This window comes from Xanthomonas pisi DSM 18956, assembly GCF_001010415.1.
GTDB classification, from domain to species: Bacteria; Pseudomonadota; Gammaproteobacteria; order Xanthomonadales; family Xanthomonadaceae; genus Xanthomonas; species Xanthomonas pisi.
This window is the reverse complement of record NZ_JPLE01000037.1, coordinates 1-57671: the sequence shown is the minus strand read 5'-3', so window position 1 is coordinate 57671 and position 57671 is coordinate 1. Positions and strand designations below refer to the sequence as shown.

Genomic DNA, 57671 nt, shown 5'->3' with positions numbered 1-57671 from the left:
GGGACGTGGCCGGACCAGGGGAGCGTTTCACGTCTCACAGGATCAGGGGACTCTCATCTCATGCATGTGTTGCAGCGTCGTGCAGCCGTATTTCTCTGTGCGCTGGCGGTTGCCGGCCACGCCAATGCCCAGGTCGTCATCAGCCAGGTCTACGGCGGTGGCGGCAATAGCGGGGCCACCCTCCGCAGCGATTTCATCGAGCTGCACAACATCGGCAGCACCACGGTCAGCCTGGACGGCTGGTCGGTGCAGTACGCCTCGGCCGCCGGCAGCAGCTGGCAGGTCACGCCGCTGGCAGGCAGCGTGCCGGCCGGCGGGTATTACCTGGTCAAGCAGGCCGATGGCAGCGGCGGCAGCGTTGCGCTGCCCACCCCCGATGCCACCGGCACCCTGGCCCTGAGCGGCACGGCCGGCAAGGTGGCGCTAAGCGCCACCGCTTCCGCACTGAGCGGCACCTGCCCCACCGGCAACGCCGACCTGGTCGGCTACGGCAGCAATGCCAGCTGCGCCGAGGGCAATGCGCCCACGCCGGCCCCCAGCAATACGCTAGCGGTGCTGCGCGCAGGCGAGGGTTGCACCGATACCGACAACAACGCAGCCGATTTCGCCACCGGCGCGCCGGCCCCGCGCAACAGCGCCAGCGCCGCGCGCCTGTGCAGCGGCGGCGGCCAGCCGATCGCCACGCTGGCCGATGTCAGCCAGGCCGAAGGCAACAGCGGCACCCGCAGCGTCGTGTTCACGCTGAGCCTGAGCCAGCCGGCCGGTGCGGGCGGGGTGAGCTTCACCGCCGCCACGGCCGATGGCACGGCCACCGCCGGCAGCGATTACATCGCCCTGCCCGCCACCAACTTCCGGATCGCCGCTGGCGAGCGCAGTGCCAGCATCACCGTGGATGTGCTGGGCGACACCACGCCCGAGCCCGACGAGACCTTCGCGCTGCAGATCAGCGGCCTCACCGGCGCGTTGCCGGCCACGCTGCGCGCCACCGGCACCCTCCTCAACGACGACTTCAGCCTGCTGCCGATCCACGCCATCCAGGGCAAGGGCGCACGCTCGCCGCTGGAAGGCCAGGTGGTCGCCACCTCGGGCATCGTCACTGCCCGCCGCAGCGCCGGCTTCTTCCTGCAGGCCCCGGATACCGAAGCCGATGGCGATCCGTCCACCTCCGAAGGCGTCTACGTCTATACCGGTAGCGCGCCACCGGAGGCAGCGGCCATCGGCAACCGGGTGCGGGTGCAGGGCACCGTGATCGAGTACGTGCCCACCGCCGACCCGACCCAGCCGCCGCTCACCGAAATCGGCGGCAGCGTCACCGTGCTGGCCGATTCCACCGGCAACCCATTGCCGATGCCGGTGGCCTTGAGCGCGAACTTCCCCAACCCCAACGGCGCCTTTGATCAGCTCGAAGCGCTGGAAGGCATGCGCGTGGCCGCCGCCAGCCTCACCGTCAATGCGCCCACCGGCGGCAGCGTCAACGAGGTCAACGCCACCGCCACCAGCAATGGCGTGTTCCATGCCGTGGTCACCGGCGTGCCGCGCGCCTACCGCGAACCGGGCGTGCAACTGCCCGACCCGTTGCCGGCCGGCTCGCCGGCGGGCGTGCCGCGCTGGAACACCAATCCGGAAGTGATCGCCGTCGGCAGCGCCGGCGTGGGCGCCGAGCGACTGGATCTGGCCTCCGGCTGCCAGGTGCTCAATGTGGTCGGCCCGCTGGACTACAGCTTCCGCCGCTACACGCTGTATCCCGAGCGCACCCCGCAGGTGAGCTGCAACGGTGCCGACCAACCACGCCCGGCGCCGCGGCCACAGGCCGACGACGTGGCCGTGGCCACCTACAACATGGAGCGTTTCTTCGACGACCAGAACGACCCGGCGATCGGCGAACCTGTGCTCACCCCGGCCGCGTTCCAGGGCCGCCTCAACAAGGCCTCGCTGGCGATCCGCAACTACCTGCACACGCCCGACATCCTGGGCACGGTGGAAGTGGAAAACCTCAGCGTGCTGCAGACCCTGGCCGCACGCGTCAATGCCGATGCAGTGGCCGCCGGCCAGCAGGACCCCAGATACGTGGCGTACCTGCAGGAAGGCAACGACGTCGGCGGCATCGACGTCGGTTTTCTGGTCAAGACCGCCGACGTGGCCGCCGGCGTGCCGCGTGTGGAAGTGCTCTCCATCGCCCAGGAAGGCAAGGCCACCACCTGGGCCGAGCCGGCGGGCGGCGTCAGCCTGCTCAACGACCGCCCGCCGCTGGTGATCACTGCCAACGTGCATCAGGCCGACGGCCGCACGCTGCCGCTGACCGCCATCGTGGTGCATCAGCGCTCGCTCAACGGCGCCGAGACCGACGACGCGGCCGGTACCCGCATCCGCGCCAAGCGCCAGGCCCAGGCCGACTATCTGGCGCGCCTGCTGCAGACGCGTCAGCAAGTGAATCCTGACGAACACGTGCTGGTGATGGGCGACTTCAACGCCTTCGAGTTCAACGACGGCTACGTGGATGCGATGGGCACCGTCACCGGCAAACCGACGCCGGATGCGCAGACCGTGGTGGGCGGCGACGGCGCGGATCTGGTCGACCCGGACTACACCGATCTGACCTGGTTCAACACGCCCGATCAGAGCTACTCGTACGCCTTCGACGGCAACGTGCAGTCGCTGGATCACATCCTGGCCAACGCTGCGCTGATGCGCGCACCCAACATCGCGTCGCTATCGGTGGGCCATGCCCGCATCAATGCGGACTTCCCCGGCACCGCGCGCAACGATGCCAACACGCCCACGCGCTTGTCCGATCACGATCCGACCGTGGTGCTGTTGCGCATGACCAAGCAGGTGAACGCGGACTTGCGGGTGGCTGTCACCGCAGCGCGCGACCAGGTGGTCGAAGGCGAGCGCATCGACTACACCGTGGATGTAGAGAACCGAGGGCCGGATCGGGCACCGTTCACTGCGCTGGCGTTGGTGTTCGACCTGCCGGCACGGGCGCGTCTGACTGCCCCGACGGGCTGGATCTGCCAGAACCAGACCAATGCCACACAGACCACGTTTACCTGCAATATCCCGGTGCTTGCGGCGGGATCTGCGCAGAGTTTTGCTGTGCAACTGGATGCCGGCTCGGACCTGGCCGGACGCACCCTGACCCTGGCCGCCTCCGTGGCTTCGCAATCGCCCGACCCGCAGCCGGACAACAACACCGACACCGCGGCCGTCGTGGTGCAGGCACGGCCGCAGCCGCGTAGCGACCTGGCGGTGCGGTTCGATGGCCCGGCCAGTCTGCCGACCACCGCGTTCAACGCCAGCTACCGCGTGCTGCTGGACAACGTCGGTGCCGCGCCGGCCCAGCGCCCCGGCCTGGTGATCGAGGGCAATACGGTGTCTGCGTTGTCGCAGCTGGTGCCGCCGCAGGGCTGGCGCTGCGACAAGCAGGTGCAGTCGCTGCGCAGTGCACGCTTCGTGTGCAGCAGCGCGGCAGTGGTGCTGCCGGGCGCGCAGTTGGCCTTCCAGTTGAACGTGGCAGCCAAGCCGATCCCGGCCGACGGTGCGATCCGCGTGCAGGCCAGGGCCACCTCGGCATCGCCGGATGCGAACCCGGCCAACGATTCGGCGCTGATCGTCACCCCGATCGGAGGCGGTGCCGGGCGCCGCTGATCGCAGTGCACCACGTCGCAGTTTCTTACTGCGACAAAGGGCGCGGCCTGGTCCGCGCCCTTTTTTTTGTGCAACCCAGCATCATTGTGTGCTGCGGTGCAGGACAGCGTTTTGCTTCGCCGTCCTTAACATGGCAACTCATATCATTTGAAACTTCTTGATGAAGGTGTCGCCGCAATGAGCGTAGCCGCGCAGTTCCAGATCCAATACCTGCAATACATGGACGCGGACGGCAACTTCGTCCGCGACGACCTGCCGGCCGACGCCGCCAACCCGCAAACCCTGCTCGCCCTGTTCAAGCGCATGCTGTTCGTGCGCACCTTCGACAGCAAGTCGGTGGCCCTGCAGCGCACCGGCAAGCTCGGCACCTACGCCGCCTGCCTGGGCCATGAGGCCACCCATGTGGGTATCGGTGCATCGATGCGAAGCGGCGACGTGTTCGCGCCCAGCTACCGCGAGTACGGCACCATGTTCGAACGCGGCGTGCGCCCGCGCGACGTGCTGCTGTATTGGGGCGGCGACGAGCGCGGCAGCGATTATCCGCGTGATGCCGATGCGGCCATCGACTTCCCGATCTGCGTGCCGATCTCCACCCAGTGCCTGCATGCGGCCGGCTCGGCGCTGTCGTTCAAGCTGCAGAACAAGCCGCAGGTGGCGGTGGCCTGCTGCGGCGATGGCGGCAGTTCCAAGACCGACTTCTATGCCGCGCTCAATTCGGCCGGCGCCTACAAGTTGCCGCTGATCCTGTGCGTGATCAACAACGGCTGGGCGATTTCGGTGCCGCGCTCGGCGCAGACCGGTGCGCAGACACTCGCGCAAAAGGGTTTGGCCGGCGGCCTGCATTGCCTGCAGGTGGACGGCAACGACCTGATCGCGGTGCTCGAAGCGATGCGCCAGGCGCGCGTGCGGGCGCTGGCTGGCGACGGCGGCACGGTGATCGAGTTCATGACCTATCGCCTCACCGACCACACCACCGCCGACGATGCGCGCCGCTATCGCGGCGAAGACGAGGTCAAGCAGGCGTGGACGCGCGAACCGCTGCTGCGTCTGAGGACCTATCTCACCGCGCAAGGGCTGTGGGACCAGGAGCAGGAGGACGCGTGGAAGGCCGAATGCGGCGCGCGTATCGACGAAGAGGTCAACGCCTATCTCAATACCCCGGTGCAGCCGGTGGAAGCCATGTTCGATTACCTCTACGGCGACCCGCCGGCCCAGTTGCTGGGCCAGCGCGCCGAAGTGATGGCCCTGGAGGCGCGTCATGGATGAGCTCAAGCATGTGCATGCGGAAACCTCGCACCACGCCAGTGCCCCCTACAACGCCGCAGCCACGCGCGGAGACAGCGCCATGAGTTCGCCCATCACCTTGATCGAAGCCATCACCCAGGCGCTGGCCTGGGAGCTGGAGCACGACCCTGCGGTGCTGGTGCTGGGCGAGGATGTCGGCGTCAACGGCGGCGTGTTCCGCGCCACCGCCGGCCTGCAGCAGCGCTTCGGCAGCGAGCGGGTGCTGGACACGCCGCTGGACGAAACCACCATCGCGGGCCTGAGCGTCGGCCTGGCCGCACAAGGCATGAAGCCGGTGGCCGAAGCGCAGTTCGACGGCTTCGTGTACCCCATGGTCGATCACCTGATCTGCCACGCCGCGCGCCTGCGCAACCGCACCCGTGGCCGCCTGCATTGCCCGATGGTGCTGCGCGTGCCGTGGGGCGGCGGCATCCGTGCACCGGAACACCACAGCGAAGCCAACGAGGCCATCTTCACCAACGTGCCCGGCCTGCGCGTGGTGTTGCCGTCCTCGCCGCAGCGCGCGTACGGCCTGTTGCTGGCCGCGATCCGCGACCCGGACCCGGTGATCTACATGGAGCCCAAGCGCATCTATCGCCAGTACAAGGAAGTGGTCGCCAACGATGGCGAAGCGCTGCCGCTGGACGTGTGCTTCGTGCTGCGCGACGGCACCGACGTCACCCTGGTCACCTGGGGCGCGCAGGTCAAGGAAGCGCTGGAAGCGGCCGACAAGCTCGCCGGCGAAGGCATCAGCGCCGAAGTCATCGACGTGGCCACGCTGCGCCCGCTGGACTTCGACACCATTGCCGAATCGGTGGCCAAGACCGGCCGCTGCGTGATCGTGCAGGAAGCCCCGCGCACCGCCGGCTTCGGTGCCGAGATCGCCGCGCAGCTGGCGGAAAAATCGATGTACGACCTGCTTGCGCCGGTCGAACGCGTCACCGGTTACGACACGCATATCCCGCTGTTCCGGCTGGAGATGAAGTACCTGCCGAGCGTGGAGCGCATTGTCACCGCAGCGCGCCGCGCGGTGGCTGCGGGCTGACATGCGCGCCCGTCTGCTTTGCGAACATCGCGCCGCCTACGCCAACCCGGTCCGCTTTCAGGCGGGCCGGCAGGTAAGCGTGGGCGTACGCGATGAAGAATGGCCGGCGTTTGCCTGGGTCACGACCGACGACGGCCGTGCCGGCTGGGCGCCGCTGGCCTGGCTGCGCCCGCTCGGCGACGGCCTGGCCGAAGCGCTGCGCGATTACGACGCACGCGAACTCGATGCCCGCCAGGGCGAGGACGTGTTGCTGCATCACGAACACGGCGGTTGGTGGTGGTCCGAGCGTGCCGATGGCGCGCAGGGCTGGCTGCCGGCGGCCGACCTGGAACTCCTCGACGACACCACGCCGCAGTTGCCTGCGGTGCAAGAGAATCTGCCATGAGCGAAGCTAAGAATTTTCATTTGCCCGACCTGGGCGAAGGCCTGCCCGATGCCACCATCGTCGAGTGGTTCGTCAAGGAGGGCGACAGCGTGCGCCTGGACGACCCGCTGGTGTCGATGGAAACCGCCAAGGCCGTGGTCGAGGTGCCTTCGCCGTTCTCCGGCACCGTGGTCAAGCTGGCCGGTGCGGCAGGCGATGTGATCGTGACCGGCTCCATGCTGGCGCAGTTCGCACTGGATGCCTCGCAGCCGCAGCGCGCCGATGGCCAGGACACCGGTCATGGACATGGTCACGGCGGCAGCGCACAGGCGGCAACGCCGAGCACCGGACAGAGCGCAGCTGGCCCGACCGAACGTGTGGTCGCCTCCGACAACGGCGGCGAGATCGCCGATGCGGATGCAGATTCCAGTGCCGCAGGCGAGCGCGATGACGCCGGCACCGTGGTCGGTGCGATGCAGAGCTCCAACACCGTGCAGAGCGAACAGGCCATCGCGGTCGGCGGCGTCCGCGCCATGCCGGTGGTGCGCGCGCTCGCCCGCAAGCTGCGCGTGGACCTGGCGCAGGTCCGCGCCACCGGGCCGGACGGCACGGTGACGCTGGCGGACGTGAAGCAGGCGGCTGCTGCAGGCACCGCGCAGCCCTCACCCGGCGCGCATGGCGCGCCGACCTCTCCCGCCAGCGGGAGAGGTGGTGCGCTCGCGAGTGGTCCGTTCGCCGAAGGTCCGTTCGTTCGCGGTCCGTTCGCTGAAGGTGGCAGAGCCACCGGGAGCGCTGACCACGGCAGGGATCGCCCGGCAATCGCGTCCCTTCTCCCGCCTGCGGGAGAAGGTGCCCGCAGGGCGGATGAGGGCCAGCCCCGCTCCACTCTCTCCACCAGCGGCAAACCCATGCGCACCCAGCCACCAGGCGTGGTCGCCAAGGGCCAGCCCGAACAGCTCAAGGGCGTGCGGCGCAATATGGCGCGCGTGATGGCCGATGCGCACAGCAAGGTGGTGCCGACCACGCTCAACGACGATGCCGACCTGCACGCCTGGCAACCCGGTAACGATGTCACCGTGCGTCTGGTGCGTGCCATCGTGCGTGCATGCCAGGCCGTGCCCGCGCTCAACGCCTGGTTCGACGGCGATGCGCTCAGCCGCACCCTGCACAACCAGGTCGATATCGGCATTGCGGTGGATACCGAAGAAGGCCTGTTCGTGCCGGCGCTGCGCAATGCCGACATGCTCGATGCGCATGGCATCCGCGAAAGCGTCAACCGGCTGCGCCAGCAGGTGGAAAACCGCAGCATCGCCGCTTCCGAATTGAGCGGCTACACCATTTCGCTGTCCAACTTCGGCATGTTCGCCGGCCGTTACGCCACGCCGGTGGTGGTACCGCCATGCGTGGCCATCGTCGCCGCCGGCCGTGCGCGTTACCAGCTCACGCCGGTGATGGGCGGGGTGGAAACCCACAAGGTGATGCCGTTGTCGTTGACCTTCGACCACCGCGCCGCCACCGGCGGCGAAGCCGCACGCTTCCTGCGCGCGCTGCTGGACGATCTGGCGCTGGCCAACTAACGGGCGGATTGCAGAAACGGCCGCGCCCACCGCTCGGTGGGTGCGGTTCGCCTCGTCGCATCCAACCACGCGCGACCGGACCCGCGGTTCGATGAGCTCGCCGCTTGCGGAACCCGTGGCGGCATGGAGGCCGCGGTGGAGCCTTTATTGCTTCGGATTCCGTGTCTTGCGAGCTTGAATATTGCGGACAGATCACTCGTAGAACGGCCGACCTGCGGCCTGGCTGCAGGGCCCTTGCCCGCCCACCGTCGCGGGACACGCCGCAAGTACGTCCTTGTAGGCTCTTACGCGGCATCCATGCCGCGTAAGGTCCCGCGACGGTGGGCAGGCAAGGACCAGTCAAGATGGTCGGTGTGCATGGTTACAAGCAGGGCATGACGCGGCGTCTGGATTGCGGCGCATCCGATCAGTTGCAAACCCCAGGTTTAGCTGCAGGACCCTTGCCGCCCCCCCCCATCGCGGGACACGCCGCGAGCACGTCCTTGTAGGCTCTTACGCGGCATCCATGCCGCGTAAGGTCCCGCGACGGTGATCGACAAGGACCAGTCGAGGGGTCGGTGTGCACGGTCAAGAGCGGTGCGCGATGTGCATCGTTGGAGAACGATGGGCGGGTTCAATGGCTCAGTGGTCGATGCATGTGGAGCAAGCAGCTTTTCATTCGACCACCGACCAACTTTCTGGTGCGGTGCCCTCGCCGGTTGCGGGACCCTTGGCGGCATGGATGCCGCCAAGGAGCCTCCACGGATGGATTCACGGCGTGTCCCGCAAGCGGTGAGGGCACCGCGCACTCGACGGACCAGTCTGTTGATTCAAACATCTGATCGCCCCTAAGAATCCATGGGGTCGAAATCTTGACTGCGTTACGCGTTGTGCTGCGATGGATCTGGACGATATGGAGAGACGCGCTGCCGCGCAGCGGTTCTGCGCTCTGGTTACAGCGCCCTGCCCGCCTATCGATGCATTGCCCAGCGGCAACACCGCATGACGTCCTACCGACCATTGCAGCGCAAATGCCTGGATAATCGCGGCCATGTCATTTGCCCATCTCTCGCTGTCGCCGCAGCTGCAGCCGTTCTTCGACACCGCGCTGAGCAAGGCCGGTCATCGCACGCCCACGCCGATCCAGCAGCAGGCCATCCCGCCAATGCTGGCCGGGCGCGACCTGATCGCGATGGCGCAGACCGGCTCAGGCAAGACGCTGGCCTACGCATTACCCCTGCTGCAGCAACGCATGCTGGCGCCAGACACCGCGCCACGCGTGCTCGGTGCAGTGGTATTGGTGCCCACGCGCGAACTGGCGGCGCAGGTAGACGACACGCTGCGTCAGCTGGCCGCGCACCTGCCACGTCGTCTGAAGACGGTGGTCGCCATCGGCGGCAGTTCGATCAACCCGCAGCTATTGGCGCTGCGTGGCGGTGCCGACATCGTGGTGGCCACGCCCGGCCGGTTGCTGGATCTGGTCGATCACAACGCACTGCGCCTGGGCGAGGTGGCCACGCTGGTGCTGGACGAGGCCGACCGCTTGCTGGAGCTGGGTTTTGGCGCGGAGCTCGATCGCATCCTGGCGTTGTTGCCGGCGCAACGGCAGAGCGTGCTGTTTTCGGCCACCTATCCGCCGGCCATCGCCGCGCTGGCCAAACGCCGGCTGCGCGACCCGCTGCGCATCACCATCCAAGCCACGCCCGAGCAGGCCCCGGCGATCGAACAGCGCGCCATCGCGGTGGATGCCGGCCAACGCACGCACCTGCTGCGGCACCTGCTGACCGAGCACGGCTGGTCGCACGTGCTGGTGTTCGTCGCCAGCCGCCACACCGCCGACAAGGTCGCCGAAAAACTCACCAAGACCGGCATCAACGCACAGCCGCTGCATGGCGAGCTGAGCCAGGGCCGCCGCGAGCGCACCTTGCACGCGTTCAAGCAGCACCAGGTGCAAGTGCTGGTGGCCACCGATCTTGCCGGGCGCGGCATCGATATCGATGCATTGCCGGCGGTGGTCAATTACGACTTGCCCCGCTCCACCGTGGACTACACCCATCGCATCGGCCGCACCGCGCGCGCTGGCGCCAGCGGGCTGGCGATCAGTCTGGTCACTGCAGACAGCCAGGCGCAATGGCGGCTGATCGAAAAACGTCAGGGCCTGCGCGTGCCGATCGGCGTTGTCGCCGGTTTCGAGCCGACCCAGACCTCGGCACCGCCGACACCGCAATCGCAGGAGGCAGCGGCGCGTCCGGCCGACGCCAACGGCGGCATCAAGGGCAAGCGCCCCAGCAAGAAGGACAAGCTGCGGGCAGCGAAGGCGGCCGCACCACCGGACCCGTCGCATTGACGCTGTGCCAGGCGGGCACCTCAGTTGACACGTTCGAACCGCAGCGTGCGCCAGGCATAGGGTAAGCGCACTGCATGCGCGTCGCCTCTACGGCAGGCTCGCCAGCCAGCGCACGCCTGACGGCAGCGGGGACCACAGCAGCACCGGCAGACCTGCATGCAGTCGCGCGCCTGCCCGGCCCGCACCCTGCGCATCAGTCCTGCTCGAAGTCCAGCTCGCCGCCGTGATCGCTGTCGCCGGCAACCCGCGGCGTGCGCTTGCCCGGCTTGCGCAGGATCTCCACGAAATACTGGTCGCCGCCTTCGCCGGTCAGCGCATTGATCGCACGGATCAACTCGGCCGGCGGCAGCGGCGCGGCGCTGGCCTCGTCCACCCCGAAGCGCATGTCGAAGTCCCAGTAGTCCGCGCCGTCGGGCAGGTCCTTGCGGCGCTCGCGGCGGATGTACTTGCGGATATCGTTCTTGCTGGCTTCCAGCAGACGGTCGCGGTTCTTGCCTTCGAGGTTGAGCTGGTAGGTCTTGCGCATGGGGACATCGGTTGGGGAACTGGCCGCCTATTGTGGGGCCACGCGGGCGTTGTGGGTGAATCGCCCGCGTCCAGGCGTGCCGCGCGACCGCTGCATGCCCCTGTGGCGTGCGGGCGACCGCGCTGTCATCGCCAGTTCTGCGCGGACCACGGCGATTTGGCCCGGAAACAGCGACCGTCAGCGCTGCCGCAGGTTGCCGTTTTCGCGATGCGCTGCCCTAGCGGCCTGACGGGTCAGATCACTGCGCGGCCGCTTACGCCACTGCGTGATGGCGAGGCCTCTGCCGGCACCTGGGTGTGTTCGAAGCGTTTTTCGGCTGCAAGCACTTCATCGGCGTGATCCTGGCACCAATACAGCAATGCAACCAAGGGGCCTTCCAGGGTATCGCCCAACGCGGTGCGCTGATATTGCACGGCCACTGGCGAGGATGAGATCACCTGCCGGCTGATGAGCCCGACGCGCTCGAGCCGTCTCAACGCCTCGGTCAACGATTTATGCGTCACGCCATCGAGCTGCCGCTTGATGCTGTTGAATCGCTGCGGCCCGGCGCACAACACCGTCATGATCATGATCGACCATTTGTTCGCAATCGGCTCCAGCACGATGCGGATATCTGAAATGCGATCGAGGTTGCAATGCGGGGCAGTATCCTCGGCCATATCTAGTACCTTCAAAGTGCGTAATTGGAAACCAAGTATAGGATGGATACTCTCTCGCTGGCACTGAAGCCGGATTTAAAAGGCAGTGCGCCTTTCCAAATCATCGAAACACCCCCAGCGAGTAAATCCTCATGTCAACAATTGATCTTCGTGAAAAAGTGGCACTGATTACCGGTGCATCGAGCGGTATCGGCGGTGCAACGGCAAAGAAACTTGCCGCTGCCGGCGTCAAGGTCGGCATCGCCGCGCGCCGCACCGATCGCCTGGCCGCATTGAAGGCAGAGATCGAGCAGGCGGGCGGGCAAGCCGTGGTCCTCGAGCTCGATGTCGCCAACAAGGCGTCGGTCAATGCCGGTGTCGAAAAGCTGATCGCCGCTTATGGCGCGATCGATATCCTGGTCAATAACGCAGGCGTCATGCCGCTCTCCAATATCGACGATTTCCACACCGACGAATGGGAGCAGATGGTCGACGTCAATCTCAAGGGCGTCTTGAATGTCACCGCGGCCGTCCTGCCGCACATGATCGCGCAGCATTCCGGGCACGTTTTCAATACCTCCTCGATTGCAGGGCGCAAGGTATTTGGCCAGGGGTTTGCGGTTTACTCGGCAACCAAGTTCGCGGTCAGCGTCTTCTCCGAAGGGCTACGGATGGAAGTCGGCAAGAAGCACAATATCCGCGTGACCAGCATCCAGCCTGGCGCCACCGCCACCGAGCTGCCGGCACAAACCACCAGCGACGAATACAAGGCGATGATGGCCGGATACGCCGGCATGGTGCAGATGCTCGACCCGATGGATATCGCCGACACCATCCTGTATGCAGCGCAGGCGCCGGCCAACGTCACTATCGCCGAAGTGTTCGTGCTTCCCACCGATCAGGTGTGATCGGGCAACGCACGCGATCGCCGTAGCATCGGCATGCGGTGCGACGTTGCAGGCGCACGCATGCCCGTTATTGCGGTACGAGCTGGAACGGCGCGCAGGGATTGGTCGCCGTGACCCGAATCTTGGCGCCGACGTGCGCCCTGCGGGTCCGGGCGTCGAGCGGGACAGCCCGACCGTTGCCTGCTCTGCGTTGACTCGCCGCCATCGACGGATCAGCGCAGCCCAAGCTGCTTGCGCAGGCTCGCATCCACCGCACTGGCCGGCATGAAGCGCCGCAGCGTGCGCAATAGCGATGCCTTGCCTGCTGGCGTGCGACGCATGCGCCATGTACCCAGCGCGGCTTCCACCACCGTGCTGGCCACGCTGTCTGCTGCAGGTGCGCTATCGATACTCTGCATCACGGCACGGGTGACCACGCCGCGCTCGCGCTCGTAGTCGCCCAGCGAGGTGTGGGTCAGGGGCGAATTGCTGCCCAGGCTGGTCTTGGTGTACGACGGCTGCACCAGGCTCACGCGCACACCAAACTGGCGCAGCTCATGGTCCAGCGTTTCCGACAGGCCTTCCACCGCGTGTTTGGACGCGGCATACACGCCCATATACGGCGCCGGCAAGAAGCCCAGCACCGAGCTGACATTGACGATGCGTCCCTGGCGCCTGGCGCGCATGGAAGGCGCCACCGCCTGAATGGTGCGCAGGATGCCGAGCACGTTGGTGTCGAGCAACGCAGCGGCTTCCTCGGTGCTGGTTTCTTCCACTGCACCCACCAGGTTGGCACCGGCATTGTTGACCAGCACATCGATTTGGCCGGCCTGCTCGATGATGCCAGCCACCGCGCGGTTCACCGAGTCGGCGTTGCGCACGTCCATCTCCACCAGTTGCACGCCTGACAGCGGCGTGGCGGTAGCCAGCGCGCGAACGCTGCCGTACACCGTGCAACCACGCGCAGCAAAGCGCGCCGCTGCGGCGCGACCGATGCCCGAGGACACTCCGGTGATGAGGACCACTGTCTGCTGTTGCATGGCACTTCCTTCAAGAGGGGGAGATGTAGGCGGGTGTGGCGTTGCGGCCGAGACAGGCGTGCTGTCTCGGCCACGCGGGCAGCGTGCGTGCCCGCGTCATGCAACGACGGCAGCCGTGCCGTCGTGTGGTGGATCAGGCCGCCACCGTTGGCGCACGGTCGGCATCGGGGCGGATCTTGAACCAGATCGAATACATCGCCGGCAGGAACACCAGGGTCAGGATCGTGCCGGCCAACGTGCCGCCAATCAGCGTGTAGGCCAGCGTGCCCCAGAACACCGAATGGGTCAGCGGAATGAAGGCCAGGATCGCCGCCAGCGCGGTCAGGATCACCGGGCGCGCACGTTGCACGGTGGCTTCCACCAGCGCATGAAACGGGTCCAGCCCTTCGGCTTCGTTGTGATGGATCTGGCCGATCAGGATCAGCGTGTTGCGCATCAAGATGCCCGACAGCGCAATCAACCCCACCAGCGCGTTGATGCCGAACGGCTGCTGGAACACGATCAAGGTCGGCACCACGCCGATCAGGCCGAGCGGGCTGGTCAGAAACACCATCACCATCGCCGAGATCGAACGCACCTGCAGAATGATGATCAGCAAGGTGGCCGCCAGCATGATCGGGAACAACGGCAGCATCGCCGTAGTGGCCTTGCCGGATTCCTCGATGGCACCGGCTTCGGTGATGCGGTAGCCGCTAGGCAGTCGTTCGATGATCGGCTGCAACTGTTTGGTGATCGCGGCCGAGACATCCGGCGGCTGCAGTTGGTCGTCGACATCGCCGCCGACGGTGATCGTCGGCACGCGATCGCGGCGGCGCAGGATCGGTTCTTCCATGCGCACATCCACCTTGCCCACCTGCGACAGCGGTACGCGTTGCCCGCTGGCACCGGCCAGGGTGAAGTCGGCGATGCGTGCCGGATCAAAGCGCGTGTCGCCGGCCGAGCGCGCCACCACCTGCACGCTGCGGATATCCTCACGCACCAGGGTGATCGGCACGCCGCTGAGCAGGAACTGCAGTTGCTGGGCCACAGCGGACGAGGTCAACCCCACCGCCTGCAGGCGGTCCTGGTCCAGGGTGAAATGCAGCGTTGGAGTGCGCGTACCCCAGTCGGTGTTGACGGTGCGCAGCATCGGGCTGGCCTGCATGACCTGCCTGACCTGCGCGGCGATGCCACGCACCACCTGCGGGTCGGCACCGCTGACCCGGTAGGCCACCGGAAACTGCGAGTACGGACCGAAGGTGAGTTGGGTCACGCGCACGCGCGCCTCCGGTGCCAGGCCTTCGGCGACGGCCTGACGCAAGCGCCGCTTCAGTGCATCGCGTTGCTGCTGGTCGTCGGTGCGGATCACGATCTTGGCGAAGGACGGATCCGGCAGTTCCGGGCCCATCGCCAGGAAGAAGCGCGGCGCGCCCTGCCCGATATAGGCGGTGACGATCTTCGCTTCGTCCTGCCTGGCCAGCCAGGCTTCCACCTTCGCCGTGGCCGCGCTGGTCTGGGTGATCGCGCTGCCGTACGGCAGTTGCACTTCGACCAGGACTTCGGGGCGATCGGAGATCGGGAAGAATTGCTTCTTGACGATGCCCATGCCCAGGATCGCCACCACGAACAGCCCCACCACCGAGCCGGCCACCAGCCACTTGCGCGCAATCGCCTGTGCCAGCGCCGCACGGAAGCGGTTGTAGCGCGGCGTGTCGTACATCGCGGCATGGCCGCCTTCGATCTTCTTCAGGTCCGGCAACATCTTGACGCCCAGATAAGGCGTAAACACCACGGCCACCACCCACGACACGATCAACGCGATGCCCACGATCCAGAACATGTTGCTGGTGTATTCGCCAGCGGTGGAGGCGGCAAACCCGTTGGGCATGAAGCCGACCGCGGTCACCAGCGTACCGGACAACATCGGCGCGGCAGTATGGCTCCACGCATACGCCGAGGCGGCGACGCGGCTATAGCCTTCTTCCATCTTCACCACCATCATTTCGATCGCGATGATGGCGTCGTCCACCAATAATCCCAGCGCCAGGATCAACGACCCCAGCGTGATGCGGTCGAAGTTCTTGCCGGTGGCCAGCATCACCACGAACACCGCCGCCAGCGTCAGCGGCACCGCGGCCGCCACCACGATGCCCACGCGCCAGCCCATGCTGACGAAGCACACCAGCATCACCACCAGCAGCGCGACGAAGAACTTGGTCATGAACTCGCCGACCGACGCGTCGATGTTGACCGCCTGGTCGGTGACCTTGCTCAGGGTCATGCCCAGCGGCAGCTCGGCGTTGATCGCGCCCACTTCGCTGTCCAGCGCTTTGCCCAGATCCAGCCCGTTCCAGCCGTCGCGCATGATGATGCCGAGCAGCAATGCCTGCTCGCCACCACTGCGGATGATGAAGGTGGACGGATCTTCGTAACCGCGCTTGACCGTGGCGATATCCGACAACTTCAGCGTGCGGCCTTGCACCACCAACGGGGTGTCGCGGATCTTCTGCAGGTTGTCCAGCGCGCCATCCAGGCGGATGAATACCTGCGGGCCGCGCGTTTCCACCGAGCCGGCGGCGTTCAACGCATTCTGGGTGTTGAGCGCGGCAAACACATCCTGCGGGCTGACGCCCAGGGTGGCCAGGCGTTGGTGCGAAAACTCGACAAAAATGCGTTCCGGCTGCTCGCCGATGATGTTGACCTTCTTGACGCCCGGCACGTGCAGGATGCGCTGGCGCAAGGTTTCCGCATCGCGTGCGAGCAGCCGTTGCGGCTCGCCCCTGGCCTTGAGCGCGAACAGCGCAAAGGTGACGTCGGCATACTCGTCGTTGATCATCGGCCCGATCACCCCGGCCGGCAGATTGCCCACTTCGTCGCCGGCTTTCTTGCGCGCCTGATAGAACTGCTCCTGCACCTGATCCGGCGGTGTGCTGTCCAGCAGGGTCAAGGTGGTGAAGGCAAGACCGGGGCGCGTATAGGTTTCGGTGCGGTCGTACCAGCGCAGTTCCTGCATGCGCTTTTCGAGCTTTTCGGCAACCTGGTCCTGCATTTCCTGCGGCGTGGCGCCGGGCCAGGCGGTGATGATGGTCATCACCTTGACCGTGAAGGCCGGGTCTTCCGCGCGGCCGAGCTTGAGAAACGCGACCAGGCCGGCCAGCGAAATCAGCAAGATCAGAAACAGCGTGATCGAGCGCTCGCGCACGGCGAGCGCGGAGAGATTGAATCGGCCCTCGCTCACGGCTGCGCTCCTGCCGCCGTGGCGGTCCTGGACGCCGTGGTTGCGTTGGCGCCGGCAACGGTGCCGCCGGCAATGCGTACCTGCTCGCCTTCGCGCAACAGGTGCGCGCCCAGCGCAACGATGCGCTCGCCGCGTGCCAGCGTGCCGGCGACGTTGGCATGGTCATCGTCCAGCCCCAGCACGGTCACCGGCCGCCAGCTCACCTTGGGCGGTTGACCGGCGATCACCCACACGCCCGGCCCCTTGCCGGCATCGAACAGGGCGGCCAGCGGCACCTGCAACCCGGCTTGCGGACCGGCGGCGGTGCCATCGGCAAGGCGAATGCTGACGGTGGTGCCCAGCGGTGCCTGCGCAAGCGCGCCGTCCAGCACGTAACGCGCCTCGAAGGTGCGGGTGAGCCGGTCGGCGCTCTCGGACAGCTGGCGCAAGGTGGCCGGTACGCTGACGGCGGCATTGCCGAACAACGTGGCCTGTGCGGTGGAACCGACCTGCGGGCGCAGCGTTTCCGGCAGCTGGATCACCGCCTCGCGGGGGCCGGCATGCGCCAGGCGCACCACCGGCTGTCCGGCGGCGACCACCTGGCCGGGCTCGACCAGCGTCTCCATCACTACGCCGTCGGCATCGGCCAGCAAATCGCTGTAGCGGTTGGCGTTACGTGCCACATCGGCCTGGGCCTGGGCGGCGCTCAGTTGCGCCTTGGCTGCGTCGGCGGCGGCCTTGATCTGATCGTAGGCAGAGGCCGAAATGGCGCCGGTGCCACGCAGATCGCGGTAACGCGCTTCATCGTCGGCAGTCTGCTGGGCGCGGGCCCGCGCCGCGGTCACGGCATCCTGCTGCGCGCGCGCGGCCAGTTGCAGATCCACCGGGTCGATACGCAGCAGCGGCTGCCCGCGCTTGACGCTCTGGCCGGCATCGACCAGCCGCTCGGACACCTTGCCCGCAACCCGGAAGCCCAGATCGCTCTGGACCCGGGCCGCGACCGTGCCGGAGAAACTGCGCGCGGCGGTGCTGGCGTCGCCCACCGTGGCCGCCCGGACCAGCGGCGTGGCGGTGCGTGGATCGGGCTGTGCCTTGCCGCCGCAGGCACTCAGTGCCAGCGGCAGGACACACAGGACGGTAGAGGTGACAAGGCGGCGCCGAAGCATGGGAATCCCGAAGCAAGCTGATGAAGGCTTGCATCCTGGGACTTGTGACTAAATTCGTCAATAGTCACAAACGAATTTATGGAGCAAGGCTCCTGAGTACCAGCGCCGACAGCAGCGCCGATACCTCGCCAGCGTGATCCAGGCTGTGCTGCAGCAGCACCGGATTGATATAGGGCCGCATCACCAGGTAGACCGCCCGCACCATCTCGTCCAGCGGCGTCTTGCGCTCGAAATCCCCGTTCTGACGTCCCTGCAGCAGGATCTCCTGCAGCAGCTCCTGGACGTGGGTTTCATAGGCAATCACCGGCGGCCAGCGCTCGACCGCAGCTGAGGTGGCGATCTCGTACAGCTTGCGCTCGCGCGAGTACAACCGCAGGCTGGCCTCGATGATCGCCTTGAAAAGACTGCGTAATTTCTCCGGCGGCGACGCAGCGGCAGCGACCGCCGCCAGCACCTCTGTCTCGATCTCGCGCAGGCAGTGGGAGCAGATCGCCTCGCCGATGGCCTGCTTGGACTCGAAGAACTTGTAGATGTACGCCTTGGAAAAGCCGACGGTCTTGGCCAGGTCCGATACGGCGGTCTTCTCGTAGCCATAGCGGCTGAAATGCTCGGTGGCGGCGATCACGATCTGGTCGCGCACCTCGTGATCGGCCGGCCCGCGGCCCGAAACGGGGTAACTGGATGCGTTGTTCATTGCGACAGCTTAACGCCGTCGCCCCCGACTTACAAAAGTGACCATTTCGTATTAAAGTCACTCATCGTCTAGCCACTTTGGTCCCGTCATGCCATCACTCCGCCTGCTCGCAGTCCTCATTGCCGCCAGCCTTGCCGCAGGTTGCGCGGTGGGGCCCAACTACGCCCGTCCGGATGCCCCCCTGTCCGACCACTACCTCGGCCAGGCGGATATCGCTAAACGCCAGGCCGCCACGCAGGCGGAGCTGGCGAGCTGGTGGGCGGGCTTCAACGACCCGGATCTGAGCCGCTACGTCGACGCCGCACTGGCGCAGAACCTGGACCTGGCCCAGGCCACCGCGCGGGTGACCCAGGCCCGCGCCGGGCTGAGCGCCGCCACGGCGGCGCTGCTGCCGTCCGGCAACCTCAGCGGCAGCGCCACCCGCGCCTACCAGTCGCTGGAAACGCCGCTGGGCCAGGTCCTCAACAGCACCCCGGACTTCGACCGCTACGCCAGCGTCTACGAGGCCAATCTGGGCGCCAGCTGGGAGCTGGATCTGTTCGGCGGGCTGCGCCGCGGGCGCCAGGCCGCATTGGCCGACTACCAGGCCACCGAAGCCGGCGCGGCGGCCACCCGCCTGGCGGTGGCCGCGCAGACCGCCGACATCTACATCAGCATCCGCGGCCTGCAGGCACGGCTGGACGTGGCGCAGCGCCAGGTCGCCGCCCAGCAAGGGCTGGTGGCGATGGTGACGCTGTTGCACGACAAGGGTCTGGCCGCCGAGCTGCAAGTGCAGCAGGCACAGGGCGCTCTGTCCCAGGCGCAGGCAAGCGTGCCCGGCCTGGAAGCGGGCCTGGTCGCGGCAATGAATGCACTGGACGTGATGCTGGGCGTGTCGCCCGGCACCCACCGCACCGAACTGGCCGCCAGCAAACCCATCCCGCTGCCGCCGCAGATTGCCGACAGCGGCTCGCCAGCCGACCTGTTGCGGCGCCGGCCCGACCTGATCGCCGCCGAGCGCCGGCTGGCCGCGTCCAACGCACGCATCGGCGTGGCGATGGCCGAGTACTACCCCAAGTTCTCGCTGAACGGCCTGCTGGGCAGCGCCACCGCCCTCTCCGGCGCCAATCTTTTCACCGGCGATGCCGCGCAGTCGTCCGGCGTGCTGGGGCTGCGCTGGCGGCTATTCGACTTCGGTCGCATCGATGCGCAGATCGCGCAGGCCAAGGGGCAGCAGGCCGAGCAGTTGGCCGCCTATCGCCTGGCGGTCTTGCGCGCCACCGAAGATGTCGAAAACGCCTTCACTGCGCTGGTCAAACGCGAGCAACAAGCCACCGTGCTGGCGCAAGGCGTGGATGCGTTGGGCAAGGCGCGTGGCGCTTCGGCGCTGGCGTATGAAAAAGGCACCGTGAGCCTGATCGAAGTGCTCAATGCCGACGACAGCCTGCTGCGTGCCTCCGATGCGCAGGTACAGGCACGCACGGAAGCGGCACGCAGTGCGGTGGCTACCTTCAAGGCGCTGGGCGGCGGTTGGCAAAACGGCGCTGCGGCGGCGGTCGCAGTGCAGCAACGCTAGCCGCGGGCGACCAGCACTGACGCGCCGGCCTTCGAGCGCAGCGCGTCTCGCGAAGGTTTTGGCAGCGCGCCGGCGTTGCGTTCGGCATCCGATGCCATGCGAGGATCCGCACGATGCCACTCTCGGCGTGGCATCGTGCCCTGCAAGCAACGCACTCAATCGGCGTGGAAACCGATGCCCTGGTCGAGCGTGCACTGATACGCCAGCAGTGGACCGCGCTGCTGCAGGCTCGGCACATCGTACATGTAGGTGGTCAGCCGCACCCGATTGTCCGGCCCCACCTGGTAGCGCTGAAATTGCTGAAACGGCCGGCCATCGCTGCTGGCGGCGATGAACTGCGTATCGGAAAACGACAGCGTTCCATCTTCGGTCAGGCGGTAGGCACCGATCCGCACACCGCCGCGGCTGCGACTGGGCGTGGTACCGGCCTCCGGCGTGCAACGCGACAGGTCCACCGATACCGCAACGTCATGGCCGGATTCCAGCGCGGCGATCAGATGGGCCGACGAAGAGATGCGTTGTTTGGCGAGTGCCGGTGAAATCGTCGCGCAGACGGCGACAGCAACCAATGCAAGACGATGCGTCAACATGAGAGCTTTCCTGGTGAAGTGCGCACGCCTGACCTGGCAGACGCGTGCGCGCTGGATGATCGATTGGCTGTGGGTTCGACAGATGCACTGCAAAACACGCTTGACTGGCATCGCCGCAGTGCACAGAGGCAGGTGCATGGCCGTGGCGGTGTACGGCGTCCCCGCTGGCCCGGCGGCACATCGCGGGGGTCAGCGGGGATTACCCAATCGTTTTGTCAGTCGCTCTCAATCGGCGTGGAAATGGATGCCCTGATTGATGGTGCACTGATACGCCAGTATCGGCCCGCGCTGCTGCAGCGTTGGCAGGTCGTACATGTAGGTGGTAAACCGCACGCTGCCATCCGGGCGCAGCTGATACCGCATGAATTGCTGGATCGGCTTGCCGTCGTTGGCCACGGTGAAATGCGAGCCCGAAAATGCGGCGGTGCCGTCTTCGGTGATGCGGTAGGCATCGATATGGCGGCCGCCGCGGGTCCGACTGACCGGCGTGCCTTCTTCGGGTGTGCAACGACTGAGATCGGTGGACAGGCTGACGTCGTAACCGGCATCCAGCGCGGCAAGGACATCGGCACGCGTCTCGAGCGTTTCGCTGGCGACGGCAGGTAGCGCGGACGCACATAGCGCAGCGGCGAAGGCAATGGGAGCAAGACGAGGCATGGCGAACTCCAGGCAGGCAAGGGGATGTAGCGACCTGGACTGTAGAGAGCCCAGGGCGCACAACATGACCCACTCCTGTCCACATGCGCGCACTGCGCTACGCATCACGCTGCATGTTTGCGCTGTGTGGCGCAGCGGTGCGCATGCGCGCCGTTTTGGGCTATGCCTGCGCGCGCAGAGATCGTTAGAAGTGCGACAGAACGTGCGTGACGTCGCGATCGAAGAAGTACCGCAGCGCTCGCACAGCGCCGCGCAACACGCCCGCACCCGGATTCGCGCAGACAAACGCTCGCAACAGGAGAAAGCCCCTCTCCCGCTGTGGCGCCAGGGCACCGCTGCCCCGCACTTGCGGCGTGTGCAATGGAGCGACCGCGCCGCAAGCGCGGACCGGGATGCGTCGCAAGCGTTCGGGTGAAAACACGCAGCAAGGCAACGCAATGCGCTCGACCCGAACGCCGCAAGTACACGCGCTGCGCACATCACCTCGGTCCTAGGCAGAACCCACCAAGCACCGCATGCACACAGCGCATCGAATACCCCCATCTACAAACGCGCATTGACCTCGCGCGACACCGCCTCCCGCTCCGGCTGTAACGCCGGCGTTGCCCCCAGCAGCAAACGCTCGGCCAATGCGCGGGTGGCCACGCGCAATTCGGGAACCGCGGTGATTTCCCAATACCGCCCGCGCAGCAGCGGCCCCACGCAGTACAGCCCCTGCACGATCTGCCCCGCGCCATCGCGCACGCGCAGTTGCGCATCGGTATCCACCCCCAGGCCCAGCGGATCGGCGCGCAACAGGCCGGCCTCGCGCATACCGGCAATCAGCGGGTCGCTGGTGCGGTCGATGTCGGTATCCAGACCGGTCGCGCGGATCACCGCATCGAAGCGGTGCGTCTGCGCATCGGCAGCGGCACGCGGACGGATCACCGCTTCCACGCCATCGGGTACCCAGCGCGCACGCAGCAGCCGCGCCGCGACGATCTGCAGTTGCCCTGATTGCTGTAAGTGCGCCAGTTGTTCCGCCGCGCCCGGCGCAACCCGATGCCGCGCCACTTCCCAATACGGGCGCAGATGGCGCAGGAAACGCGCACGCTGCGGCAACTCCAGCCGCTGCCACAGCGGCTGCAGGTGCGGGCGCAGTGCGTCCACCACGCGACGCCAATCGTCCACCACCGCGCTGAGCTGACGTACACCGCGCAGCAGCCCGCGCAGATCCGCATCCTTGAGCGCACGCTGCAGATGCGGCGGCAATTCCAGCGGCGCGCCGGGCTGACGCAGATGCGCCTGCGGGGCCAAGCCACGGCGCGAAATCGCCAGCATGCGGCCGCGGTGCCCGCGTGCGTGCAAGGTCAACGCCACATCCACCATGGTCAGCCCGGTGCCGACGATCAGCACATCGTCGTCCGGCGACAAGCGCGCCAGTGCATCGCCCTGCCACGGCCAGCCGATGTACCGCGCATGCACGCTCAGACGCGGGCCGATACCCGCCAGCGCCTGCGGCTGCAGTGCACCGACCGCCAGCACCACGCGATCGCTATGGAAGGCGTCGCCGTTTGCAAGAAACACACGAAAACCGCTGCGCGCGCGCTCCACCGCCACCGCCTCCTGCGACAACCGCATCACCGATGCCTGCGCGCCGCTGACGGCCGCATCCAGCTCGCTGCGCAGATAGTCGCCATAGGCAAGGCGCGGCAGGAATTCCAGCCGCCCGCTATCGCCCAGATGCAGGGTGTCGGCAAAGGCGCCGGGCGCCTGCGCGTCGATGCCCAGATCCTTTGCACGCACGTTGAGCAGATGTTCCGGCCGCGCCGCGCCATAGGCGATGCCGCTGCCAAAAGTGTCGGCAACGCCGACCAGGGTGATGCGCACCTGCGCGTCGGCCGTCTGCGCCAGTGCACGGACCAGCGCGGTGCCGCAGAAGCCGGCGCCGATGACGGTGATATGGGTTTCCATGTGCAACTCCCACTGAATGACCCGCACGTTGTGCCCGCAGTGCGGCGTGGTTGTGTAAACAAATTGTTAGCGGTGAGCGACCGGAAAGGCATGAGCTCATCGCCAGCAGTGATGAGGCTTGTGGCGCAGGCCACGCGTGTTGCAGATGGCAATGAGATGACAGCGGCCGCCACTGCAATCGGCGCTGCCGATGCGGGGTGCAGACGATGGGTTTGGCCTGCGCTGCGCAGTGCGCGCGCAGTGGCCGGCCAGGCTGCGGTCTGCGTTCTTGACGGTGCAGCTGCACTGAAGGGTGTCGGGTGTAGTTGCTGGTGCTGGTGCTGGTGCTGGTGCTGGTGCTGGTGCTGCCGGTGCCGGTGCCGGTGCCGGTGCCGGTGCCGGGAGAGTCTTGGAGTGATCTCGATCTTGTGCTGGCACTGATACGCACCGGCGCCATTCTTGTTGGGTGCCTGGGTCAGCAAGAAGCAAAGCCCCTGGTGGTATCGGGCGCATTACTCTCCAACGACGTGGACAGCGCCTTGCAGCCTGCTGCAACGCCTGACCCACCGGAGCCTCGCGTGTCCGGATCTCCCAATGACACGCCCACGCGTCGACCACGTCGCTGCCCAGCTGCTCGATAATCGGGGTTTTACCAACCGAGGAACGCCATGTCTGTTTCTGCACACCACGCGCAACGCGTGCTGATCGCCGGTGGTAGCCGCGGCATCGGCCTGGCGATCGCCAAGGCGTTCGTGCGCAGCGGCGCCCGGGTGTCGATCTGCGCGCGCAACGCCGATGGCCTGGCCCACGCGGCTCAAACCTTGGCCGCCCACGGCGCGCCGGTGCATACCCTGCCCTGCGATCTTGCCGATGCTGTACAGATCGAAACGTACGTGCAGGAAGCAGCGCAGGCGCTGGGTGGCCTGGACGTGGTGATCAACAACGCATCCGGCTACGGGCACGGCAACGACGACGCCAGCTGGCAGGCAGGGCTGGATGTCGACCTGATGGCGGCGGTGCGCTGCAACCGCGCCGCGCTGCCGTATCTGCGCAGCAGCGATGCAGCGGCGATCCTCAACATCAGTTCGATCAACGCCCAGCGCCCCACACCGCGCGCCATCGCCTATTCCACCGCCAAGGCGGCACTGAATTACTACACCACCACGCTGGCCGCCGAACTGGCGCGCGAGCGCATCCGCGTCAATGCGATCGCGCCGGGTTCGATCGAATTCCCCGAAGGCTTATGGGCACGTCGCCGCGACGAAGAGCCGGAACTGTATGCACGCATTCGCGACAGCATCCCATTCGGCGGTTTCGGGCAGGTGCACTACATTGCCGATACCGCGTTGTTTCTGGCATCGCCGCAAGCGCGCTGGATCACCGGGCAGGTGCTGGCGGTGGATGGCGGGCAATCGCTGGGGGTGTAGTCCGGGGCGGCGCCGGCGAAGATGCCGCTGGCCATACACCTTAGGAGCTGTGCCTGCGCGCGATGAGGTTTTAGCGGTGACGCCTCGTCGCCCGCCAGCGCGCTCCTATCAAACAGCGGACAACCAGCTCTCTGTCCAACTGCCTCGCAACGACGCCGCGCTAACCCACCAACTCCGCCGCCTCGACGCCATGCTCCCCACGCGCCGGTGCCAGCGCGGCGCTCACCATGGCGGCAGCGATGCGTTCGGCCGGATTGATGCGATAGCGGCGTGGCAGCAGCGGGCCAAGCGCGCCGAGCACCAGGCTGCCGATATGCTCGCCTGTGCGTCGTTCTTCGCGCTCGCCGCCGATCAGCCCGGGCCGCACGAAGGTCAGCGAGGGAAAGCCGATGGTGCGCAGATCGCGTTCCAGCTCGCCCTTGACGCGGTTGTAGAAGATCCGCGAGTGCGCATCGGCGCCGGCCGCCGAATTCAGTACGAATACCGAGGTGCCTTGCGCGCACGCAGCGCGCGCCAGTGCCAGGGGGTAATCGTGGTCGATGCGGTAGAACGCCTCGCGCGAGCCGGCCTGCTTCATGGTGCTGCCCAGCGCGCAGATGGCCGCTTCCATGCGCGGTGCGGTCCAGTGCTCCAGGCGCTCGAAATCGATCACCTGGTTACGTAGTTTGGGATGGATCTGCGTCAGCGGGCGACGCGTCAACGCCACCACGCCCGTGCAGCGCGCATCGGCGAGCAGCTGCTGCAAGACCTGTTTACCGACCAGACCGGTCGCCCCTGCCAACAACACATCCATCAGTGCGCTCCTGCCATCAGCGTGCGCCCTCGGAGACGATGCGCGCACTGCTGGCGATGCGGTCGCGCTCCACCGCGAGCAAGGTCAGCGAATGCGCCGGCGCCTTCCATTCGCTGCCGCCGGCCACCACGCGGCCGCCATGCCGTGCGGTATCGACCAGCACGCGCCAGTGTTCGTCGTGCATGGCCGGCAGCGTGAACGACACCGTGGTGGATGCCGCATTGATCAGCATCAGCAAGGTGACGTTGGCGGCGATCTCGCGCAGGCCGGTGGTCGGCGAGCGCCCATCCAGGCGCAGCATCAATGCGCGCGCTTCGGGGTCGTGCCAGCCGGCCTCGTCCATCTCGGTGCCGTTGGGCGCCAGCCAGGTGAGATCCTTCAGGCCCAGTGCTTCGTCGAACTTGCCGTCGAAAAAACGCGCGCGATGCAGCAGCGGATACCGCTGACGGATGCGGATCAAACGACGCACGAACGCGGCCTGGTCGGCCGCCGCTGCCTTGGTGGCGGCGGTCCAGTCGATCCAGGTCAGCTCGTTGTCCTGGCAATACGCATTGTTGTTGCCGTTCTGGCTGTGGCCGAACTCGTCGCCGGCCAGCAGCATCGGCGTGCCTTGCGACAGCAACAACGTGGCCAGCAGGTTGCGCATCTGCTGACGACGCAGCTGCTTGATCGCCGGGTCGTTGGTGTCGCCTTCGACGCCGTAATTGGCCGAGATGTTGTGGTCGCTGCCGTCCCTGCCCTCTTCGCCGTTGGCGAGGTTGTGCTTGCCCTCGTAGCTGACCAGATCGCGCAGGGTGAAGCCATCGTGCGCGGTGACGAAGTTGACCGAGGCCGTGGGGCGCCGGCCGCTATGGTTGAACAGGTCGGCCGAGCCGGTCAGGCGCGTGGCCAGCTCGGCCAGCTGGCCGCCATCGCCACGCCAGAACGCGCGCACGTTGTCGCGGAACTTGTCGTTCCACTCCACCCAACCGGGCGGGAAATTGCCGACCTGGTAACCACCGGGACCGATGTCCCATGGCTCGGCGATCAACTTGGTCTGACTCAGTACCGGGTCCTGCCGCACTGCATCCAGAAAGCTGCCCGATGGATCGAAGCCATAGCGCTCGCGGCCGAGGATGCTGGCCAGATCGAAGCGGAAGCCGTCCACATGCATTTCCTGCACCCAATAGCGCAGCGAATCCATCACCATGCGCAGCGCGCCGACGTTGGTCAGGTCGAAGGTGTTGCCGGTGCCGGTGTCGTTGATATAGAAGCGGCGGTCGTCGGCCAGGCGGTAGTAGCTGGCGTTGTCGATGCCCTTGAACGACAGCGTGGGGCCGAGCTCGTTGCCTTCGGCGGTGTGGTTGTAGACCACGTCCAGCAAGACTTCCAGGCCGGCGTGATGCAGCCGCGCCACCATCTGCTTGAACTCGGCCACGGTGCGCGTGGACATGTAGCGGCCCTGCGGCGCAAAGAACCCGAGCGTGTTGTAGCCCCAGTAATTGCGCAGGCCTTTTTCCAGCAGGTATTGGTCGTCGACGAATGCGTGGACAGGCAGCAGTTCCACCGCAGTGACGCCGAGCGAGCTGATATGGTCGATCAGTTCGTCGGTCTTCAATGCGGAGAAGGTGCCGCGTTCTTCCGGCGGCACCGCCGGGTGCAGCATGCTCAGCCCGCGCACGTGCGCTTCGTAGATCACCGTGCGGTTCCAGGGCGTCTGCGGCGGGCGGTCCTGGCCCCAGGTAAAGGCCGGGTCGATCACCGCGGACTTGGGCATGAACGCGGCACTGTCGCGGCGATCGAAGCTCAGGTCCTTGTCGCGATGACCGATGGTGTAGCCGAACAGGTGCGGCGCCCATTTGAGTTCGCCGACGATCTGCTTGGCATACGGGTCCAGCAGCAATTTGTTGTGGTTGAAGCGATGCCCGGCCTCGGGAGCGTATGGACCATGCACGCGGTAGCCGTACAGCTGGCCCGGGCGTGCATCGGGCAGATAGCCGTGCCAGACCTCGTCGGTGTACTCGGGCAGCGCAAGGCGTTCCTGCTCGCGGCCGCGCTCGTCGAACAGGCACAACTCCACGCGCGTGGCGTTGCGCGAATACAGCGCAAAATTGACGCCCAGACCATCCCAGGTGGCGCCGAGGGGATTGGGACGGCCTTCGCGGATGCGCGAGCGCTGAGTGAACTTGCGAGTGGCCATCGGTGACTCCTTAGAACGGTGAACTCAAGACAGTGCGCGGTTTGCGGCTGCACCGGGCCGTGCACGCTTGCACGGGCGCACGGCACGGCCCATGCAAGGTGGCAGAGACGGTGTTACTGGCGCGCAGTGATCGGCGTGGCCGCATGCTCGGCGGCCTGCTCGGCCGCGCGTTCTTCGGCATCCACCAGCCGCTCGGCCATGGCCCAGTGGCGGTCCGCATGCCCGTCCGGGCGGCCTTCGGCTTCCCAGATCTCCTGTGCCAACTGGCGAAGCCGCGCTTGCCGTTCCATGTCATTCATTGCCTACATTTGCCTCGGGGTCGTTTACGGGGTCAACAACACTGCCACCGGCGCACGTGCAAAGACCGTGGACATCGCCACGCGGCCGCGCTGCGGCTGCAGCGTGCTGCCGTCGAGCACATTACGGTATGTGGCTTCCGGCAATGCCAACGACGCCTGACCCCAGCTGGCCGGCGGCACCAGCAACGGCAGATCGCCTTCGCTGTGGGCGCCTGCGCCCAGCCGGGTGACGGCCACCACCAACGACTGGCTGCGGTACTGACGACGGAATGCCAGCACCTGCGCATCGCCGCCGGCCGCAACGCTCAAGGGCTGGTAATCGCCCTTCGCAAACAGCGCCGGATGTTCGCCGCGCAGCTGCAGCAGTAACGCGGTCAGACGCGCCTTGACCGCGCCATCGCGCCAGCTGCGCAGCAAGCTGTTGAAGTCGCGTGCCTGCTCCAGCCAACGCTGACGCTGCGCGTAATCGACCGGGCGGCGGTTGTCCGGGTCCACCAGCGACAGGTCCCAGCCCTCGGTGCCCTGATACAGGTCGGGCACGCCGGGCACGGTCAGGCGCAAGGTGGTTTGCACCAGCGCATTGCGCGCACCGGCCGCCGCGATATGGGTGCTGGCACGTAGCAGCGCCCGGCGCAGCGGCAACCCGGCGCGGCTGGTCAGCACCTGCTCCACGGTGGCCTGCACGGCCTGTTCGTAGTCGGCAGAGCCATCGGTCCAGCTGGTATGCAACTTGGCTTCGCGTACCGCCTTGAGCAGCCACTGCGCCACGCGCTCGGCATAGGCAGCAAGCGGCTCGGCCTGATCGGCGCCCACTCCAATGGGCCAGGCCGCCACCAGCGTCTGCCACAGCATCTGCTGGTCGCCACCGGCCAGCGCCGGCGAGTCCAGCGCCTCGGCCAGGGCGTCGAACTGGATGCTCTGCTCGACCCACCACTTCGGCTGCTCGGACAGCACCGCCAGCCGCATGCGCAGGTCTTCGCCGCGCTTGTGATCGTGGGTGGCGGTGGCCAGCAGCGCGCGCGGAGAGTGCCTGGCGCGTTCTTGATTCTGCGCGTGGAAGTCGGCTGCCTCGTTGGCGAAGTGGGTCGGATGGCTGCCGACCTCGTTGCGCGACAACAGCACGCCATGCCGGTAGAACGCGGTGTCTTCCACGGCCTTGGCATTGAGCGGTGCGGACAGCTGCTCCACCCGACGACGCAGGATGCGGCGCAAGGCGATCTGCGCGCGGTCGGCGCCGGCATCGTCCAGCAGCCAGCGCTCGATGGCGTCCACAGCCGCCACGATCGCTTCGGGCATGCCGTCGCGCGCGCGCGCGGCAGTGGCGCGCAGGCGCTCTGCCTCGCTGCCGGCGATGCCCTGGGCGCCGGCATAGGTCCGGTACACCGGGAACCAGCGCAGCAGCACGCACAGGCCGCGTGCCAGCATCTGCGGGCTGAACTCGCGCGTGGGCGGGTCCAGGTGCGCCAATGCCGACAACGCGCCCACCGCGCGATTGAATTCGGTCTGCAGCGGACCGCGCAGGATTTCGTCGCGGGCCACGCGTTCTTCCTGCGCGAAGTCGCCACTGCGTCCGCTCACGCGCTGCCAGGCACGCGCCAGCGGCTTGAAGCCGGCCGCGTCGTGCAGCACGCCGCCGACCTGGTCCATGAAGTCGTAACCGGTGGTGCCATCGCAGGGCCAGTCGGCCGGCAGGTGCTCGCCGGGGGCGAGGATCTTTTCCAGATACAGGCCCAGCGTGCCGGGCTTGAGGCCGCGCGTGCGCCCGGCCGCATCCAGCCGGCTGCGCAGCTTGCGCACATAGCCGGTGGGGTCGGTGAGCCCGTCCACATGGTCGATGCGCAGGCCGTCCAGATGCCCTTCGGCTACCAGCCGCAGCGGCAACGCGTGCACGGCATCGAACACCGCCGGCAATTCCACCCGCAAGGCCACCAGCGAGGTGATGTCGAAGAAGCGACGGTAGTTGAGCATGTCGTTGCCCACCCGCCACCAGTTCAACCGATACGGCTGGCGTTCGATCAACTTGTGCAGGCGGCCATCGCCACGCTTGGCGCCGTCGTTGTAGTCGCGCAGCCACTGCGCCCGTGCGGATGCTTCCGGGATGTCCAGCGTCTGCGGGCGGATCGGATAGCGTTGGTCGTAATGCGCCAGTGCGGCATTGCCGTCGTCTTCGATCACCAGCGTGATCAGGCCTTCGGCCAGCGCGGTGGCGTACGGGCGGTCCAGCACGGCCAGCCACAACTTTCCATCGCGGCCGGGCGCGCGCCAATCGATGTCGAACCAGTCGGCATGCTTGGCGCTGCGGCCGTTACGCAACACGTCCCACCACCAGGCGTTTTGCGCGTGGGTGGCCATGTGGTTGGGCACGATGTCGGCGATCAGGCCCATGCCGTGTTCGCGCGCGGCCTGCGACAGCGCGACCAATGCGTCTTCGCCGCCGAGTTCGGGGTTGACCACGCTGGGATCGATGTTGTCGTAGCCGTGCGTGGAGCCCGGCACCGCGGTGCCGATCGGCGACAGATACAGATGGCTGATGCCAAGGCCGGCGTAGTACGGCACCTGCGCGCGCGCATCGTGCAGGGTGAAGCCGGCATGCAACTGCAGGCGGGCGGTGGCGCGAAGATCGATCATGACTGTGGTTCCGAAACGGCCGCGACGCGACGCGCCTCGGCAAAGCCCTGCAGCGCCGTGGTCAGGCGCGCATGCGGCAAGGGATCGGGCAGGCGTCGACGCCAGTTGGGATGGACTTCGACGGTGCCCGGCAGATTGGGTTGTTCGTCCAGCGCCAGTGCGTCTTCCACCGGCAGCAGGGCCAGCGGCGACACGCTGCTGGCAGTAAAACGCAGCGTACCCAGCAGCGCATCGTCGCTGGACAGCCCGGCGTGCTCCACCGCCGCATCCAGCCGCGCGACATCCCTGGTACGGTCGTTTGCGTCGTCGCTGGCTTGCGCAGGTTTGATCAACGCAAGCTTGCGTCGCCAGTCGATATCGCGGCCTTCGCGCCAGCCGGTCAGGGTCGGCAGGTCGTGCGTGGTGGTGGTGGCCACCGCATCCGGCCGCCATGACGCCGGCGACACGAAGGCGCCGTCGTCGTCGCGGGTGAACATCAGCACATCGATGCCCATCACCCCGCGGCGCGAGAGTTCTTCGCGGATGCCCGGCGGCACCACGCCCAGATCTTCGCCAATGACAATGGCGCGGTGACGCCACGATTCCAGCGCCAGCAGATTGAGCAGGTCGTGCAACGGGTACGCCAGATAGGCGCCTTCGTTGGAGCTGGCGCCGTCGGGCACCACCCACAACCGCAGCAGGCCAAGAATGTGATCGATGCGGATACCGCCGCGATCGCGCAGCACCGCGCGCAGCAGCGCGATGTACGGCGCAAACCCGCTACGTCGCAATGCGGTGGGCGAATACGCACCGATGCCCCAATGCTGACCATCGGCATTGAAGGCGTCCGGCGGGGCGCCCAGTACCAGGCCACGCAACACCGTGTCGGCTGCTGCAGCGGCTTCGGCGCCGTTCGGGTCGAAGCCGACCGCCAGATCGGCGATCAAGCCGATCTTCATGCCGCGCTCGTGCGCTTCGCGCTGCGCATCGGACCAGCTGCGCGCCGCCAGCCATTGGGTGAACACATGCAGCTGCGGATCGTTGTCGCCAAAATCCGTGGCGGCGAACCGTGCGAACCCGTCCAGCGCCGCGCCACCTTCAGCGCGGAAGGCGAGCAGATCGGCATGGTCCGGCGTCACGCGCGTCTGCAGGTGGCGCAACAGGTCCCACTTGGCCTGCGCCGAGGCTGGCCAATCGATCAATGTATTGGTGTGCAGCGTATCGAACCGCTGGCGCAGGCCTGCCACTGCGTCGATGGCCTCCAGCGCCAGCTCGCCCAGCACGCGGACCGGTGCGGCATGCAGGGGATCGAAAAAGCGCCGGTCGCTGGGCGAATACGGGCTGTAACCGCCGGTGACCGGTCGCGAGGCGTGCACCGGGCTCAATGCCAGCGCATCGGCGCCGGCCAGCGCCGCGTGCCGCAGCCACTCGACAGCGCCGGCAGCATCGCCAATACCGCCGTCATCGAGGCTGCAGGCCGAATACACCTGCAACGCCATGCCCCAGGCACGCGGCGACGGCTGCCCGCAGGCGTCGGCCACGCCGAAGCAGCGTGGCGGCGCAACCGCTACCTGCTGGGTCAGCGCACCGATCTGCAGCGTCCAGTAGCCATAGCGCTGCGGTGCGAGCAATTGCCCCTGCGCATCCGCATGCGCCTGTTCGCTGGCGCCGCGGTCATCGGTCCAGCGGCCGCTGGCATTGGCGGCAACGCGCAACGGCACCGGCGCGCCCACCTGCACGGTGAGCAACGCTGCCGGTTCGGCTGCCTGCGCCTGGCAGCGCCGCAGGCTGTCTTCGCGTTGTGCGGCAGTGGCCGACGGTAATTCGAGGGCGGTCAGCACGGCCTGCACCGACTGCTCGGATACCTGCCGCGGCTGGTCGCTGGCATCCACCCACTCCACCATCACCCCGGCTGCCGCGGCCAGGGTGTGCAGGGTGTTCGTGCTCATGTGCGGTCCTCATGCCAGGCGATGAAACTGTCGACCGGCAACCGCTGCGCCGACGCCTCGACGTTCTCGGCAAATGCCACGCGCCCACGCAACGGCGGCAGCGGAACGGCCGCGCTGCCGACATTGAACGCGATGTGCCACAGGCCGTCCGGCAGTTCCCAGGTGGCGGTCAGTGCGCCCTCGGCCAGCACGCTGGCGCGTACCGCGCGCGCCCCGGCAAGGCCGGGCACCAACCACTGCCGACGCACGCCCAGCAGCGCGGTGAACCACGCTGCCCACTGCGCGCCGTCGCCGTGCGCGGCATCGTCGATCGGCGACTGCGAGGCGGCGAAGGTGGCGTGGCTGTTGGGGTCGGGGATGGTGGCGCGCTGCGCTGCGTCGGCGAAGGCGGCAAAGTGCGCAAACTCGCGACGGCGACCTTCGCGCACTGCGTCATCCAGCGGCGGGCCGAAGTCGGTGAAGAACAGGAACGGTTGCTTGGCGCCCCAAGGCTCGCCCATGAAGAACAACGGGATCATCGGCGTCAACGCGGTCAACGCCAGCGCTGCGCGCAGCCGCTGCGGCGAGACCAGCACGGTCAGCCGCTCGCCACGCGCGCGATTGCCGATCTGGTCGTGGTTCTGCGCAAACACCACGAACTTGTGCGGCGGCAGCCCGCCACTGGGCTCGCCACGCACATGGCCGCGCGGGTCCGGCTCGCCCTGATAGGCAAAGCCTTCGCCGAGCACGCGCGCCAGGTGGTCGGTGGGCTTGTCGGCAAACGCGGCGTAGTAGCCTTCTTCTTCGCCGGTCAGCAGCACGTGCAAGGCGTTATGGAAGTCGTCATCCCACTGCGCGGTATAGCCACGTTGCAGTTGCGAGGCTTGGTTGGCCTCGTTTTCCAGCACTAGATGCACATGCCGACCCGCCGGCAAGCTGGTCTCGATCGTCTCGCGCAAGGTATCCAGGAACGCGTTCGGGGTGATCGCGTGTACCGCATCCAGGCGCAGCCCGTCGAAGCGGTATTCGTGCAGCCACATCAATGCGTTGTCGAGAAAGTAACGCTGCACCGGCGCCTTGCGGAAATCGATCGCCGCGCCCCACGGGGTGGGCTTGTCGTCGTTGAAGAACGGGCCGGCGTAGCTGTGCAGGTAATTGCCGTCCGGGCCGAAGTGGTTGTAGACCACATCCAGCAACACCATCAGGCCGTGCCCGTGCGCTGCGTCGATCAGGGCCTTCAATTGGTCCGGGGTGCCATAGGCATCGGCCGGCGCATACGGCAGCACGCCGTCGTAGCCCCAGTTATGCGCACCGGGAAACGCGCTCAGCGGCATCAGCTCGATGGCGGTGATGCCCATCGCCGCCAGTTGCGGCAACTGCGCCTGCACGCCGGCGTAGCCGCCGCAGGTGCCCACGTGCAGCTCATAGATCACCGCTTCGTCCCACGGCCGCCCCTGCCACCGGGTGTGTTGCCAGGCATACCCATCGGTTGGCTGTACCGCGCTGGGGCCGTGCACGCCGTCGGGCTGCCAGCGCGAGGCCGGGTCCGGCACCGGCTCGCCGCCATCGATGCTGTAGCGATAGCGCGCGGTTGTCGCGCAGGCCAGCGTGGCGGCGAAGAATCCGTCCTGCCCGGCCTGCAGCGCGCTGCGCGTGCCATCGTCCAAGACCACCTCCACGCGCGTTGCGTCCGGTGCCCAGAGCGCGAAGCGCACCTGTCCCTCACCCGCTGGCCAGGCGCCCCAGGCCGGGATGATGTCGTTGCGCTGGTTCATCGTTATGTCTCCGCTTGCAGGTAGATCGTGGCCAGCGGCGGCAGGGTCAGGCGCAGACGTTGCGTATGCCCATGCATGCCCATCGGCTCGGTCGCAAGACGACCGCTGTTGCCGAGGTTGCTGCCGCCGTAGTGGGCACTGTCGGTGTTGAGGATTTCGCGCCAGATGCCGGCACGCGGCACTCCCACGCGGTAGTCGTGCAGCGGTTGCGGGGTGAGGTTGCTCACCGCCAGCAACGGCGGCGCGGCGCCTTCGGGGTCGTGACGGATGAAGGCGAGCACGCTGTTGCGTGCGTCGTCGGCCACGCTCCAGTCGAACCCCTCGGCACGATGCGTGCCGCGGTACAGCGCCGGCACGCGGCGCAAGGTGGCGTTGAGATCGCTCACCAGTTGCTGCACGCCGCGATGCGGCGCGCCGTCGAGCAGATGCCAGTCCAGCGACCGATCGTGATTCCAGTCGGCCCACTGGCCGAATTCGGCGCCCATGAACAGCAGTTTGTCGCCCGGATGCGCCCACATCAGCGCCAGGTACGCGCGCAGGTTGGCGAAGCGGCGCCAGTCGTCGCCCGGCATCTGCCCGAGCAGGCCGCCGGTGCCATGCACCACCTCGTCGTGCGAGAGCGGCAAGACGAAACGCTCGGAGAACGCGTACACCAGGCCGAAGGTGAGCTGGCTGTGGTGCTGCGCACGCTCGGCCGGATCGCGCTGCATGTAGCTCAGCGTGTCGTGCATCCAGCCCATGTTCCATTTATGGGTGAAGCCCAGCCCGCCCTCGCTGATCGGCGCGGTCACGCCCGGCCAGGCGGTGGACTCCTCGGCGATGGTCAGCACACCGGGAAACCGTGTGGCGATCTCGCTGTTGAGCTGGCGCAGGAAGGCGACGGCCTCCAGATTCTCGCGGCCGCCGTGCGCATTGGGGACCCACTCGCCTTCGGCGCGGCCGTAGTCGCGGTACAGCATCGAGGCCACCGCATCCACGCGCAGGCCATCGAGGTGGTAATGGTCGATCCATTCCAGCGCGCTGCCTTGCAGGAACGCGGTCACTTCGGGCCGGCCGTAGTTGTAGATCAGCGTGTTCCAGTCGCGGTGCATGCCTTCGCGCGGGTCGGCATGCTCGTACAGCGCGGCACCGTCGAATTGCGCCAGGCCATGGGCGTCGCTTGGGAAGTGCGCGCTGACCCAGTCCAGGATCACGCCGATGCCGGCGCGATGGCAGGCGTCGACGAAGTGCGCAAAGCCGCCCGGGCTGCCGTGGCGCGCGGTGGGCGCGTACAGGCCCAGCGGCTGGTAGCCCCACGAACCACCGAAGGGGTGTTCTGTGATCGGCAGCAACTCGATATGGGTGAAGCCCAGCTGCTGGACGTACGGGATCAGCTCACGGGCCAGGCTGGGCCAGTCCAGCGGCTGGTCGCGCCCATCGCGACGCCACGAGGCGGCATGCACTTCGTAGATGGACAGCGGCGCCGACGGCGCCTGCACCGCACGCCTGGCCATCCATTCGGCATCGGTCCACGCAAACGCCGCCCCACCGGGCACCACCGAGGCGGTGGCCGGCGGCAGCTCGCTCTGGCGCGCGACCGGGTCGGCCTTGAGCAGCACGCGGCCATCGGCGGCAGTGATGGCGTACTTGTAGCGGGCGCCGGCTTCCACGCGCGGCAGGAACAGCTCCCAGACGCCGCCGATGGGTTGCCGCATCGGATGCCGTCGCGCGTCCCAGCCATTGAAATCGCCGACCACCGCCACCCGCTGCGCATGCGGCGCCCACACCGCAAAGCGCACGCCCGGCACGTCGCCGCAGCGCAGATGCTGCGCGCCCAATGCGCTACGCAATGCCTGCCCGTCGCCAGCGGCGATCTGCAGCAGCAACGATTCGTCCAGGGTCGGGGCGAACGCGTACGGGTCTTCGATCTCCTGCACCACGTCCGGCCAGACGATGCGCAGCCGGTAAGGGCCACCGACTGCCAGCTCGCCTTCGAACACGCCATCGGCCGCGCCGACCTGCATGCGCGCCAGCAACTTGCCGCGTGGATCGACCAGGCCCATCGCCTCGGCACCGGGCGCCAGGACCCGGACGCGGCGGCGGCCATCGGCCTGCAGGTGCGGGCCCAGCACCGCGAATGCATCGGTGGGTGCTGCATCGGCCAGCGCCTGCAGGGCAGGCGCGCTATCAGAGACTTCTTCCGTGATCACACCTTCGCCTTCCGTTGCCTGCCCTTGCACGCCCAACCGTTCGCTCATGACACCGTCGCAAGCGCAGGTGCGGTTGCAGCGGTGTGCTCATACAGGGACAGATACTTCTTGCCTGCCACATCCCAGCCGCTGGGCCGCAGCATGGCCGCGCGGCGCATGGCCGACAGCAGGCTGGGCAAGCGGAAGGTGCGGAACGCGCGTTCCAGGCAGCGGCGCAAGGCCTCCACGCTGGCATGCTGAAACAGGAAACCGGTGACGCCGTCGTCCACCGTATCGATCAGCCCGCCGGTGGCATGCGCGATCGGCAGGCATCCGAAGCGCTGCGCGTACATCTGGCTCAGGCCGCACGGCTCGAAGCGCGAGGGCATCAGCAAGAAGTCGGCACCGGCGAACATGCGCCGCGCCAGACCCTCTTCAAAACCGATGAAGGCACCGACCTGGCCGGGGTAGCGGCGGGTCAGCTCGGCGACCTGTTGCTCGATCTCCGGCTCGCCACCGCCGATCACCGCGATCTGGCCACCGGCCGCCACGATCTGCGGGGCAACCTCGCAGATCAGGTCCAGGCCCTTCTGGTGCACCAGCCGCGACACCACCGCAAACAGCGGCCCGGCGCTGTCGCGCAGCCCCAGCGCCTTGCGCACCTGGGCGGCATTGACCTGCCGGCCCTGCCACTGGTTCACGCTGAAATGCGTGTCCAGATACTCGTCGGTGCGCGGGTCCCAGCTGGCGTCGATGCCGTTGACGATGCCGGTCAGCGCGCCCTTGGCGGCGCGGCCGGCCAGCAGCCGGTCCAGCCCGCAGCCCTGTGCCGGGCCGGTGATCTGCTTGGCATAGCTGACGCTGACGGTGTTGACGTGGTCGGCGTTGACGATGCCGCCACGCAGGAACGACATCTGCCCGTAGAACTCCAGTTCGGCCACACGCTCGGCCGGGATGCCTAGCGCAGACGCCATCGAATACGGCACTAGGCCCTGGTAGGCCAGGTTATGGATGGTGAGCAGGCATGGGGTGCTGCCGCCGGACCAACGCACATACGCCGCCGCCAGCGCGCACGGCCAGTCGTTGAGATGCAGCAGGCGCGGCTTCCAGCCCAGGCCGGCATGACCGGCGGCGATCTGCGCGGCGGCATGCGACAAGGTGGCGAAACGGATCGCGTTGTCTTCGAACTCCGAACCGCTGGTGCTCACATACGGCGAGCCATCGCGTTCGAACAGTTCCCTGGACAGCAGGATGTAGATCGGCAGCCCATCGGACTGCACGATGCGGCCGATGTCGCAGGCCGGCAGCGCGGCATGCGCCAGCACGCGGCCCACGATCTCCACCTTGCCGGCACGCTCGAGCACGGCACGGTAGCCGGGGATCAACACGCGCACGTCGTAGCGATGGCGCAGCGCGCGCGGCAGCGCTGCCGCGACATCGCCCAGACCGCCAGCCTTGATGAAGTCGGCCATCTCCGAGACCACGAACAAGGCACCGCGCGTATCGGCCAGCGACACCGGCAAGCGCTCGTGATGGCGGATGAACCGCCCGCGCGCATCACGCGGACGCCCGCTCTTCTTCAGCGTGGGGATCATCGTGCTGCGCTCTAGGCGTGCAGTGCTGGCGTGAAGCGGCATCGTGGCAACCATCTAAACGTCCGTCGTAAAGTGGGTGGAGACGGAAAACGGCGAAGCGAAAACCATCGCCTGCCGAAGTGGCCAGACGACATGCTACGAATGAGGAGCGCGGACGACGCGCGTACTCCACGTCGTCCTTGGTGACGAATCTACACCCCGTACAAATAAAATATGCGTGAACATGTGCTGACTTTTCTGCGACAGCCACATTCCTTTACGCACAGTGGCGCGTGTCTGCGGGCATAAGCGATGCATTGCAGTGCGATGACATCCCCGTATCGGTGCATGAGTGCCGCGATGCACCGAATGCGGGAGAGTGCAGCTGCGTTCGTCGTCATCTGCATAACTTGTTCATGCCGACACGTTGGTGCTCTCGTGCGGCGTGGCAACGCGATTGGATGCATGCTGTGGAGTGCGCCATAAGGTCCGGCCCGCTCAAGCGCCCCGCCTGCGCGCCGATAACCAGCGATAGCACGTCGACCTTTCGAGACCTGGCATGGCTGACCAGCCTGAACTTCCAAGCCGCCCGCGTGGCGGGCTGCGCCGTCTGTTGCCCTGGGGCGGCACGGGCACCGCGCGCCCGGTCGCCGCGCTGCCCAGCGTGCGCGGCAGCGCGCAGGCCGCGCCGGGACTGGCGGCACATCAGCTGGTTCCCGCCAAGACCAAGTCGGGCGCGCACGACCCGGCGGCCGCCACCGCGCTGCTCATTCGCCTGTTTTCGCATGCTGCGCATCCCGAAGCGCTGTTGCTGGCGTTCGCCGAAGGCATCGCCAGCCTGCACGGCGAGCTCGGCGACATGGGCGTGCGCCTGAGCGCGGCCTATGCGGCCGGCGACTGGCTCGGCTACGGCCGTACGCTGCGCCAGTTGATCGACAAGTACATCCGCACCATCGATACCGGCGACTCGCTGGCCGAAGGCCGCACCGAAGCCGAACAGCTGCGCGACCTGCTAAGGCATGCGCTGGGCAATGCCCTGGCCACCCTGTTGCAACGCAGCCCCGAACTGGCCGAAGAAGCCCAGACCCTGGCATCGGCGCTGCGCCATTGGCGCCCCGGGCATGAGCTGATCACGCTGGAGCAGCGACTGCGCGAACTGAGCCATCAGATCGGCCTGCGCGCCGACGATGCCAGCGAACAACAGAACCTGTTGCTCGGCTTGTTCGACCTATTACTGGAGAACGTCGGCGAACTCCTCGACGATCGCAGCTGGCTGCAGGGCCAGATCTCGGTCGTCCGGCAGTTGTTGGCCGGCCCGCTGGATGTGGAATCGATCGAGCAGGCGCGCGGCACCTTGCGCGAGGTGATCTACAAGCAGGGCCTGCTCAAGCAGGGCATCGCCGATTCCAAGACCGCCATGCGCGAGATGATGGTGTCCTTCGTCGACAGGCTCGACGGCATGGCCACCAGCACGGGCGAGTACCACGACCGCGTTGCCGGCTATTCGCAGGCGATCGGCGACGCTCGCAGCATTCCCGATCTCAATCGTCTGCTGCAGGACGTGCTACAGGACACCGCCGGGGTCCAGGCCCAGGCGCTGGCTGCGCGCGACGAGTTGCTGGCTGCACGCCGTCAGGTCGAAGACGCCGAACAACGCATCGCCTCGCTCGAACAGGAACTCAACGCAGTGGCCGGACTGGTGCGCGAAGACCAGCTGACCGGCGCGCTCAACCGGCGCGGCTTCGAAGAACTGTTCCAGCGCGAAGCGGTCCGCACCCAACGCAGCGGTCAGCCGCTGTGTGCGGCGATGCTGGACCTGGACGACTTCCGTCGCCTCAACGAAGCACACGGCCACGCCGGCGGCGACGCCGCGCTGCGCCATACCGTCGACGTCGCCAAGGCAGTGCTGCGCACGACCGATGCCATCGCTCGTTTCGGCGGCGAGGAATTCGTGTTGCTGCTGCCGGACTCGACCATTTTCGAGGCCAGCGCGGCTGTCATCCGCTTGCAGCGCGCCCTGGCGCAGCGCTCCCTGCTGCATGAGGACGTGCGGATCTTCATCAGTTTCAGTGCCGGCGTCGCGCTGCGACGCCCCGACGAAACCCAGGACGAGCTGATCCGCCGCGCCGATCGCGCCATGTACGACGCCAAGGCCGCCGGCAAGAATCGGGTGATCAGCGCCGATTAGCCCCAGACCGCTAGCGATTATCCTGCTCGGCAGCGTGTGGGTCGGTTGGGAGGAGTGGCGGTTTTCGGCCCTGCAGCGCCGCCATTGGCCGCGAGCGGGCGAAGCCCTGACGATACGAGAGACCGCACCGAATGCGTTCGCTGGAGGCCTCCGTTGGGCCGGACCATGCGGTGCGCTAGCTTCACTGCCAGAGGTCAGTCTTGATCGCATGCGACAGACCGCTTGCGACTTGGTCGCTTGCTGCGGGCTGCGCATCGCTGCCGGCTGGACCTGCCAGCCATCGGCACGCCCTGCACCACGGTGCGAATGGCGTGCGCACTGCTTCATGCTCACGCACGCCACGGTCGAAGCCAGATTGGCGCACCGGAATCGAACGCGGAAATCGTGATCACCGCAGCGGCGCGCCGCACTGCGCCAACGCACGCCTTCGGTCCCATTCCGGCAGGTCCGACAGCCGCATCGCTGCCGCCGTCGCCCTGCCGGTACTGCAGCCAGCCGTCAGTGCGCGGGCTTGTTCCCGCGCAGCTTCTGGAAGCCGGTGACCACCGCCAGCACCACCGCACCGGCAACCACGCCGACTACCATGTTGCCCAGCGCTTCGACCAGCCAGCCCAGGCCGCCGGCCGACTTGGCCAGATCCACCACGAGGTGGTGCAGCGCCGGGATGTTGTGCACCAGGATGCCGCCGCCGACCAGGAACATCGCCAGCGTGCCGGCCACCGACAGGAACTTCATCAGCCACGGCGCGGTGACCAGGATGCCGCGACCGAGCGCAGCCAAGGCTGCGCCCTTCTTGGTCAGGTACAGGCCCAGATCGTCCAGCTTCACGATCGCCGCAACCAGGCCGTACACGCCGATGGTCATCGCCAGGGCGATCGCCACCAGCACCGCCACCTGCTGCCCGAACGACACGCCGGCCACCACACCCAGCGACAGCACGATGATCTCGGCCGACAGGATGAAGTCGGTACGGATCGCGCCCTTGACCTTGTCCTTCTCCAGCGCCACCACATCGACCTGTTCGTCGGCCAGCGCGCGGGTGCGTTCGGCATGCCGATGCGCTTCTTCCTCTTCGTCGTGCAGGAACTTGTGCGCCAGCTTCTCCACGCCCTCGAAGCACAGGTAGGCGCCGCCGATCATCATCAGCGGCATCACCAGCGGCACGTTGTAACCGCGTCCGCGCAGCCAGGCTTCCAGCGCGCTGATCGCCAACGCGGCGGGCACCAGGATCACCTTGTTGACCAGCGAGCCCTTGGCCACCGCCCACACCACCGGCAGCTCGCGGTCGGCGGTCACACCGGTCACCTGTTGCGCGTTGAGCGCCAGATCGTCGCCCAGGACGCCTGCGGTCTTCTTGGCCGCGACCTTGGTCAGGATGGAAACGTCGTCCAGCAAGGTGGCGATGTCGTCGAGCAGGGTGAACAGGCTGGCACCGGCCATGCGGAGGTCCTTGGGGGTGGTCGTGCGTGGGTGAATGTGAATTCTCGCCGATCCCGCGCCCGGATGGGGTGATGGCACGCCATTGCGCGGTGCTTGCATGCCGTTGCCGGGTGATTGCCGGGATTGCCCACCCTGGACAGACGCGCGCCAGCGCGGGCACCGGCAGCGCTCGCAATGCCGCAACGGCGGCACGGATTCACCGGCTGACGACCCGGCGCTGGCCACACTCGCTGCTCGCATGACGCCCCGGAGATGGCCTTGAGTCCGAATGACCCGCACCGCGCACCGGCCCCGGCGACGCACGTGGCCGACCATGCCGTGGTGGGCGGCATGAGCCGGCGGACGCAGATCCTGCGCCTGTTGCTGCGGTACCGCGGGTCGGGCGTGTTTGCCGGCATGAACCTGGATCCGGCCGCCATCAACGAGTACGAGGTGCCTGCCGAAGGCACGCCGGACCAGTTCGTCTCCGACCTGGAATCGCTCGGCCCCACCTTCGTCAAGCTCGGCCAGATGCTGTCCACGCGCCCGGACATCGTGCCGCCGGAGTTCGCCACCGCGCTGGAGCGCATGCAGGAAAACACCAGTTCGGTGCCGGTGGAGCGCATCCGCCAGATCATCGAGGAAGAACTCGGCGTCTCGGTCAACAAGGCCTTCTCGTTCTTCGACCCGGTGCCGCTGGGCTGCGCCTCGCTGGCGCAGGTGCACCGCGCCGCGCTGCGCGATGGCACCCCGGTGGCGATCAAGGTGCAAAAGCCCGAAGTCGCCGCGCAGGTGCGCTCGGACCTGGACGTGCTCAAGAGCTTTGCCACCGCCGCCGACCGGCTCACCGGCATCGGCCGCCGCGTGCGCTTTGCCGACTGGCTGGGCGAATTCGGCAAGACCCTGCGCGCCGAACTCAACTACGAAGACGAGGCCGAAACGTTGGTGCGCTTCGGCAAGCATCTCAAACCGTTCCCGTTGCTGTGGGTGCCGCAACCGATCTGGGATCTGAGCAGCCGCAAGGTGCTGACCATGCAGCTGGCCGAAGGCGTGCGCGTGGACAAGATCTCCGGCCTGCGCCGCACCGAGCAACCGATGGACAACCTGGCGGCGGAGCTGGTCAAGGGCTATCTGGATCAGATGTTCGTGCATGGCGAAATCCATGCCGACCCGCATCCGGGCAACCTGCGCGTCTTGCAGGACGGGCGGCTGGCCATCTTCGACCTGGGCATGGTCGCGCACGTGCCGCCGCGCCTGCGCGAACGCCTGCTCAAGCTGTTGTTTGCCGCCGTCGACGGGCGCGGCGAAGAAGTGGCCGAAGAGACCATTGCGCTCAGTACGCGGCTGGAGGATTACGACGAAGACCGTTACCAGCGCGAAACCGGACAGATGATCGCCCGCTACGCCGCGCACGACACCACCTCCGAGGGCCGTGTGGTGCTGGATCTGGTGCGCATCGCCACCGCCAACGGCTTGCGCACGCCGCCGGAACTGAGCCTGCTCGGCAAGACCCTGCTGAATCTGGAAGGCGTCTGCCGCGCGCTGTCGCCGCACCTGGACACACGCCGCATCGTCGAACGCCACCTGCAGCATGTGATGCGCGCGCGACTGAAGAAGTCGCTGTCGGCCGCCAACCTGGCCAGCGAAGCGATGGAACTGCAGCATCTGGTGCGCGAAGGGCCGCGCCGCATGTCCGAGATCCTGTCGCTGGCCGCGGAGAACCGTCTGCAGATGCGCGTCACCGGGCTGGAAGAATCGCATCTGATGGAAAGCCTGCAGAAAATCGCCAACCGGGTTGCGGCCGGCATCGTCACCGCGGCGCTGATCATGGCCTCGGCGCAGATGATGCGCATCGAAACCGGCCTGAAACTGTGGGGCTATCCGGCCATTGCGATGGTGCTGTTTCTACTGGGCGTCGTCCTGGGCCTTGGCATCGTGCTCAGCGCGCTGCTGTTCGACCGCCGCGTACGTGCACGCGAAGAGCGCGGGCACCGCTAGCGCCACACACAGACCACACCCCCGCGTAGAAGCGCACCCGGGCGCGACATGGCTTCACCGGGCGTCGCTTGCCAAGACCGCCGCGTCCAGCGGTCAAAGGGATCGGGCGGTGTGGCGTTATCGAGACGTCGCCCGTGTGCGAGAGCCGCGCCAAGTGCGGAATGCAGAGACCGCAACTCTTCAGCGAGCGCCACCGCGACCAGGTGATCGTCAGCGCGCGCGCTGCGCCGCGTTGCGGCAGGCGCTCGACTCCAACAAACATTTCAGTCAGCTTCAGCGCGGCATAGTCCGTCATCCGGGTGTCACATTGGGTGTGGCGCACAGGACATGGCGAGCAAGGCGTCCGGTACGCGCTCGCATCATTCCCCCACGGACGCTGCGCATGCATTGGATGTTGTTGTTCTCGTTGTTGCTCTTGCTGTGGCTGTTGGTCGCCTCGCCGCGTCTGGCATGGCTCAAGGCCGGCCTGTTCTCGCTGTTTTTGCTGCTGCTCAGCGCCTGGGGCTTGATCGACCGGCTCAGCGGCGACGGCATCAATGCGGCCACGTTGTACCACCTGCGCGCAGACATGGACGGTGCCGGCGTCAGCGATTTTTCCGGCTATATCGCTGTCTTCGTCGGCATGCTGCTGCTGTCGTTAAGCCCGCTCGTCCTGGTCAGGGTGCGCCGTTTCCGGCGCCCACGCGGCGGCGGCGTGGTGTTCGGAGCGTTCGTGGCGATGCTCTTGGTCAGCATTGCGGTGAGCCCGCTGTATCGCGACGGCAAGCGGCTGTACTACCAGCTGCGCCCGGTCGATTACGCCACCGTGGTGCCGGAATACCAGCTGCCGCAGCAACCGCTGCAAAAGCGCAAGAACATCGTCTGGATCTACGGCGAAAGCCTGGAACGCACTTACTTCGACGAGTCGGTCTTTCCCGGCCTGATGCCCAACCTGCGCGCGCTGGCCACCGAAGCGGTGGACGTACGCAACCTCACATCCACCGAAGGCAGCGGATGGACCATCGCCGGCATGGTGGCCTCGATGTGCGGCGTACCGCTGACCACCGCGCCGGGCGATGAAAACAGCATGGATCGCATGGGCATGTTCCTGCCCGAAGCGCGCTGTCTGGGCGACTATCTCAAGGACCAGGGCTACCGCAATCACTACGTGGGCGGTGCCGACGCCAGCTTTGCCGGCAAGGGCCGCTTCCTGTCCAGCCATGGCTTCGATGTGGTGCATGACGTCAGCCACTTCCGCGACAAGGGCGTGGCACCGAAGCACTTTTCCGCCTGGGGCGTGCACGACGACGTGTTGCTGGACGATGCCTGGGACAGCTTCCAGACGCTCTCGCGCGCCGGCCAACCGTTCATGCTGACCACGCTGACCATGGACACCCATCACCCGGCTGGTCATCTGCCGCTGGCGTGCAAGGGCCAGCACTACGACAGCGCGCTGGGCGACATCGGTCTGCTGCACGCGATCAAATGCAGCGACCGACTGATCGGCGAGCTGGTCGCGCGCATCCGCAACAGCCGCTACGGCAACAACACCATCATCGTGATCGCTTCCGATCACCTGGCCATGCCCAACGATCTGAGCGATGTACTGGCCAAGCAGAAGCGCGAAAACCTGCTGCTGTTCCTGGGCAAGGATATCGCTCCGCAACAAGTGGTCACACGCGCCGGCAGCACGCTGGATTCGGGTGCAACGCTGCTGCAATTGCTGGAGCCGGGCATGCGCACCCTGGGCTTCGGGCGCTCGTTGCTTGCCAGCGATGCAGCGCCCAGCGCCAGCGTCGCCGCCATCCGCGACGGCGGCGCCGACTACCCGCGCTACCTCGCCTTTGCGCGCACGCTGTGGACCGGGCAAAGCACGCGCCTGCTGCGCGTCAACGGCAATGGCGATGTGGTGGTGGGCGTGCAGCAGGTGCGCCCGCCGGTGCTGCTCGAATACGACGAAGACACCCATCTGAAAACGGTGTACCTGGAAAACACCTCGCGTCAGTTCGACCGCACCCACAGCAAGGGCACCCTGGCCTATGTGGACCGCTGCACCGCATTCGAAGACGGCTCGGCCGATGGCGACTGGTGTGCACTGGTGGTCGATCGCCAGCAAAGCATGAAGCTCTACCGCGACCAGGACCTGACCCGCGGCATTGCCGTCGATGCGCCCCTGGATGCCACACCGCAGGGCCCGCGCCCGCGCGTGCGCCAGCCGATCATGCTCACCCAGGCATCGCGCAAGACCGCTGCCGGCCGCTACATGCTCGAGCTCTACGCAAAGCGTCGCCCCACCCGCGCGTTCTGGGTGGAAGCGGTGTCGTCCGAGCGCAAGGTGGTGCTTGCCCAGCAATGGGTGGTACCCGATGCCGCCGGACGTATCCGCATGCCGGTGGGTCTGGAGCATGCGGTGGACGATCTGGAGATTCGCGCCTGGCTGGACTATACCGAAGACGTCAGCGTCGACGATCTTGCACTGGTCAAGGACACAGCGGTGGCCGACCGATCGTAAGGCGACATTGCTGCAGAACGCCTTGACCACGTGCGCCAGCGCACTCCTGCGTCACCCAGGACGCGCACGCCGCATCACTGCTGCTCCGACGGCACGTCCTCGCCACTGTCGCGCGCCACCGCCACTGTCGCGCGACTGAAACGGATTTCCTGCGGCGACTGCAGCGCGACGCCTGCGCTCTCCATCCGCTGCAGCAACGCAAAGAACAACTCGCTGCGCACGCCATACGAATCGCGCGGACTGCTGACATAGGCGAACGAGTTGAAATTGACGTGCCCACCGGCCAGCGAATCGATGAACACCGAGGGCGCCGGCTCCGCCAGCACCTTGGCATGTTCGGTAAACAAGCCCAGCAACATGTCGCGCACCTTCGCCACGTCGGTTTCCAACGGTACCGAGAACTGCAGCTGCACCCGCCCCATCGGATTGGACAGCGTCATGTTGCGCACGCTCTTGGTGATCAACTCCGAGTTGGGCACGATCAGGGTCGAACGGTCGCCCACCTGGATTTCGGTCGCACGCACGCTGATCTTGCGCACGTCGCCCTCCTGGTCGCCAATCCGCACCCAGTCGCCGATCTTGACCGGCCGCTCGGCCAGCAGGATCAGTCCCGACACGAAGTTCTGCGTGATCGCCTGCAGACCGAAGCCGATACCGACCGACAACGCACTCAACACCAATGCCAACCGCTTCAGGTCCAGACCCAGTGCGGTCAAGCCCCACACCACCACCACCAACCAGCCCAGATAGCGCGCCACCGTGCTGACCGAGTTGCGCGCGCCGGCATCGAGCTCGGTCCTGGGCAGATAGGTGTTGAGCAGCCACTGCTGCACCACGTGGACCACGCCCAGGCCCAGTGCGAACACCAGCAGCGCGCGCACGACCGCGGCCGGTGTGATGGTCAGCTCGTCGCTGATCGGGATGCCGTGCGCCACGTTCTCGGCCCAGCCGGTGACCGCCGAGAGATTGGCGCCATCCGGCGTGATCAGGGCCGCGATTCCCAGCAGGATCAGCATCACCCGCACCACGGCGGACAGCAGCAGACCCAGCTGCACCAGGCGTCCGCTGCCCATGCCCGAGGCATGCGACAACGCGCGATTGAAGCGCCCTTCCGGATTGAACACCCAGGTCAGCAGGTCGTCGGCAAATACCACCAGCAAACCGAGCAGGCTGCAGATCAGCGTGATCCAGATGATCTGACGCGCGATGAACAGCGATAGATTGAGATAGCCGAACAATGCCGCCAGCAGCGACACGATCACCGCCACGTGCCCCAGCAGGCGGATCAGCACGATGACGCCACCGCCACGCGAGACCACCGGTGGCGGCTCGCTGCTATCGGCGCTGGCGGCCCCCGCGCTGGCCGCGCGCGCGCGCAACGACAGGCTCAGGCCGGCCAATGCCGACAGGATCAGGCCGGCGTACAACAACGCGGCCACCGCGTCGGTCGCGGTGGCCGCCGCGGCACTGGTACGCGCCACCTCGTTGAGCTTCATCGCCATGCCGCTGAACCAGCTCACCGCGGCGGTGGCCAGGCAATGCACGCGCAACCGATCGACGGTGGCGTCGTCCAGCGGGAACAACCGCCAGGTGGGTTGGTGCTTCATCAGCAGACTGGCGCTGAGCGAGCCGACGAAGGCCGCGATGAAGCTGATGAAGACGAATGCACCCAGCAACTCGTCCAGATCGGCCGGCACCTGGGCGATCGCACGCAGGCTTTCGGCCAGTACCCATGCCGCCGTGCCCAGACTGAGCGTGCCGACCAGCAGGAACCACAGCGCCAGGCCGGAACGTCGCAGCCGCCCGCCCGGCGCACGCGACGCTGCATAGCGCCGCCCGAGATGGCGCAGAAAAATGCGCAGCGGGAAGGCCAGCAACAGCGCGATTGCCGCGCCAGTCGCCAGACCGCCCATGCCATTGGCAGCGATGCCGGCACGCACCGCCTGGACCGCATCGTCGTACAAACCCCACAGACGGGTACGGTCGTCCGGCCATTGCTGCGCGATCTGTGTCCACAGTGCCGGTGACAGCGGTGAGGCGACGCGCGTGGACAGCTGCACGCTGAACAGCTGCGCGCGTTTTTGTTCCAGGCGATCTGCCAGCTCGCGGGCCTGGGAGTCCAGGAGATTGGCGCGCTTGAATTCTGCATCCAACGCGTTTTTTTCTTTCTTTAACGCGTCGCGCTGCTTCTTAAGATCGGCCGCTTCGCCTTGCTGCGCATCACCCAAGCCGGCCAGCTGCGAGCTGATTTGCTTGAGCGGTGGATCCAGCTGACGCGCCAGATCCTGTGCCTGCCGCTGCGCCACCGTCACCTTGTCAGTCAACGCACGCAGCAGGTCGGTATCGGCCTTTTCCAGCCCGGCCTCGCCCTGGTCGAGCACCTTCTGCGCATCGTCCAGCTGTCTCTGCGCGGTTTCCAGCAGGGTGTCTTCGTCCTGGGCGAGCAGCGTGCCTGCACAGACCAGCCACAGGACGCAGCACAGCAGCATCTGCAATAACACGCCCGAACGGGCGGACGGCACAGAACGAAATCGGGACACAGGCAGGCATCGGACAGGCGCAGGACCGCGCGGTGTCGGCATCTTAAGCCACCGCCCCCGCCCTGCTGGCCGCCGCCATGGCGGCGATTCATGCGAACGCAAGCGCAGCATCCGGAACTGCGACCACCAGCCAACCAGTGCATGAACATGCGGCGCCTTGTCACCTTGCGGCAACACCGGGCTGACGCAGAATCGAGTCACCGCTACGGCAGACGCAGCGGATGACCGCGAAGGAGAACTCCATGCAGATTCAGATCCAGACCGACAAGCACGTGCCGCATGACCCGTCCGTCGTGCAGCATGTCGAGAAGACCTGCACCGCCCAGCTGGCGCATTTCGCCAACGACATCACCCGCGTCGAAGTGCATTTGCGCGACGAGAACGGCCAACGCGGCGGCGCAGCGGATCGAACCTGCAGTATCGAAGCGCATGTCGCCGGCCTGCCGCCGATCGCCGCCACCAACAGCGCCGAAACCACCGCCTCCGCCGTCACCGGCGCCGCCCGCAAGCTGCGCACCGCCATCGAACACGCGCGTGGCAAGCAGCACGCAAGAGCGACCGCGCCGGCACCGGACAGCATCTGATCGCTCGAGGGCAGGGCGTACACGCCCTGCCCTTGAGCGTGTCCATCGCCGGGGCGGGTTCGGCGCACCACGTTCTGACATGCATGCCGTGGAAGTGATTGACCACAGGCTTGAGAGCAGTCCGCAATGGACGCGTCGCCGGATTCGCTGACGCACCAAGTGCATGCCACCAATGCTCAGACACGATGAACCCGCGCCACCGTCGGCCCGGCGACATCAGCGCCCGGCTTCAAAGCAATGCAGCAGCGCCGCCCGCACAGGACATCGCAGCCTTCGACACCAACGCTGGCGACACGTAGCCCGGCGGCTTGGCAGGGCCGCTCAAACACCTTCAGCCCTGGCCCAGAAACGACTTCGGCCCGCTGCAGCGCAATGCCACTGCAGCGGGCCGAACAATGCGATCTGGTGCGCCCGGAGGGATTCGAACCCCCGACCAATGGCTTCGGAAGCCACTACTCTATCCGGCTGAGCTACGAGCGCCTGGCCGCGCATTATGCCAGAACCCGCGCTACCCGCGTGATGCTTTCGGCCGCTGGCATCCGCAGACCCGCTGACGGGCGGTGTCCAACCTGCCCCGCAGACTCCCTCATGCGCAGCCCGCGCTCATCGGAGCAGCCGACACCGACGCAGCTACCAAGCCCCACACGAACGGCTTCGCCGCAGTCCCGACTGCAGACGCTGGCCCGCGCGTGTCGACCGGCGTTCTTGCAGCCGGCACTTGCATGGCCGCACCCAGATGGCCGCATCCAGGGCGCGCTGCTACCCTTTGCAGCATGAGCAAGCATGGTTTTGAACAGGCACCGGCAGCGCCCGCGCTGACGTGGTCCGCGCGGCTGGGGCAATACTGGAAGCTGGTGCGGGGCGACCGCCCGATCGGCAGCCTGCTGCTGCTCTGGCCTACCTGGTGGGCGCTGTGGCTGGCCGCGGACGGCATGCCACCGGTATGGACGTTGTTCGTGTTCACCGCCGGGGTCTGGCTGACCCGCTCGGCCGGCTGCGTGATCAACGACTACGCCGACCGCTGGCTGGACCCGCACGTGGAGCGGACCAGGACGCGCCCGCTGGCCACCGGCGCGGTGTCCGGCCGCGAGGCGCTGTGGGTGTTCGTGGTGTTGATGCTGGTGGCGTTCGGGCTGGTGCTCAGCCTCAACTGGCTGACCGTGGCGCTGAGCGTGCCCGGCGTCTTCCTGGCCGCGAGCTACCCCTATCTGAAGCGTCATACCCATCTGCCGCAGGTCTATCTGGGCATGGCGTTCGGCTGGGGCATCCCGATGGGTTTTGCCGCCGTACAAGGCAGCGTGCCCTTGCTGGGCTGGCTGCTGTACGCGGCCAATATCCTGTGGGCGACCGCGTACGACACCTGGTACGCCATGGTCGACCGCGACGACGATATCCGCATGGGCAGCAAGTCCACCGCCATCCTGTTCGGCAAGTACGATCTGCTGGCGCAAGGCGCACTCTATGCGGCGATGTTTGCCACCCTGGCGGCGGTAGGACGACGCGCCGGCCTGGACGCTGCTTACTGGGCGGGCCTGGGTGTAGCGGCGGCGCTGGTGCTCTACGAATTCCGCATCGCCCGCCACCGCGAACGCGGCCCCTGCTTTCGCGCCTTCCTGCATAACAACTGGGTGGGTCTGGCGATCTTTGTCGGCATCGCGGTGGCGGTGCGTTAGAAGCTGGGATTCGGGATTCGGGATTAGGCATTCGCGAAGAGCTGCGCGGCAGGCTTTCCGGGTAGTCGACGTCTTCCCAGAACCGCGCTGATGAAACACGCACCGACCTGTCCAGAGTAGGGCCCGGAGCGTTGAGGACCACTGCGCAGGCGATAAGCCCCTCTGCTGCAGGAGAGGGGCTGGGGTGAGGGCACGGACCCATGCAACAAGACCGTACCCGCCTCAGCACCCGCTCTATCGAACGCGCACCGCTCCTAGCCGCACCATCACGGCACCCGCGCGCAGACCCACGCATCGACCCGCTGCACGCCCGCGCGCCGCAAGGCCTGCGCTGCTGCGTGCAGCGTGGCGCCGGTGGTCATCACGTCGTCCACCAGCGCCACATGTGCGGGCAGGGCGCCGCGTGCGATAAAGGCCTCGCGCAGATTGCGCTGGCGCTCAACCGCATCCAGCTCCGATTGCGGCGCCGTCGCACGCACGCGGCGCAGCAACGGCAGGCACGGCAGCTGCAGCGCGCGACCCAGCGGTCTGGCCAACTCCAGCGCCTGGTCGTAACCGCGCTGACGCAGGCGCTGCCGGTGCAGGCTCACCGGCACCAGCGCCTGCGGACGCGGCAGACCCGCACAGCGCCGCGCCATCAATTCGCTGAGCAGGCGCCCCGCTGCCAGGTCCTGATGGAACTTGAAGCGGCGCAGCAGCCCGTCCACCGGCCAGCGATAGGTGAAGCACGCATGCACGCGCTGCAGTGGCGGGGGCTGCTGCAGGCATTGCCCGCACAGCGCAACCCCATCGGAGGCGAACAACTGGGTGGCGCAGCACAGACAGGCATGGCCGTGCTCCGGCAGTGCGGCCCGGCACGACGGGCACAGATCGCAATCGGACATTCCCGCTTCCGCGCAGACCAGGCACAGGCTCGGCAACAGCAGCCGCAACACCCGTTGCGGCCACCTGTAAACCGATCCTACTTCTTCAAAGTTGACAGCCTCTCCCATGCTCACCAGACTGCCTGGCTTCCAAGCCGCTGACTGTCAGGAAACTCCGATGTCTGTTGTCGTACGCCATGACTGGGATCGCAAAGAGCTGCAGGCGTTGTTCGATCTGCCGTTCCCCGAGTTGCTGCATCACGCGGCCAGCGTGCACCGCGCACATTTCGACCCGGCGCAGGTGCAGGTCTCCACGCTGCTGTCGGTCAAGACCGGCGGCTGCCCGGAAGATTGCGCGTACTGCCCGCAGGCGCAACGCTACGACACCGGCGTGACCGCGCAAAAGCTGATGGAGACCGAAGAAGTGGTCGCCAAGGCGCGCCAGGCCAAGGCCGCCGGCGCCTCGCGCTTCTGCATGGGCGCGGCCTGGCGTTCGCCCAAGGAGCGCGACATCCCCAAGGTTGCGGCGATGATCCGCGAGGTCAAGGCGATGGGCCTGGAAACCTGCGCCACGCTCGGCATGCTCGACGCCGGCCAGGCGCGCGCGCTCAAGGACGCCGGGCTGGACTACTACAACCACAATCTGGACACCGCGCCGGATTACTACGACTCGATCATCCACACCCGCCAGTACCAGGACCGCCTGAACACGCTGGAGCATGTGCGCGATGTGGGCCTGAAGACCTGCTGCGGCGGCATCGTCGGCATGGGCGAGACCCGCGAGCACCGCGTCGGCCTGCTGCTGGCGCTGGCCACGCTGCCGGCGCACCCGGACTCGGTGCCGATCAACCAACTAGTCCAGGTCGCCGGCACCCCGCTGCACGGCACCCAGCAACTGGACCCGTTCGAGTTCGTGCGCATGATCGCCGTGGCCCGCATCACCATGCCCAAATCGATGGTGCGCCTGTCCGCCGGCCGCGAAGCGATGAGCGACGAACTGCAGGCGCTGTGCTTCCTGGCCGGTGCCAACTCGATCTTCTACGGCGAAAAACTGCTCACCACCGGCAACCCGGACACCGAGCGCGACCAGGCCCTGTTCCAGCGCCTGGGCCTGCGCCCGATGCAGATCACCGTCGACGCCGCCGACCACGACCACCCCGGCACCGTGCATGCGGACATCACCTGCGGCGCGGCGTGCGAACACGCGGCCTGACGACGGCGCATACCGATCCAGCATGCGCCTGCCCGGCGCCTGGCCCTTCTCACTGCAGAAGGGCCAGGCGCAGATCCAAACCGGCGCAGGCGCACCGGCAAGCCAACCCGCCCCACCGGCCGTCGGTGCCGGCTGGGCGATGTGACCGCGGCACGCTACGCTAGCGACCCTTCTTTCGTTGTCGAACTCCCTCATGGCTCGCCCCGATCTGCACGAACGGATTTCGTCGCTGCGCAAGTTGCGCGTCGCTCAGGAACGGGTACGGGTGCGGCGCCAGGTCGGCCGCCGCGATGGCGTACGGCTGGAGATCGACGGCCGCTGGCTGACCGGTTTCTGCTCCAACGACTACCTGGGCCTGTCGCAACAGTTCGAAGTGGTCGCTGCGCTGCAGGACGCCGCGGCGCGCGATGGTGCCGGCGCCACCGCCTCACATCTGATCTGCGGCCACCACACCGCACACGAAACGCTCGAACGCGACATCGCCGAGTGGCTGGGCTACCCGGCGGCGCTGCTGTTCGGTAGCGGCTTCATCGCCAATCTCGCCGTGCAGCAGGCCTTGCTCAGCGAAGAAGACGATGTCTGCGTGCAGGACCGGCTCAATCACGCCAGCCTGCTCGACGCCACGCGCCTGGCCGGCTGTCGGCTGCGGCGGTATCCGCACCTGGATGTGGAAGGCGCCATGCGCCAGCTCAAGGGCGCCCCCGAGGGTGCGGCGATGCTGGCCAGCGACGGCGTTTTCAGCATGGATGGCGATGTGGCGCCGCTGCGCGCACTGAGCCTGGTGGCGCGCATGCAGGAAGCCTTGTTCTACGTCGACGATGCGCACGGCGTGGGCGTACTGGGTCCGCAAGGGCGCGGCTGCGTGGCCGACGCCGGCCTGGGCGTTGCCGAAGTGCCGCTGCAATTGGTGACGCTGGGCAAGGCGCTCGGCGGCTACGGTGCGGTCGTGGTCGGCGAAGAAGCGCTGATCCGCCATCTGGCCGAAACCGCACGCCCGTATATCTACACCACCGCCCTGCCGCCGGCGCAGGTAGCCGCCACCTTGGCCGCCGTGCGGCTGGCGCGTCGCGACGATTGGCGGCGTGCGCGCCTGGTCGAATTGATCGGCGCCTTCCGCGACGGCGCGCGCCGGCATGGGTTCGAGTTGATGGCTTCCGACACGCCGATCCAGCCGCTGCTGTGCGGCGAGGAAGCCACGGTGATGGCGATGTCGGCCGCACTCGAACAGGCCGGTTTCATGGTCGGTGCGATCCGCCCGCCCACCGTGCCCGAAGGCAAGGCGCGCCTGCGGGTGACCTTGTCGGCGCTGCACACACCGCAGCAGGTGCAGGCATTGATCGAGGCGATCGTGCAGGCGCGCGATGTGGTCAGCCGGCAACCGCTGCGCGCTTCCGCTTAACGCGTCGCCGTGCAGCGTGTTCGTGCGCAACGCCGGACCGGCGCGGCCAGCACCCGGACGCTGGATGTCTCACGCGGACGGTTCGATGCGTGTGCGTTTGCACGCACGCGTGCCGACGGCATGCAGACGTGCGTCGCCGGGCTTGGTCGCACGGCACATCACCGCCCCCCCCGTCATGCGCGAACAATCACAGCCACCTGCACTCCCGATCAAGCCACTGCGGCATCGCTTCCACACCAGCGCAAGCACCCAGAATGTCTGGCAGCTCCGCACCGATGCCGCGACGTCCACGCCGGCAAGCACTCCCCACCGATCCGCTGACATGGCAATGACCACGCCTCAGACGCCAACCGCCACAGCGGCGCAACGCCGCGTCTGGGAGGCATTGTCGCTGCTGTATCTGGACAGCGCGTGCGATGGCGAACACGCGCGCATTGCCCGGATCCTGGCGGCCTCGCCGTTTACGTTGTCGCAACTGCGCACGATGCTGCTGCACCAGGTGCACCCGGTGCTGATCGGCAACCTGCGCAGCGTGGCCGGTGTGTGGGAGGGCTTCGATCCCCATTGGTTGGCCGATGCGATCACCACGCAGCGCGCGCGGCGCTGGCGTTGGCCGGATCGTTGGTGCTGGCGCAGATATGCGCGACAGCAATGGGCGGTGCTGGGGCCTGCGATCGCGGCAGAGCGCACAGGTTCTGCACGCTGAGCGCGCGCCAATCGGCGACAATCCACGCATGCATATCGATGTCATCGGCCATGGGCCCGCGCTGGTTCTGCTGCACGGTTGGGCGTTGCACGGCGGCGTGTTCGCACCGCTGGTGGAGCGGCTGTCCTCGCACTACCAATTGCACCTGGTCGACTTGCCCGGGCACGGCTTCAGTCGCGACGACACCACGCCGTTGGCCTTGCCGTATGTGGTGGCCGCGATTGCCGCGGCCACCCCGCCGGCGGTATGGGTCGGCTGGTCGCTGGGCGGGCTGTTTGCGCTGCATGCCGCCGCCACTCAGCCGCAGGTGCGCGGGCTGGCGATGATCGCGGCAACGCCGCGCTTCGTGCGCGGCGCCGGTTGGGCAAATGCGGTCGAGCGCGAGGTGTTCGTGCAGTTCGGCCAAGACCTGGCGCGCGATTACCGCGGCACCCTGGAGCGTTTTCTGGCCTTGGATACCTTGGGCTCGGCGCATGCCCGCGCCGAACTGCGCAGCCTGCGCGAAACGCTCACTGCACGCGGCGCGCCGGCAGCCGATGCCCTGCAACAGGGCCTTGGCCTGCTCGAACGCACCGACCTGCGCCGCGCATTGCCGCAGCTGGTGCGTCCCAGTCTGTGGATTGGAGGGCAGCGCGACCGGCTGGTGCCGGCGGCCGCCCTGCATGCCGCCGCCGCGCTCGCGCCACATGCGCAGGCGCTCACCATCGCCGGCGGCGGTCACGCGCCGTTTCTCGGCCACGCCGATCAGGTGGCCGAGGCGCTGCAACGCTTCGTTGCGTCCGTACCGTGAGCAGATCGCCGATCATGCGAGCTCGCTGATCGAGGACGCATCGCATGGATCTTGGAATCGCCGGGCGCTGGGCATTGGTCTGCGCCGCCAGCAAGGGCCTGGGCCTTGGCTGCGCCCGCGCCCTGGCGCATGAAGGCGTCAACGTGGTGATTGCCGCGCGTGGTCGCGCCGCCCTGGACCAGGCCGCCGACAGCTTGCGCGCACTGCACGGCGCCGGAGAGGTGCGCAGTGTCGTGGCCGATATCGCCACGCCGGAAGGACGCGCCGCAGCGCTCGCGGCCTGCCCGCAGGTCGACATCCTGATCAATAACGCAGGCGGCCCGCCGCCGGGCGATTTCCGACAATGGGAACGCGAAGACTGGCTGCGTGCGCTGGACGCCAACATGCTGGCGCCGATCGAACTGATCCGTGCCACCGTCGATGCCATGCGCGCGCGTAGCTTCGGCCGCATCGTCAATATCACCTCCAGCGCGGTGAAGGCACCGATCGACATCCTCGGCCTGTCCAATGGCGCGCGCGCCGGCCTCACCGGCTTCGTCGCCGGGCTGGCGCGCAGCACGGTGGCCGACAACGTCACCATCAACAATCTGCTGCCCGGCCAGTTCGCCACCGACCGCCTGCGCGGCAACTTCGCTGCGATCGCGCAACAGCAAGGCAGCACCGCCGAGGAGGTCGCCGAGCGCAAGCAGGCAGCCATTCCGGCCGCGCGCTTCGGCGAGCCGGACGAATTCGGCGCGGCCTGCGCGTTCCTGTGCAGCGCGCAGGCCGGCTATATCACCGGGCAAAACCTGTTGATCGATGGCGGCAGCTATCCGGGCACGTTCTAGCGCAATTGCCCATCGCACGCATCGATTCCCTCCGCCTCGCCCACGGGCGACAATAGCCTGGCAATGAACAGTACTTTCGATCCCCGCCATGTCCGCCGCGCCTTCGCGCGGGCCGCCAACACTTATGCCGCCGCCGCCGCGTTGCAGCGCGAGGTGGAAACGCGCCTGCTCGAATCGCTCGACTACCTGGGCGAGCAGGTGCCCAAGGTGGTGCTGGATGTGGGTGCCGGCCCCGGCCATGCCAGCGGCGCGATCAAGAAGCGCTGGCCCAAGGCGCAGGTGATCGCCATCGATCAGGCCATGCCGATGCTGCGCCAGGCGCGCAAGGCGGCGGGCTGGTGGAAGCCGTTCGCGCAGGTCTGCGCCGATGCGCGCGCGCTGCCGGTGGCCGACGGCAGCGTGGATGTGATCTTCAGCAATCTGTGCCTGCAGTGGGTGGAAGACCTGCCGGCAGTGTTCGCCGGGTTCCGGCGCGCGCTGCGGCCGGGCGGGCTGCTGCTGTGCTCGACCTTCGGCCCGGAAACCCTGATCGAGTTACGCGACGCCTTCGCCCAGGCGGACACCGCACCGCACGTCAGCCGCTTCCCGCCGATCGCGCAATTCGGCGATGCGCTGCTGATGTCCGGTTTCCGCGACCCAGTGCTGGACCGCGACCTGTTCACGCTGACCTACAACGACCTGCCGGCCTTGATGCGCGAACTGCGTGCGATGGGCGCCACCAATGCGCTCAGCAACCGCCGTGCCACGCTGACCGGACGCGGCCGCTTTGCCGCTGCCAGCGCCGCCTACGAACCGCTGCGGCGTCCGGACGGCACCTTGCCCAGCTCCTGGGAAGTGATCTATGCGCACGCCTGGGCACCGGTGCCGGGCGCGCCCATTCGCGAGCGCGGCCAGGACGTCGCCAGCGTGCCGGTGTCCTCCATCCCGATCCGCCGCCGCATCGACTGACTGCACGGCGGTGCATATCGGCGGCCGCAGCGCGTCCGTGCCGGTGACACACAGCATTGCGCCGGCACCGCTGACGCGCCGTCAGGTGCGGCAGTGACTGCCGGTAGAATTCACTCATAAAGCGCCGCGATCCTGTCCCGGCCCACCCCGCTTCCGG

General features: G+C 67.2%; 41 protein-coding genes and 1 tRNA gene. 21 read left to right on the top strand and 21 right to left on the bottom strand.

Going from position 1 to position 57671, the window contains the following annotated elements; translation table 11 throughout:
• Nucleotides 1-60: 60 nt before the first annotated feature.
• The 6 genes from Y887_RS09930 to Y887_RS09905 all read left to right on the top strand — a co-directional run bounded on the left by Y887_RS09930 (nt 61) and on the right by Y887_RS09905 (nt 10244).
• A complete protein-coding gene (locus Y887_RS09930) occupies nt 61-3648 on the top strand; it encodes a lamin tail domain-containing protein (RefSeq protein ID WP_046964173.1) in 3588 nt (1195 codons plus the stop codon).
• 177 nt (nt 3649-3825) lie between these two features.
• Nucleotides 3826-4914, top strand: coding sequence for a pyruvate dehydrogenase (acetyl-transferring) E1 component subunit alpha (gene pdhA, locus Y887_RS09925; RefSeq protein ID WP_046964172.1), 1089 nt, complete (start codon nt 3826-3828; stop codon nt 4912-4914).
• Nucleotides 4907-5977 (top strand): alpha-ketoacid dehydrogenase subunit beta, encoded by a 1071-nt coding sequence (locus Y887_RS09920; protein WP_046964171.1) that lies wholly within the window; start codon nt 4907-4909, stop codon nt 5975-5977. Before pdhA ends, Y887_RS09920 begins: the two co-directional genes overlap by 8 nt.
• Before the next feature lies 1 nt (nt 5978).
• Nucleotides 5979-6362, top strand: coding sequence for an SH3 domain-containing protein (locus Y887_RS09915; RefSeq protein WP_046964170.1), 384 nt, complete (start codon nt 5979-5981; stop codon nt 6360-6362).
• Nucleotides 6359-7918: a dihydrolipoamide acetyltransferase family protein gene (locus Y887_RS09910; RefSeq protein ID WP_046964169.1), complete on the top strand. Its 1560-nt coding sequence runs from the start codon at nt 6359-6361 to the stop codon at nt 7916-7918. The genes Y887_RS09915 and Y887_RS09910 overlap by 4 nt, the downstream gene beginning before the upstream one ends.
• Nucleotides 7919-8948: 1030 nt before the next feature.
• Entirely contained in the window at nt 8949-10244 is a 1296-nt protein-coding gene (locus Y887_RS09905; RefSeq protein ID WP_046964168.1) for a DEAD/DEAH box helicase, read from the top strand.
• A 193-nt stretch (nt 10245-10437) separates the two neighbouring features.
• Here Y887_RS09905 and Y887_RS09900 read toward each other — a convergent pair whose 3' ends face one another.
• Nucleotides 10438-10770, bottom strand: a complete 333-nt coding sequence (locus Y887_RS09900) for a DUF6172 family protein (protein WP_046964167.1) — start codon at nt 10768-10770, stop codon at nt 10438-10440.
• 233 nt (nt 10771-11003) lie between these two features.
• Nucleotides 11004-11429 carry a winged helix-turn-helix transcriptional regulator gene (locus Y887_RS09895; protein WP_046964166.1) on the bottom strand — a complete coding sequence of 142 codons (426 nt, stop codon included), beginning with the start codon at nt 11427-11429 and terminating at the stop codon, nt 11004-11006.
• A gap of 131 nt (nt 11430-11560) precedes the next feature.
• Here Y887_RS09895 and Y887_RS09890 point away from each other — a divergent pair, with 131 nt between their 5' ends.
• Nucleotides 11561-12316, top strand: coding sequence for an SDR family oxidoreductase (locus Y887_RS09890; protein ID WP_046964165.1), 756 nt, complete (start codon nt 11561-11563; stop codon nt 12314-12316).
• A 212-nt stretch (nt 12317-12528) separates the two neighbouring features.
• Here the strand turns inward: Y887_RS09890 and Y887_RS09885 are convergent, their stop codons facing one another.
• The 4 genes from Y887_RS09885 to Y887_RS09870 all read right to left on the bottom strand — a co-directional run bounded on the left by Y887_RS09885 (nt 12529) and on the right by Y887_RS09870 (nt 18391).
• Complete coding sequence (locus tag Y887_RS09885) at nt 12529-13335, bottom strand: oxidoreductase (protein WP_046964164.1); 807 nt, start codon at nt 13333-13335, stop codon at nt 12529-12531.
• A gap of 133 nt (nt 13336-13468) precedes the next feature.
• On the bottom strand, nt 13469-16552 hold the full coding sequence (locus Y887_RS09880; RefSeq protein ID WP_046964163.1) for an efflux RND transporter permease subunit: 3084 nt from the start codon (nt 16550-16552) through the stop codon (nt 13469-13471).
• The gene (locus tag Y887_RS09875; RefSeq protein ID WP_046964162.1) at nt 16549-17697 is read right to left on the bottom strand and encodes an efflux RND transporter periplasmic adaptor subunit; all 1149 of its coding nucleotides are present in this window, start codon (nt 17695-17697) and stop codon (nt 16549-16551) included. The genes Y887_RS09880 and Y887_RS09875 overlap by 4 nt, the downstream gene beginning before the upstream one ends.
• Nucleotides 17698-17773: 76 nt before the next feature.
• Complete coding sequence (locus tag Y887_RS09870) at nt 17774-18391, bottom strand: TetR/AcrR family transcriptional regulator (protein ID WP_046964161.1); 618 nt, start codon at nt 18389-18391, stop codon at nt 17774-17776.
• Between the two features lie 88 nt (nt 18392-18479).
• Between Y887_RS09870 and Y887_RS09865 the strand changes: the two genes are divergently transcribed.
• On the top strand, nt 18480-19946 hold the full coding sequence (locus Y887_RS09865; protein ID WP_046964160.1) for an efflux transporter outer membrane subunit: 1467 nt from the start codon (nt 18480-18482) through the stop codon (nt 19944-19946).
• A gap of 155 nt (nt 19947-20101) precedes the next feature.
• Here the strand turns inward: Y887_RS09865 and Y887_RS09860 are convergent, their stop codons facing one another.
• The 3 genes from Y887_RS09860 to Y887_RS09850 form a co-directional block, all read right to left on the bottom strand.
• A complete protein-coding gene (locus Y887_RS09860) occupies nt 20102-20536 on the bottom strand; it encodes a VirK family protein (RefSeq protein ID WP_046964159.1) in 435 nt (144 codons plus the stop codon).
• Between the two features lie 225 nt (nt 20537-20761).
• Nucleotides 20762-21193: a VirK family protein gene (locus tag Y887_RS09855; RefSeq protein ID WP_046964158.1), complete on the bottom strand. Its 432-nt coding sequence runs from the start codon at nt 21191-21193 to the stop codon at nt 20762-20764.
• A 543-nt stretch (nt 21194-21736) separates the two neighbouring features.
• Nucleotides 21737-23146 (bottom strand): FAD/NAD(P)-binding protein, encoded by a 1410-nt coding sequence (locus tag Y887_RS09850; protein WP_046964157.1) that lies wholly within the window; start codon nt 23144-23146, stop codon nt 21737-21739.
• A 305-nt stretch (nt 23147-23451) separates the two neighbouring features.
• Between Y887_RS09850 and Y887_RS21090 the strand changes: the two genes are divergently transcribed.
• The gene (locus Y887_RS21090) at nt 23452-23766 is read left to right on the top strand and encodes a hypothetical protein (RefSeq protein WP_181113021.1); all 315 of its coding nucleotides are present in this window, start codon (nt 23452-23454) and stop codon (nt 23764-23766) included.
• 27 nt (nt 23767-23793) lie between these two features.
• Nucleotides 23794-24552, top strand: a complete 759-nt coding sequence (locus tag Y887_RS09845) for an SDR family NAD(P)-dependent oxidoreductase (RefSeq protein WP_046964156.1) — start codon at nt 23794-23796, stop codon at nt 24550-24552.
• Nucleotides 24553-24712: 160 nt separating this feature from the next.
• Here the strand turns inward: Y887_RS09845 and Y887_RS09840 are convergent, their stop codons facing one another.
• The 8 genes from Y887_RS09840 to glgA all read right to left on the bottom strand — a co-directional run bounded on the left by Y887_RS09840 (nt 24713) and on the right by glgA (nt 37950).
• Complete coding sequence (locus Y887_RS09840) at nt 24713-25345, bottom strand: NAD(P)H-binding protein (RefSeq protein WP_046964155.1); 633 nt, start codon at nt 25343-25345, stop codon at nt 24713-24715.
• A gap of 16 nt (nt 25346-25361) precedes the next feature.
• Nucleotides 25362-27524: a glycogen debranching protein GlgX gene (glgX, locus tag Y887_RS09835; protein WP_046964154.1), complete on the bottom strand. Its 2163-nt coding sequence runs from the start codon at nt 27522-27524 to the stop codon at nt 25362-25364.
• 113 nt (nt 27525-27637) lie between these two features.
• A complete protein-coding gene (locus tag Y887_RS09830; RefSeq protein ID WP_046964153.1) occupies nt 27638-27823 on the bottom strand; it encodes a DUF2934 domain-containing protein in 186 nt (61 codons plus the stop codon).
• Nucleotides 27824-27847: 24 nt separating this feature from the next.
• Nucleotides 27848-30451: a malto-oligosyltrehalose synthase gene (gene treY, locus Y887_RS09825; RefSeq protein WP_046964152.1), complete on the bottom strand. Its 2604-nt coding sequence runs from the start codon at nt 30449-30451 to the stop codon at nt 27848-27850.
• The gene (locus Y887_RS09820) at nt 30448-32379 is read right to left on the bottom strand and encodes a 4-alpha-glucanotransferase (RefSeq protein WP_046964151.1); all 1932 of its coding nucleotides are present in this window, start codon (nt 32377-32379) and stop codon (nt 30448-30450) included. Before Y887_RS09820 ends, treY begins: the two co-directional genes overlap by 4 nt.
• Nucleotides 32376-34133: a malto-oligosyltrehalose trehalohydrolase gene (treZ, locus tag Y887_RS09815; protein WP_046964150.1), complete on the bottom strand. Its 1758-nt coding sequence runs from the start codon at nt 34131-34133 to the stop codon at nt 32376-32378. The genes Y887_RS09820 and treZ overlap by 4 nt, the downstream gene beginning before the upstream one ends.
• A 2-nt stretch (nt 34134-34135) precedes the next feature.
• Nucleotides 34136-36370: a 1,4-alpha-glucan branching enzyme gene (locus Y887_RS09810; RefSeq protein ID WP_046964149.1), complete on the bottom strand. Its 2235-nt coding sequence runs from the start codon at nt 36368-36370 to the stop codon at nt 34136-34138.
• Complete coding sequence (gene glgA / locus Y887_RS09805; RefSeq protein ID WP_046964148.1) at nt 36367-37950, bottom strand: glycogen synthase GlgA; 1584 nt, start codon at nt 37948-37950, stop codon at nt 36367-36369. Before glgA ends, Y887_RS09810 begins: the two co-directional genes overlap by 4 nt.
• Before the next feature lie 484 nt (nt 37951-38434).
• Between glgA and Y887_RS09800 the strand changes: the two genes are divergently transcribed.
• A complete protein-coding gene (locus Y887_RS09800) occupies nt 38435-40063 on the top strand; it encodes a GGDEF domain-containing protein (protein ID WP_046964147.1) in 1629 nt (542 codons plus the stop codon).
• A gap of 498 nt (nt 40064-40561) precedes the next feature.
• Here the strand turns inward: Y887_RS09800 and Y887_RS09795 are convergent, their stop codons facing one another.
• Entirely contained in the window at nt 40562-41503 is a 942-nt protein-coding gene (locus Y887_RS09795; RefSeq protein WP_046964146.1) for a DUF808 domain-containing protein, read from the bottom strand.
• Nucleotides 41504-41755: 252 nt separating this feature from the next.
• Between Y887_RS09795 and Y887_RS09790 the strand changes: the two genes are divergently transcribed.
• Nucleotides 41756-43480: an ABC1 kinase family protein gene (locus tag Y887_RS09790; protein ID WP_046964145.1), complete on the top strand. Its 1725-nt coding sequence runs from the start codon at nt 41756-41758 to the stop codon at nt 43478-43480.
• A gap of 382 nt (nt 43481-43862) precedes the next feature.
• Nucleotides 43863-45971 carry a phosphoglycerol transferase I gene (locus Y887_RS09785; protein ID WP_046964144.1) on the top strand — a complete coding sequence of 703 codons (2109 nt, stop codon included), beginning with the start codon at nt 43863-43865 and terminating at the stop codon, nt 45969-45971.
• Between the two features lie 74 nt (nt 45972-46045).
• Here the strand turns inward: Y887_RS09785 and Y887_RS09780 are convergent, their stop codons facing one another.
• Complete coding sequence (locus Y887_RS09780; protein WP_046964175.1) at nt 46046-48460, bottom strand: DUF3772 domain-containing protein; 2415 nt, start codon at nt 48458-48460, stop codon at nt 46046-46048.
• A gap of 293 nt (nt 48461-48753) precedes the next feature.
• Between Y887_RS09780 and Y887_RS09775 the strand changes: the two genes are divergently transcribed.
• Nucleotides 48754-49095: an HPF/RaiA family ribosome-associated protein gene (locus Y887_RS09775; protein ID WP_046964174.1), complete on the top strand. Its 342-nt coding sequence runs from the start codon at nt 48754-48756 to the stop codon at nt 49093-49095.
• A gap of 403 nt (nt 49096-49498) precedes the next feature.
• Here the strand turns inward: Y887_RS09775 and Y887_RS09770 are convergent.
• Nucleotides 49499-49575, bottom strand: a tRNA-Arg gene (locus Y887_RS09770).
• Between the two features lie 293 nt (nt 49576-49868).
• Between Y887_RS09770 and ubiA the strand changes: the two genes are divergently transcribed.
• Complete coding sequence (ubiA, locus tag Y887_RS09765; protein ID WP_046964143.1) at nt 49869-50768, top strand: 4-hydroxybenzoate octaprenyltransferase; 900 nt, start codon at nt 49869-49871, stop codon at nt 50766-50768.
• Nucleotides 50769-51034: 266 nt separating this feature from the next.
• Here ubiA and Y887_RS09760 read toward each other — a convergent pair whose 3' ends face one another.
• Nucleotides 51035-51760, bottom strand: coding sequence for a ComF family protein (locus Y887_RS09760; RefSeq protein ID WP_181113024.1), 726 nt, complete (start codon nt 51758-51760; stop codon nt 51035-51037).
• A 49-nt stretch (nt 51761-51809) separates the two neighbouring features.
• Here Y887_RS09760 and bioB point away from each other — a divergent pair, with 49 nt between their 5' ends.
• The 6 genes from bioB (at nt 51810) to bioC (ending at nt 57514) form a co-directional block, all read left to right on the top strand.
• A complete protein-coding gene (bioB, locus tag Y887_RS09755; RefSeq protein WP_046964141.1) occupies nt 51810-52844 on the top strand; it encodes a biotin synthase BioB in 1035 nt (344 codons plus the stop codon).
• Between the two features lie 193 nt (nt 52845-53037).
• Complete coding sequence (gene bioF, locus Y887_RS09750; protein WP_046964140.1) at nt 53038-54243, top strand: 8-amino-7-oxononanoate synthase; 1206 nt, start codon at nt 53038-53040, stop codon at nt 54241-54243.
• 322 nt (nt 54244-54565) lie between these two features.
• Nucleotides 54566-54949 carry a DUF7079 family protein gene (locus Y887_RS09745; RefSeq protein WP_046964139.1) on the top strand — a complete coding sequence of 128 codons (384 nt, stop codon included), beginning with the start codon at nt 54566-54568 and terminating at the stop codon, nt 54947-54949.
• A 28-nt stretch (nt 54950-54977) separates the two neighbouring features.
• Nucleotides 54978-55739: a pimeloyl-ACP methyl ester esterase BioH gene (gene bioH / locus Y887_RS09740; RefSeq protein WP_046964138.1), complete on the top strand. Its 762-nt coding sequence runs from the start codon at nt 54978-54980 to the stop codon at nt 55737-55739.
• Nucleotides 55740-55783: 44 nt separating this feature from the next.
• A complete protein-coding gene (locus tag Y887_RS09735; RefSeq protein WP_046964137.1) occupies nt 55784-56566 on the top strand; it encodes an SDR family oxidoreductase in 783 nt (260 codons plus the stop codon).
• Nucleotides 56567-56629: 63 nt separating this feature from the next.
• Nucleotides 56630-57514, top strand: coding sequence for a malonyl-ACP O-methyltransferase BioC (gene bioC / locus Y887_RS09730; RefSeq protein ID WP_046964136.1), 885 nt, complete (start codon nt 56630-56632; stop codon nt 57512-57514).
• Nucleotides 57515-57671 lie beyond the last annotated feature (157 nt).

What these genes read in the sequence shown, in the direction of transcription:
- Y887_RS09930 (WP_046964173.1), top strand. Translation starts at nt 61, where the DNA reads ATGCATGTGTTGCAGCGTCGTGCAGCCGTATTTCTCTGTGCGCTGGCG.
- pdhA (WP_046964172.1), top strand. Translation starts at nt 3,826, where the DNA reads ATGAGCGTAGCCGCGCAGTTCCAGATCCAATACCTGCAATACATGGAC.
- Y887_RS09920 (WP_046964171.1), top strand. Translation starts at nt 4,907, where the DNA reads ATGGATGAGCTCAAGCATGTGCATGCGGAAACCTCGCACCACGCCAGT.
- Y887_RS09915 (WP_046964170.1), top strand. Translation starts at nt 5,979, where the DNA reads ATGCGCGCCCGTCTGCTTTGCGAACATCGCGCCGCCTACGCCAACCCG.
- Y887_RS09910 (WP_046964169.1), top strand. Translation starts at nt 6,359, where the DNA reads ATGAGCGAAGCTAAGAATTTTCATTTGCCCGACCTGGGCGAAGGCCTG.
- Y887_RS09905 (WP_046964168.1), top strand. Translation starts at nt 8,949, where the DNA reads ATGTCATTTGCCCATCTCTCGCTGTCGCCGCAGCTGCAGCCGTTCTTC.
- Y887_RS09900 (WP_046964167.1), bottom strand. Translation starts at nt 10,770, where the DNA reads ATGCGCAAGACCTACCAGCTCAACCTCGAAGGCAAGAACCGCGACCGT.
- Y887_RS09895 (WP_046964166.1), bottom strand. Translation starts at nt 11,429, where the DNA reads ATGGCCGAGGATACTGCCCCGCATTGCAACCTCGATCGCATTTCAGAT.
- Y887_RS09890 (WP_046964165.1), top strand. Translation starts at nt 11,561, where the DNA reads ATGTCAACAATTGATCTTCGTGAAAAAGTGGCACTGATTACCGGTGCA.
- Y887_RS09885 (WP_046964164.1), bottom strand. Translation starts at nt 13,335, where the DNA reads ATGCAACAGCAGACAGTGGTCCTCATCACCGGAGTGTCCTCGGGCATC.
- Y887_RS09875 (WP_046964162.1), bottom strand. Translation starts at nt 17,697, where the DNA reads ATGCTTCGGCGCCGCCTTGTCACCTCTACCGTCCTGTGTGTCCTGCCG.
- Y887_RS09870 (WP_046964161.1), bottom strand. Translation starts at nt 18,391, where the DNA reads ATGAACAACGCATCCAGTTACCCCGTTTCGGGCCGCGGGCCGGCCGAT.
- Y887_RS09865 (WP_046964160.1), top strand. Translation starts at nt 18,480, where the DNA reads ATGCCATCACTCCGCCTGCTCGCAGTCCTCATTGCCGCCAGCCTTGCC.
- Y887_RS09860 (WP_046964159.1), bottom strand. Translation starts at nt 20,536, where the DNA reads ATGTTGACGCATCGTCTTGCATTGGTTGCTGTCGCCGTCTGCGCGACG.
- Y887_RS09855 (WP_046964158.1), bottom strand. Translation starts at nt 21,193, where the DNA reads ATGCCTCGTCTTGCTCCCATTGCCTTCGCCGCTGCGCTATGTGCGTCC.
- Y887_RS09850 (WP_046964157.1), bottom strand. Translation starts at nt 23,146, where the DNA reads ATGGAAACCCATATCACCGTCATCGGCGCCGGCTTCTGCGGCACCGCG.
- Y887_RS09845 (WP_046964156.1), top strand. Translation starts at nt 23,794, where the DNA reads ATGTCTGTTTCTGCACACCACGCGCAACGCGTGCTGATCGCCGGTGGT.
- Y887_RS09840 (WP_046964155.1), bottom strand. Translation starts at nt 25,345, where the DNA reads ATGGATGTGTTGTTGGCAGGGGCGACCGGTCTGGTCGGTAAACAGGTC.
- glgX (WP_046964154.1), bottom strand. Translation starts at nt 27,524, where the DNA reads ATGGCCACTCGCAAGTTCACTCAGCGCTCGCGCATCCGCGAAGGCCGT.
- Y887_RS09830 (WP_046964153.1), bottom strand. Translation starts at nt 27,823, where the DNA reads ATGAATGACATGGAACGGCAAGCGCGGCTTCGCCAGTTGGCACAGGAG.
- treY (WP_046964152.1), bottom strand. Translation starts at nt 30,451, where the DNA reads ATGATCGATCTTCGCGCCACCGCCCGCCTGCAGTTGCATGCCGGCTTC.
- Y887_RS09820 (WP_046964151.1), bottom strand. Translation starts at nt 32,379, where the DNA reads ATGAGCACGAACACCCTGCACACCCTGGCCGCGGCAGCCGGGGTGATG.
- treZ (WP_046964150.1), bottom strand. Translation starts at nt 34,133, where the DNA reads ATGAACCAGCGCAACGACATCATCCCGGCCTGGGGCGCCTGGCCAGCG.
- Y887_RS09810 (WP_046964149.1), bottom strand. Translation starts at nt 36,370, where the DNA reads ATGAGCGAACGGTTGGGCGTGCAAGGGCAGGCAACGGAAGGCGAAGGT.
- glgA (WP_046964148.1), bottom strand. Translation starts at nt 37,950, where the DNA reads ATGGTTGCCACGATGCCGCTTCACGCCAGCACTGCACGCCTAGAGCGC.
- Y887_RS09800 (WP_046964147.1), top strand. Translation starts at nt 38,435, where the DNA reads ATGGCTGACCAGCCTGAACTTCCAAGCCGCCCGCGTGGCGGGCTGCGC.
- Y887_RS09795 (WP_046964146.1), bottom strand. Translation starts at nt 41,503, where the DNA reads ATGGCCGGTGCCAGCCTGTTCACCCTGCTCGACGACATCGCCACCTTG.
- Y887_RS09790 (WP_046964145.1), top strand. Translation starts at nt 41,756, where the DNA reads ATGGCCTTGAGTCCGAATGACCCGCACCGCGCACCGGCCCCGGCGACG.
- Y887_RS09785 (WP_046964144.1), top strand. Translation starts at nt 43,863, where the DNA reads ATGCATTGGATGTTGTTGTTCTCGTTGTTGCTCTTGCTGTGGCTGTTG.
- Y887_RS09780 (WP_046964175.1), bottom strand. Translation starts at nt 48,460, where the DNA reads ATGCTGCTGTGCTGCGTCCTGTGGCTGGTCTGTGCAGGCACGCTGCTC.
- Y887_RS09775 (WP_046964174.1), top strand. Translation starts at nt 48,754, where the DNA reads ATGCAGATTCAGATCCAGACCGACAAGCACGTGCCGCATGACCCGTCC.
- ubiA (WP_046964143.1), top strand. Translation starts at nt 49,869, where the DNA reads ATGAGCAAGCATGGTTTTGAACAGGCACCGGCAGCGCCCGCGCTGACG.
- Y887_RS09760 (WP_181113024.1), bottom strand. Translation starts at nt 51,760, where the DNA reads ATGGGAGAGGCTGTCAACTTTGAAGAAGTAGGATCGGTTTACAGGTGG.
- bioB (WP_046964141.1), top strand. Translation starts at nt 51,810, where the DNA reads ATGTCTGTTGTCGTACGCCATGACTGGGATCGCAAAGAGCTGCAGGCG.
- bioF (WP_046964140.1), top strand. Translation starts at nt 53,038, where the DNA reads ATGGCTCGCCCCGATCTGCACGAACGGATTTCGTCGCTGCGCAAGTTG.
- Y887_RS09745 (WP_046964139.1), top strand. Translation starts at nt 54,566, where the DNA reads ATGGCAATGACCACGCCTCAGACGCCAACCGCCACAGCGGCGCAACGC.
- bioH (WP_046964138.1), top strand. Translation starts at nt 54,978, where the DNA reads ATGCATATCGATGTCATCGGCCATGGGCCCGCGCTGGTTCTGCTGCAC.
- Y887_RS09735 (WP_046964137.1), top strand. Translation starts at nt 55,784, where the DNA reads ATGGATCTTGGAATCGCCGGGCGCTGGGCATTGGTCTGCGCCGCCAGC.
- bioC (WP_046964136.1), top strand. Translation starts at nt 56,630, where the DNA reads ATGAACAGTACTTTCGATCCCCGCCATGTCCGCCGCGCCTTCGCGCGG.